Here is a 56,246-nt window from a genome sequence, read left to right as displayed (position 1 = left end):
GGCACCTTGAACGGGCGAAAACTCGACGATCTCATTCCTGATTACGTCAAATGCATGGACTGCTATCGGGAGCTGAAGCAGAGTTTCAGTGAAGGACGGCAGGCCAGTGGCATCTACCGGCTGTTGCACGGCACTGGCGGCGTGGCCTGGCTCTATGCGATCTGGACGCCGGTGCGTGACAGTCAGGGCCAGGTCAAACAGATCCGCTGCTATGCCTATGACCGTACCGAGCAGGTGGAAACCTCCACCGAGCACTCGGGCATCATCAATGCGCTGCTGCGTTCCACCGCGGTGATCGAATTCAACCTCTCCGGTGAGGTGCTGACCGCCAACGAGCGCTTCCTGCAGGGCATGGGCTATTCGCTGACGCAAATCGTTGGCAAGCATCACCGGATGTTCTGCAGCCGTGAAGAGGCTGAGTCGGCCGATTATCGCGCCTTCTGGGAACAGCTCAATCGCGGCGACTACGTGGCCAGCCGCTTCCAGCGCATCGACAGCCATGGCCGCACCGTCTGGCTGGAAGCCTCCTATAACCCGGTGCTCAATACCCGCGGAGAGCTGTACAAGGTCATCAAGTTCGCCACCGTCATCACCGAGCAGGTGGAACAGGAACTGGCGGTGGCCGAGGCCGCCCGGGTCGCCTTCGACATCTCCCAGACCACCGACGAAAGTGCCCGCCAGGGCGCGGCGGTGGTGCAGGACACGGTGGCGGTGATGACCCGCATCGCCGACGAGATCCAGGTCGCCGCCAACGGCATCGAAGACCTCGGCAAGCAATCGCTGGTGATCAGCGCCATCGTCAAGACCATCAGCGGCATCGCCGAGCAGACCAATCTGCTGGCGCTCAACGCCGCCATAGAAGCTGCCCGGGCCGGCGAGCAGGGGCGTGGCTTCGCGGTGGTGGCGGACGAGGTCCGACAACTGGCCGGGCGCACCAGCAAGGCCACCGAGGAGATCGTCGGCGTGGTGCAACAGAACCAGCAACTGGCGCAGACCGCGGTCAGCAACATGGCCGCCAGTCGCCAGCAGGCGGAGCAGGGGCTGCACCTGGCCAGCAACGCCGGGGTGCGCATCACCGAGATCCAGGAAGGCGCCCGGCAGGTGGTGGGCGCGGTCAGCCAGTTCGCTCGCCGGCTGAGTTAAGGCTGCGCGTCCCAGCCAGGGGCGCTGTAGCACGCATAACCGGTCGCATCGAGTTCCAGCCAGCGGCCCTGGTGGATGATCATCCGGGTCGCCACTTCCGGACTGGCCAGGCCGATGGCCACCAGCAGGCTGCGGATCAGGGCGCCGTGGGCCACCAGCAGGGTGGGACCCTGGAGCTCCTCCAGCAGCGGGCGCACCCGTTCGGCGGCATCGGCATAGCTTTCGCCACCGGGTACCCGAAAGGTGTAGGGCTCGGCGACGCGCCGGGCGTGCTGCTCCGGATAGCGCTGGGCGATGGTCGGCATGTCCAGGCCTTCCCAGTCGCCAAAGGCCTTTTCCGCCAGACGCGCATCGCGGCCCAGGCTGAGCGGCGCACCCGGCAGTTGCGCCAGGATCAGATCGAGGGTTTCGCTGGCGCGTTGCAGCGGACTGCTCAGACAGGTGAAGCGAGAGATGTCGAGGCGTTCGCGCAGCGCCAGGCCCACGGCCTGGGCCTGGGCCCGGCCGCGGGCGTTGAGCGGTATGTCCTGGCGACCCTGCAGGCGACCGCTGGCGTTCCAGTCGGTTTCGCCGTGACGGATCACCAGCAAGGGGGAAGGGAAGGGCAAGGGCATCAATCCAGGGCAGTGGGTAGGGTGAGGATGAAGCGCAGACGGCCGTTTTCCTGGCGCGCGATCAGGCTGCCGCCATGGCCGCGAGCGATCTCATGGGCGAGGTAGAGGCTCAGCTCCAGGCGGGCGGGCTGTTCAGGATCGGCCTGGGTCAGCGCCGGCTGGAACATCTGGCTCAGGGTGCCAGGATCCATCACGGCGGTGCTGCTTTCCACAACCAGGCTGTAGCAGCGTTCCTCGACCATGGTGCGCAGCAGCAGAGTGCCACTGGGCGGATTGCGGGAAGCGACCTGCTCCAGCACGGCGTCCAGTGCCTGCAGCACGCGCGGCAGATCCAGGCGCAAGGCGGCAGGCAAAGCCTGCAGCTCGCTGCTCAACGCCTGGCCGGGAAAGCGAGTCTGCAGCGCGGCGAACAGGCCCAGCAGCCGTTCATTGACGTTCTCTTCCAGCGTCGGTTTCAGGGGTAGGCCATGACCCAGACGCGCGCGCACGAAGTCGGCAGCCGCAGCGCTGCGTTCGGCCAGGCGGCGGGCCTCGGCTTGCCAGAGCTCCGCCTCTGCGGCACTCGTGGGCAGGTCCTGCGTGGCCAGCGCCTGCAGCGGACGCTGCAGGTCCTCTTCCAGCAGCACCAGCAGTTGCTCACGCAGCGGCGTGAGATCGCGATCACCACGCGCGCCGGGGCTTTCCTCGCGACGCTGCTCTTCCCGGGCGAGCAATTCACCCAGCAGGCGGGCGAAGCCGTCCAGGGTGTCGATCACCGGGCGCTGCTCCAGGCGCGGCGCGGGCTGCGGATCGAAGGCGCACAGCGTGCCGAAGAAGGTGCCATTCGGCCTGAACACCGGGACCGACAGATAGCTCTTCCAGCCATAGAGGCCCGGCGCCGGATGGTCGCAGTAGGTGGGATTCTGGGTCACGTCGCTGATGATCACGGCGTCGTGGGAGGAGCGCACGTGGTTACACAGGGTGGATTCGAGATCCAGTTCGGCGCCGGGTTGCAGGCCGTAGGTGATGCGATCCTCTACAGCGCAGGCGATCCAGCGCTGCTCGGTGACCTCGGCCACGGTGGCGACCCCGAGGCCGCTGATGTCGCAGACGACGCGCAGGAGCGCCGCCACGGAATCCAGAGACGTCAGCAGCTCGATGCTTTCGACGGTGCTGGAGGGTTGGCTGGGCATGGCACGGTAGTTCTCTGACGGACAGGTCCTGAACGCTAGGCGAAGAGACGGCGGAGAGCAACCGTCAGAACGCTGGGCCAGCCGGCGGCCGGCCCCGGCTAGCCGATCAGATCGGTGGCGTAGGCCAGCACCGTGAGGCAGAGGAGCAGCAACAGCAGATTGGCCGGGGTAATGCGTTTCATCGGGGAGATCCTCTCACGCAAGGGCGGTTCCTTGTCCAGGTACGCCTGGGACTGCCATGCCGGTGCTGGGGATCTCGGAGGGTGGAGCGGGTAGGTTCATCTCTGCGTCTCGATACTGCTGGCAAAGGACAGGAGTCGGAACGCCACTGTCGCCGTTCGTTCAGCCGCTGCCAGAGGAGGTGCGACATCTGGTCGAAGCGGCAGCGTGAGCGGTTCGCAGTTGCCAAGCGGGAGGCGAGTCGGTAGCGTGGCGCCCCATGCGAACCTTCCTCTGCCCTATCAGCGCCTATTACTACTACCTGACCAATATCGGGTGGTAGGTACTGCGCTGCATGACCGAACCGCCTAGGGCGGCTCGGTCAAGGCAACTTCTCCCGGTCTCCCAGGCACCGTCCAGCCACAGGAGACCCCATGGACAGCACCACGCAAGACCTGCTCGCCACCCTCGAAGCCCGCGGCTTCGTCCACCAGACCACCGACCGTGACGGCCTCGCCCGCGCCTTTGCCCGCGGCCCGGTGACCGGCTATCTCGGCTTCGACGCCACCGCCGACAGTCTCCACGTCGGCCATTTGCAGGGCCTGATGCTGATGCGCTGGCTGCAGCGCGCTGGCCATCCCATCCTGCTGCTGATCGGCGGCGCCACCACGCGCATCGGCGATCCCAGCTTTCGCGACAGCAGCCGCCCGGTGCTCACCGACGGCCAGATCGCCCTGAACATGGTGGGCATTGCCAAGGCCTTCCACCGCTACCTGGAGGTCGGCGATGGCCATGGTCGCGCCCAGGTGGTGGACAACGCCGAATGGCTCGACGGCCTGGGCTACCTGAATTTCCTCGGCGCCGTGGGTCGGCACTTTTCCATCAATCGGCTGCTGACCTTCGATGCCATCAGGAATCGCCTCGATCGCGAGCACTCGCTGTCCTTCGAGGAATTCGGCTACACCCTGCTGCAGGCCTACGACTTCGTCGAGTTGTCGCGGCGCTATGGCTGCACCCTGCAGCTGGGCGGCGCGGACCAGTGGGCCAACATCATCAATGGCGTGGAGCTGTCGCGCCGGCAGGGTGGCCCTCAGCTCCATGGCCTGACCATGCCGCTGCTGACCACCCGTGACGGCCGCAAGATGGGCAAGTCCGCCCAGGGCGCGGTCTGGCTCAACGAGGAACGGCTGTCGGCCTTCGACTTCTGGCAATTCTGGCGCAACTGCGACGATGCCGACGTCGAGCGCTTCCTGGCGCTGTTCACCGAGCTGCCGCTGGACGAGGTACGGCGGCTGGCGGCCCTGGGCGGCGCGGAGATCAATCTGGCCAAGACCGTGCTGGCCAACGAGGCGACCCGCCTGGCCCACGGCGAGCAGGCCCAGCGCGCGGCCGAGGCGGCGGCCGCCGATGTCTTCGCCGACCGGGACGGCGGTGGTCAATTGCCGACGCTCGCCCTGAGTCGCCGGCAGCTCGCTGCGGGTGTCAGCCTGGTCGAGTTGCTGGTGCAGACCGGTGTGCAGCCCTCGCGCAGCGCGGTTCGCCGATTGGCGGAAGGCGGGGGGTTGCGCCTGGACGAACAGCCGGTACCCGATCCCGATCTGCGGCTCACGGCGGGCGACGTCGGTCGACGGGTAAGTCTGGGCAAGAAGCGGCATCTGCGCATCACAGCGGTGGACTGAGGAGAAGGCGATGAAGGTCTGGGTGATAGGCGCCTCGCGGGGCATAGGGCTGGGGCTGGTCGAGCGCTACCTGGAGCGCGGCGACGAGGTGTTGGCGCTGGTACGAACGCCGAGCACGGCGCTGGAGGCCCTGGCGGCAACCGCCCCGGGGCGGCTGCGGGTGGTGACCGGCGATCTCTGCGATCCCGAGCTGGGCGCACGGCTGCTGAGCGAAAGCCGCGATGAGCCGCTGGATCGGCTGATCGTCAATGCCGGCATCATGGGGCCGCACGAGGCATATGGGCAGCGGGCGACTGCCGCGGAGCTGGGCGAGTTGTTTCTGACCAACGCCGTGGCGCCGCTGCGGCTGCTGGAGGCCCTGGCACCGCGGATGGCTGCGGCGGGAGTGGCGGCCTGCCTGAGTTCGCAGATGGGCAGCGTCAGCCTGGCACGGGCCGCCGACATGCCGCTCTATGGCGCCAGCAAGGCGGCGCTCAACAGCCTGTTGCAGAGCTGGGTCGCCGGGCAGCAACCGGCCTTCGCCGTGCTGGCGCTGCACCCGGGCTGGGTACGCACCGCGCTGGGTGGGTCCAGCGCGCCGGTCGCGGTGGCCGATAGCGTCGCCGGGCTGGTAGCGACGATCGAGGCGCGGTCCAGCCAGCGCGGCTGTGCCTTTCTCGACTACCAGGGCCAGGCCCTGCCCTGGTGAGCAGGGGGCCGGATCGCTCAGTGCGGCTGAGCGATCCGGCCCTTGTCCGACCTCTGTCGAGGATCGAAGATGAGGCCATCATCCTGGAGAGCCTGCCCATGCGCATCGACGAGCACACCTTTCTGGTAACCGGCGCCGGTTCCGGCCTCGGCGCCGCCACCGCCACGGCGCTGATCGCGGCAGGCGCCCGGGTGGCGCTGCTGGATCTGCAGGCCGACGCCGTGCAGGCCCAGGCCGAACGCCTCGGCGACCGGGCCCTGGCGCTCGCCGTGGACGTAACCGATGCCGAGGCCCTGAGCGCTGCCCTGGATACCCTGCTGGCGCGCTGGGGCGGTCTGCAGGGGGCGATCAACTGCGCCGGCATCGTCGGCGGCGCTCGCATCCTCGGGCGCAACGGCCCCCACGATCTCGCCGCCTTCGCGCGCATCATCAACGTCAACCTGGTGGGCAGCTTCAATGTCCTGCGCCTGGCCGCCGCGGCCATGGCCCAGGGTGAGGCCGATGCCGGCGGCGAACGCGGCGTGATCATCAACACCGCTTCCATCGCCGCCTTCGACGGCCAGATCGGCCAGGCCGCCTATGCCGCCTCCAAGGGGGGCGTCGCCGCGCTCACCCTGCCGGCGGCGCGCGAACTGGCCGGGCAGGGCATCCGGGTCATGACCATAGCGCCGGGCGTCTTCGAGACGCCCATGATGGCTGGCATGACCCCCGAGGTGCGCGACGCTCTGGCCGCCAACGTGCCCTTTCCCCCACGCCTCGGTCGCGGCGAGGAATTCGCCGCCCTGGTCCGCCACATCATCGAGAATTCCATGCTCAACGGCGAGGTGATCCGCCTCGACGGTGCGCTGCGCATGGCCCCGCGCTAGGAGACCTGTCATGAACGATCCCATTGTCATCGTCGCCGCCGCTCGCACCCCCATGGGCGCCCTGGGCGGCGAACTGGCGGCGCTGTCGGCGCCGCAACTGGGCAGCGCCGTGCTCCGCGCCGTGCTGGAGCGGGGCGGCTGGTCGCCGGAACGGGTCGACGAGGTGCTCATGGGCTGCGTGCTGCCCGCCGGTCTCGGCCAGGCTCCGGCACGCCAGGCGGCCCTTAGCGCCGGGCTGGCCCAGAGCACGCGCTGCACCACCCTGAACAAGATGTGCGGTTCGGGCATGCAGGCGGCCATCCTCGGCCATGACCTGCTGCGCGCCGGCAGTGCCGAGGTGGTGGTGGCGGGCGGCATGGAAAGCATGAGTCGCGCGCCCTATCTGCTGGAAAAGGCCCGCAGCGGCTACCGCCTCGGCCATGGCGCCCTGATCGACAGCATGTTTCTCGACGGCCTGGAGGACGCCTATGAGCCCGGGCGCCTGATGGGCACCTTCGCCGAGGATTGCGCGGCGCGCCTGGGTATCGGCCGCGAACGCCAGGATACCTATGCCCAGCAGTCCCTCGCCCGGGCGCGCCAGGCCCAGGCGAGCGGCGCCTTCGCCACCGAGATCGTCACGGTAGAGGTGGCGGGGCGCAAGGAGACCCTGAGCATCGACACCGATGAACAACCGCGCCGCGCCGATCCGACACGCATTCCCACCCTCAAGCCGGCCTTTCGCGAAGGCGGTACCGTCACCGCGGCCAACGCCAGCTCCATCTCGGATGGCGCCGCGGCGCTGCTGCTGATGCGCGCCAGCACGGCGGCGCGCCAAGGCCTGCGGCCGCTGGCGACGATCCGTGGCCATGCCGCCCATGCCGGCGCCCCGGGCGACTTTCCCACCGCGCCCATCGGTGCCATCCGCACCTTGCTCGAGCGTGTCGACTGGCAACTGAGCGAGGTCGACCTGTTCGAGATCAACGAAGCCTTCGCCGTGGTGGCCCTGGCCGCCCAGGATGCCCTGGGGCTGGACCCGGAGCGGCTGAACGTGCACGGTGGCGCCTGTGCCCTGGGCCATCCCATCGGCGCGTCCGGCGCGCGGATCCTCGTGACTCTGATCCAGGCGCTACGCCAGCGCGGTCTGCGCCGGGGCGTGGCCGCCATCTGCATCGGCGGTGGCGAGGCCGCGGCCATGGCGCTGGAACTCAACGACTAGACAAGGACAAGACCATGAGCGAACCCTCTGCCGAATCGACCCTGCTGCTGGAGATCGAAGCGCGCGTCGCCCTCATCACCCTCAACCGCCCCAAGGCGCTCAACGCCCTCAATGCCCAGCTGCTCCATGAGCTGGATGCCATGCTGGCGCGCCTGGACGCCGATCCCGAGGTCGGTTGCGTGGTGCTCACCGGCTCGGCCAAGGCCTTCGCCGCCGGCGCCGACATCAAGGAAATGGCCGGGCAGGGCTATCCGCAGATCTACCTGGACGACTATTTCCGCGTCGCCGATCGCATCGCCGAGCGGCGCAAGCCGCTGATCGCCGCCGTCGCCGGCTACGCCCTGGGCGGTGGCTGCGAACTGGCGCTGTTGTGCGACTTCATCTATGCCGCCGATACCGCGCGCTTCGGCCTGCCGGAGATCACCCTGGGCGTCATTCCCGGCATCGGCGGCACCCAGCGCCTGACCCGCGCCCTGGGCAAGGCCAAGGCCATGGAGCTGTGCCTGACTGGACGACAGCTGCCCGCCGCCGAAGCCGAGCGCGCCGGCCTGGTCGCCCAGGTGTTTCCCGCCGACGAGCTGCTGGAGCGCACCCTGGAGGCCGCCCGTGGCATCGCCAGTCGCTCCCTGCCGGCGACCCTGCTGCTCAAGGAGAGCGTCAATCGCGCCTTCGAGACCAGCCTGGCCGAGGGCATCCGCTTCGAGCGCCGGGTCTTCCATTCGCTGTTCGCCAGCGCCGACCAGAAGGAAGGCATGGCGGCCTTCGTCGAGAAGCGGCCGGCGAAGTTCGAGCATCGCTAGTCCGCGGCTCCGTGCGATCAGCGTCCAACCCCTGGGGCATCCGACGTTGTCAGTCGAAGAACTACGCAAGCACTACCAGGCCTACCTCGACTGCCTCAACCGCCAGGCCTGGGCGGAGCTGGGCCGTTATGTCGACGACGCCGTCGAGCACAACGGCCGGCCCCTGGGGTTGGCGGGCTACCAGGCCATGCTCGAAGGCGATCATGCCGCCATTCCCTATGTGCACTTTGCCGCGCGGCTGCTGGTGGTGGAGGCGCCCTGGCTGGCCGCGCAATTGAACTTCGACTGCACGCCACGCGGCGAGCTGTTCGGGCTGGCGGTGAACGGACGGCGGGTGCGCTTCAGCGAGCACGTCTTCTATCGCTTCGAGAACGGGCGAATCCGTGAGGTGCGCTCGGTGATCGACACCGCCGCCATCGCCGCCCAGCTGGCCGAGGGCTAACCCGCGCGACTCTGGCGCTGGCGATAGCCCAGGGGGCTCAAGCCTGTCCACTTGCGAAAGGCGCGCTGGAAGGAGCGGGGATCCGCGAAACCCAGACGCAGGGCCAGCTCCTCCAGGGGCAGGGCGCCCTGATCCAGCTGGCGGCAGGCCAGGCGGCAGCGACGTTCGTCCTTGAGGCGCTGGTAGGTCTGGCCGCTCGCCGCCAACTGGCGTCTCAGGGTCGCAGCCGAAAGACCCAGGGTCGCGGCCAGGCTGACGGCGTCCGGCCAGTCTTCCGGGGCGCGACTGCGCAGCAGGGCGCGGATGCGGGCGATCAGACTGGCGTCGTCGCGATAGTGCACCAGCAGATTGCCCGGTGCGGCGGCGATGAAGCGACGCGCATCCGCGGCACTGCGGCGGATCGGCAGGCCCAATACGGCGGCGTCCAGCAGCAGGCAGTCTTCGCCGTGGGCGAAGCTGAGGTGGGTGCCGAAGCGCTGGCGATAGTCGGCCAGCAGTTCCGCCGGCGGCTCCTGGGCGGTCAGGCGAATCTCCGCCAGTGGCAAGCGGCGGCCTACCAGCCAGCAGGCCAGGCCATGCAGGATCAGCCAGAGGGTAAAGACGGCAAAGCTACCCGGCAGGCTGCCGGGGGCCAGCCGCAGGGTCGCCTGCCCGCCATTGCGCTGCAGGCGCAGATCGACGCCCAGGGTCAGGCGCAGGAAGTCGGCGCTCTGCCGCAGGGCGTCACCGAGGGTCGGTTGCAGGCGGGTGCTCTGGCAGAGAAAGGCAAAGCTGCCGGCCGGGAGCGGGCGTGGGCCAAGGGCGAAGAACTCGTCATCGAAACGCCACGCCAGGAGATACCACAGCTGGCCGAACAGCGGCGCCGAGAGGCGCTCGCGGTCAAGCAGCAGCTCGGCTGGCTGGACGCCTTCGGCAGCGAGCAGGGCCTCCGGCGCCTGACCACTGCGTCGGCACAGCCCGGCCAGGGCTTCGTCGAGGATGCCCAGCGCCAGGCTGTCGCGCGGCAGGCCGGTCACAGATGTAGGGCCCGGCCCAGGGCGCGCAGCGCCGCTTCCTGCACCGCTTCGCCCAGGGTGGGGTGGGGGTGCAGGGTGGCGGCGACGTCTTCCAGTTGCATGCCCATTTCCAGGCTGTGGGAAAAGGCCGTGGCCAGTTCCGCCACCTGCTGCCCGGTGGCCTGCCAGCCGAGGATGCGATGGTCGTCCGCACGAGCCACCACCCGCACGAAGCCTTCCGGCGCCTCCAAGGTGAGGGCACGGCCATTGGCGGCGAAGGGGAAGCTGGCGACCTTGGTCTCCAGCCCCTGGGCCTTGGCCTGCTCCGGGGTCAGGCCGACCACCACGATTTCCGGATCGGTGTAGCAGACCGCCGGGATGGCGACCGGCGCGAAGCGCCGCCGCTTGCCGGCGATCAGCTCGGCGACCACCTCGCCCTGGGCCATGGCGCGATGGGCCAGCAGGGGTTCGCCGGTGAGATCACCGATGGCCCAGACGTCGGTCATGCTGGTACGGCAGCCGTCGTCGACGCGGATATAGCGGCCGTCGTAGTCCAGCGGCAGGCGCTCCAGGCCTTCGGTGCGGGGCCGGCGACCGGCCGCCACCAGGATGCGCTGGGCCGGCAGGATCTGCTCCTCGCCGTCACCGCGGGTCATTCGCAGGCCAGCGCCCCCCGCGGCCAGCCCGGCGACGGTGCAGCCCAGGTGCAGCTCGATGCCCAGGCGTTCCAGCCGCTGGCGCAGCGGCGCTGTGAGCTCGGCATCGTAGCCGGGCAGCAGCCGCGATTGAGCCTCCACCACCGCGACCCGGGCGCCCAGCTTGCGATAGGCGATGCCCAGCTCCAGGCCGATATAGCCGGCGCCCACCACCACCAGATCCTCGGGAATTTCTGTAGGCGACAAGGCCTCGGTGGCCGAGATCACCGGGCCACCGAAGGGCAGGCTGGGCAATTCCACCGAGGTGGAGCCCATGGCCAGCACCAGGTGTTCGGTACGGATGCGCAGCCGTTCGCCACCGGCGCGCTGCACCTCCACGGTCTTGCCGTCGAGGATCTCGGCCCAGCCCTCGATCACCGTCACCCCCTGCTTCCTGAGCAGGGCGGCGACGCCGGTGGTGAGGCGATCGACGATGCCGTTCTTCCAGGCCACGGCCTGGTCGAGGTCCAGTTCCGGGCGGCCATGGCGGATACCGAGGGCGCCCTGGTCGGCGCGACCGCAGGCGCGATGGAATTCCTCGGCGACATGGATCATCGCCTTGGAGGGGATGCAGCCAACGTTGAGGCAGGTACCGCCAAGGGCGGCGCCCTCCACCAGGGTGGTGGCGATGCCCAGCTGAGCGGCGCGCAGGGCGGCGACATAACCGCCGGGGCCGCCGCCGATGATGAGGAGTCGGGTGTCCATGGCTACTCCAGGAAGAGGGTGGCGGGTTGTTCGAGCAGCTGGCGCACGGCCTGGATGAAGCTGGCGGCGTCCTGGCCATCGATCAGCCGGTGGTCGAAGGAAGCGGAGAGATTCATCAGCTTGCGCGGTACCACCAGCCCATGGCGGAAGGCCGGGCGCTCGACGATGCGATTGACGCCGATGATGGCCACCTCGGGATGGTTGATGATGGGCGTGGAGGCGATGCCCCCCAGCGGACCCAGGCTGCTGATGGTCAGGGTCGAGCCGGAGAGTTCGTCGCGACCGGCCTTGCCGCCGCGCACCGCGGTGGCCAGCCGCGCCACCTCCTGGGCGCAGCCCCAGAGATCCAGCGCCTCGGCGTGGCGGACCACCGGCACCGCGAGCCCCTGTTCGCCCTGGGTGGCGATGCCCAGGTGCACCGCGCCATAGCGCGTCACGGTGCTGCTCTCTTCGTCGAAGCGCGCATTCATCTGCGGAAAGTCCCGTACCGCCACCACCAGGGCTCGCGCCAGAAAGGGCAGCAGGGTGAGGTGGGCACGACGACCCTGCCAGCGCTGATTGAGGGTGGCGCGCAGGGCTTCCAGCTCGGTGACATCCACCTCTTCCACATAGGTGAAGTGGGGGATATGCCGTTTGGCGGCCTGCATCTTCTCGGCGATCTTGCGTCTCAGGCCGATCAGCGGGATGCGCTCCTCGCCACTGCGTTTCGCCAGGCCACCGCCGCCAGTGGCGGGCGGCAAGCCGGCGTCGCGTTGCTGCACATAGGCCTCCAGATCGCCATGCAGGATGCGCCCGCCGTGACCGCTGCCGGTGACGAAGCGGAGTTCGATGCCCAGGTCCCAGGCGTGCTGGCGCACCGCGGGAGACGCCAGCGGCGGACTGCCGGGGGCCGGGCGGGAAGCTGGTCGGTCGTCGTCGCGCGGGACCTCCGCTTCCGCGCGACGCGGGGCTGGAGCCGCCTCGGGCTTGGGCGCTTCCGCCTTGGGGGCTGGCGCCGCAGTGGCTGCCACCGGCGCGGGGCGGCTGGCCTCGCGCAGATTGCCGTCGCCGGCCACCTCCAGGCGGATCAGCTCGGCGCCTACGGCCATTACCTGGCCAGGTTCGCCGCCCAGGGCGACCACCCGGCCCACCACCGGCGAAGGAATTTCCACCATGGCCTTGTCGGTCATGACGTCGGCCAGGGTCTGGTCTTCGCTGACCTCGTCGCCCACCGCCACGTACCACTTGACCAGTTCCACCTCGGCGATGCCTTCGCCGATGTCGGGCATCTTGATGACATGGGTACCCATCTCAGACCTCCATCACGCGCTTGAGCGCGGCGCCGACCCGGGACGGACCCGGGAAGTAGTCCCATTCCTGGGCGTGGGGATAGGGGGTATCCCAGCCGGTCACCCGCTCGATGGGCGCCTCCAGGCGATGGAAGCAGTGCTCCTGCATGAGGGACACCAGCTCGGCGCCATAGCCGCAGGTGCGGGTGGCTTCGTGGACCACCACGCAACGGCCGGTCTTGTTCACCGAATCGGTGAGGGTCTGCAGGTCCAGCGGCCAAAGGCTGCGAATGTCGATCACCTCGGCGTCGATGCCGGTCTCGGCGGCCGCCGCCAGGGCGACCCAGACGGTGGTGCCATAGGTCAGCACCGTGACCTGCTTGCCGGGACGGACCACCGCGGCGCGTTCCAGCTCGACCCGGTAGTAGCCGTCCGGCACGGCGCTGGCCGGATGGCCGGACCAGGGCGTCACCGGGCGGTCGTGATGGCCGTCGAAGGGGCCGTTGTAGAGGCGCTTGGGTTCGAGAAAGATCACCGGATCGTCGCTCTCGATGGAAGCGATCAGCAGGCCCTTGGCGTCATAGGGATTGGAGGGCATCACGGTGCGCAGCCCGCAGACCTGGGTGAACATGGCCTCGGGACTCTGGCTGTGAGTCTGGCCGCCATAGATGCCGCCACCGCAGGGCATGCGGAACACCAGCGGCGAGGTGAACTGCCCCACCGAGCGAAAGCGCAGCCGCGCCGCCTCGGAGACGATCTGGTCGATGGCCGGGTACACGTAGTCGGCGAACTGGATCTCCGCCACCGGCCGCAGGCCGTAGGCGCCCATGCCCACCGCGGCGCCGGCGATACCGTTCTCCGAGATGGGCGCGTCGAATACCCGCGAGGCGCCATACTTGGCCTGCAGGCCCTCGGTGCAGCGAAAGACGCCGCCGAAATAGCCGACGTCCTCGCCGAACACCACCACATTGCTGTCGCGTTCGAGCATCACGTCCATGGCCGAGCGGATGGCCTGGATCATGGTCAGGGTGCTGCGGCTGCCGGCCTGGGTCGGCAGGTCGGTTTCCTGTTGTACGGTCATGGCGTCACTTCCCGAGCTGTTGGCGTTGGCGGCGCAGGTGCGGCGGCAGGTCCTGGTAGACCTCCTCGAACATGTCGGCGGCGCTGGGGGCGAGATCGCTGGCAAAGGTGCCGTGGGCTTCGGCGGCCTTCTGGGCAGCGGCCACCTCGGCTTCCAGCTCGGCGCTCAGCGCCTGGTGCTGTTCGTCCGACCAGAGGCCACGACCGATCAGGTGTGCTTTAAGCCGGTCGATGGGATCGCCCAGGGGGAAGTGCGTCCAGTCGTCGGCGGGACGGTACTTGGATGGGTCGTCCGAGGTGGAGTGGGGGCCGGCGCGATAGGTCACCCACTCGATCAGGGTCGGCCCCAGGTTGCGCCGGGCGCGTTCGGCGGCCCAGCGCGAGGCGGCCAGCACGGCGAGAAAGTCATTGCCATCCACCCGCAGGGCGGCGATGCCGTAGCCGAGGCCACGGGTAGCCAGGGTGATGCCTTCACCGCCGGCGATGGCCTGGAAGGTGGAGATGGCCCACTGGTTATTGACGATGTTGAGGATCACCGGCGCCCGGTAGACGTGGGCGAAGGTGAGGGCGGCGTGGAAATCGCCTTCGGCGGTGGCGCCGTCGCCGATCCAGCCGGCGGCGATGCGGGTGTCACCCTTGATCGCCGAGGCCATGGCCCAGCCCACCGCCTGGATGTACTGGGTGCCCAGGTTGCCGGAGATGGAAAAGAAGCCGAGGTCGCGGTAGGAGTACATCACCGGCAGCTGGCGACCCTTGAGCGGATCCCGGGCGTTGGACAGCAGCTGGCAGATCATCTCGTCCAGCGGCGCCTCGCGGGCGATGAGGATGCCCTGTTGACGATAGGTGGGGAAATGCATGTCGTCCGGGCGCAAGGCCAGGGTCTGGCCGACGGCGATGGCTTCCTCGCCCAGGCACTGCATATAGAAGGACAGCTTCTTCTGCCGCTGGGCCTTGAGCATCCGCGCATCGAACAGCCGGGTCTTGAGCATGGCCCTGAGGCCCTGCAGCAGCAATTCGGGCGCTTCTTCGGTGGCCCAGGGGCCGACGGCGCGACCCTCTTCGTCGAGGATGCGGATCAGTTGGGTCGCCAGCTCGCGGGTATCCACCGGTGCCACGTCGATGGGCGGCTTTTCCGCACGGCCGGCGGGGCAGAGTTGCAGGTAGCTGAAGTCGGTGGGCCGTCCCGGTCGGCCGCTGGGTTCGGGAACGTGCAAGCGCAGGGGTGGGTAGTCGCTCATGGCCGCCCCTCCTGGTGGAAGAGGGTGCGGGTGGGTCGCAGGACGGGTTGGCCGTCCGGATGCGATGCAGGGTGCCACATGGTGGAGGCCTCGGCATTCTTGTTATTGGTCGCCTGAGTATAGGCCGGCATGGCTAGCCGTTTTGCCGCAATTTCGGGGTGGGCAGTCCGGCCTTTTGGTGCTATTGAACTTCGTACAAGAACAACAGTAGAGGTTTTGCACCATGGCTGGTCTGGACCGTATCGACCTGCGCATCCTCAACGCCCTGTCCGCCAATGGCCGCCTGAGCTGGCGCGATCTGGCGCAGAAGATCGGGCTGTCGCTGACCCCGACGCTACGGCGGGTCAAGCGGCTGGAGGAGGAGCGTTACATCCAGGGCTATCATGCCCAGCTCGATGAAACCCGGCTGGCGGGCAGTGTCAGCGTCTTCGTGTCGGTGCGCCTGGAAAAGCAGTCCACGGACTACCTGCGCGCCTTCGAGCGGGAGATCGTCAAGGCGCCCCAGGTGATGAGCTGTTTCCAGATGACCGGGGATGCGGACTATGTATTGCGGGTGGTGGTGCAGGATCTCGCAGCCTACCAGCACTTTCTCGCCGAGACCCTGACCTGCATTCCCGGGGTGGCCAGCGTGACCTCGGCCTTTTCGCTCAAGGCCGTGCTGTTGCGACCGGCGCCGCCGCTATGAGGCGCGTGCAACGACTAGCGGATACCGAGGGAAGTGCGGACCTGCTGCGCCTGGGTTGCGCAATAGGCGCGGTCGCGCAGGCGGGCGGTATCCAGCATCAGGGTCAGGCGACGTTCGCTGGCGGGACGACAGACTTGCACCGGCAGACCGCCATCCGGGGTCAGGGGGCCGAACAGGCAGTCGATGTTGGGCAGCTGGGCGACGAACTGGTGGGTGAGGGCAAGCATTGTTGTTGTCCGAAGTACCGAGGTGGCGATGTGACACCATTCACATCGCCAGGGTTCCTCAATCTTCAGGCGCTGGGCGTAACAGAATAGGCGACGCCATTCACGGCATCGATCAATTGACCGATGGACCAGGGCTTGGGCAGGAAGCGCACCTTGCACTTGATGCTGGCGGTAGACGGCGTTTCGTAGCCGGACATGACAATAATGGGCATATCTGCCCAGCGTTGGCACACCAGATTGGCCAGTTGAGCGCCATCCATGGAGCCGGGCATGCGGATGTCCGTCAACAGGATGTCGATATTGGCGTCCTCTTTCTCCAACAGTGACAAGGCAGCATCGGCGGAGTCAGCGGCGATGATATTGAAGCCTTCGGGTTCGAGGATCTCGGTAACGAAATCCGCGACCAGTGGCTCGTCGTCCACCACCAGGATGGTGGGTCGGAAGACAGGGGTTCCCGGCTGTTCTGCGCGCATGACTGGACCTTATATACAAGACGTTGCTGAGCCTTGGATAGCGGCGACCCGGGAAAATTCCCCAGGCCATGTGCCACTAAATCTGGCGTCAGATTTCTGTCTTCGTGCCGTGATTATTTTGTCGCGCGCAGCTTTCGCACGCTGCGACGCCATGCCACGCATATTTGGTTACGTTTCCTGCAAAGGCTCTAGAGCGGTGTTTTGCGACACCCTGCGGCCCTGCAGGACCACCGCCGCGGTGAAAGGTTTCAGCGACCTGGCATATGACTTGTATTCGGTAAGGCAACTGCAGGACGCAGAGTGCTTTTCTTGTCACGTCCCAGTGGCCTTACCTAAACCCAGGCTTTGCTCGTACACAAAGGACATCGACGCCACGCCTCCCAAAGCAGTATCTGTCCATGACGCCTATCCGCTCCCTCGCTACCGCCCTTCGTCGTCCGCTCGCCGCGGCCGCCACCGTTCTCGCGCTGTCCGCTGGCGTTGCCCAGGCCGAGCCTGTCAGCCTGGTCGGTCTGAATCTGTCGGGTGCGGGCTTCGCGCCCCAGGTGCTGCCCGGCATCAATGGCACCAACTACATCTTCCCGGTGGAGGCCTACTTCCAGCAGTGGAGCGCGCGGGGCGTCAAACTGATCCGTTTCCCCATCATCTGGGAGCGCCTGCAACCCAAGCTGGGTGGCCCGCTGGACAGTGCCTACGTCGCCCTGGTGAACCAGACCTTCGGCTATGCGCAAAAGCACGGCATCAAGATCATCCTCGACCTGCACAACTATGCCCGCTATCGCGGTCAGGTTATCGGCACCAGTGGCGTCCCCTATGCCCGCTATCAGGAGATCATGACCCACATTGCGCGGCAGTGGAGCGGCCAGTCCTCGCTGTACGCCTACGACATCATGAACGAGCCCCACGATGCCATGGCCTACTGGCCGACCGCGGCCCAGTACGGCATCAATGGCGTGCGCGCGGTGGACAGCACTCGTCCGGTCATCGTCGAAGGCAACGGCTGGTCGAGCGCCACCCGCTGGGCCGAGTTCAACGATGCCCTGCTGGGGCTGAAGGATCCGGCCAACAACATCATCTTCTCGGCGCATTCCTACTTCGACGAGAACGCTGGCGGCAGCTACGACAAGACCGACGTCAACAAGCTCGACGCCAACTATGGCGTGACCCGGGTGAAGCCCTTCGTCGACTGGCTGAAGAAGAATGGCAAGCGCGGCTATATCGGTGAATTCGGCGTACCGGACAACAATCCGCGCTGGAACCTGCTGATGGACAACATGCTGGCCTACCTCAAGCAGAACTGCATCCCGGCCTCCTACTGGGCCGCGGGTCCGGGCTGGGGCAGCTACTTCATGTCGGTGGAGCCGATCAATGGCCAGGAGCGGCCGCAGTGGCCGACCTTGCGCAAGTACCTGGACGACAGCAGCTGCACCGCCATCGGCCCGGTCGCCAGCGGCAGCACCACCCCGGCCAACGGTGGTGGCACGGCCGGCAACAGCGGTTCGGCTGGCGGTAGCGCCGGCGCCGTGGGCAATGCCGGCAGCGGCAGCAGCGCCGGCAACACCGGAAACGCAGGCAGCAATGCAGGCGTTCAGGTGCCGCCGAGCAATGGCGCGACCGCAGGCACGGTTACCTCGGTGATCAACGACTTCACCAACTCGGACTGGCACAAGGGGGTGTTCCTCAAGAAGGCCGCTGTCTCGGTACCCGGTACCGCGGTGAATCGCGCCGCCTTCAAGGCCGGTGCCTACCTGACCACCGCGGATGGCCAGGTGCGGCGGATCTCCTCGGTGCAGGCCGGCAACAGCCTGGGGGTCTTCACCGAAGGCACGCCCTTCAACGGCAACGCCGTGGGCTATCCCAAGACCGTGACCGTGTCGCCCACCGGGGTGACCAGCGCCGCCAGCGTCAGCAGCGCCATCAACGACTTCACCAATGCCGACTGGAACCGCGGGGTCTACCGTCGCGCCGCGGCCATCTCCATCCCGGCCACCGCGGCCAATCGCTCGGCCTTCAAGCTGGGTGGCTCGGTACGCCTGGTCAATGGCCAGATCCTCAAGATCAGCTATGTGCAGGATGGTGCCAACAACTTGGGGGTGTTCTTCGACGCCAGCCGCCTGGATGCCAGCGTCGGCTACCCCAACACCCTGGTGTCCTTCAGCCGCTGATCCCCGGGATCGGGCAATAAAAAACCCGGTGGCCAAAGGTCACCGGGTTTTTTATTGCCTGCTCAAAGATGGATGAAGGTGGTGACCTCACCCGGCTGCACGCGGCATTCGTCGACGGCATGGATCACCCCGGTGGTCAGGGCCGCTTCCGGGCTCAGCAGCCGGGCGTTGGCCTTGAGGCAGCTGTGGATGTCCAGGGCCTCGGCGGCACCGGCGGTGCGCTCGGCGACGATGCGGGCATAGAGATCCAGGTCGTAGTCCAGGCACATGGCGTATTCGGCCATGCGCGCATGGTCCACCGAGTTGTTCAGATTCCAGTAGAAGGAGTGGTAGAGGAATTTGCTGTGACGACTGGCGGTGCGGTGTTCGCCGGCCAGGAAGAGGATGTTGCCCATGGACTCGACGGTGCCCAGGTTGTGGGTATGCACCGGCAGCGGCAGGGACAGCAGGAAGTTGTACATCGTGAAGCCGTAGCTGCAATCGCCGCCCATGGTGGCGATCTTGAGCAGGATGCGCGAGGCGTCCTGCTGCACGGCCTGGGAGCACTGGGCGATCAGCTGGCCGCAGCTGGTGGAATTGATGGGACCGGTGAAATGGATGACATGGGTGCTCATGGGGCCTACCGACGCGCCGGGGAGCCCGACAGAGGGCAGGGCTCTATGTCTTCTGCTTCGGCGATTTTCGGGTGGGCTTGAGCGCTGGCGTCGGCTGGCCGACGAAACGCGTCCCGAGCGGATGGGCTGTGCCCGGGTAGAGGCGCGGTCTCAGCGCAGCAGCAGCATCGGTACTTCGGTCTTGTGCAGCAGCTGGGTGGTGCGACTGCCGCGCAGGAAGCGCCAGACCGAGGAGTGACTGTAGGCGCCCATGATCAGCAGGTCGGCCCGGCGTTCGTCGAGGTGGCGGGGGACGATGCGCTCCACGTCGCCATGGGCGACGGTGGTGTCGACCCGGCAACCGGCGCTGCGCAGCAGCAGGGCCAGGTCATCCAGGCGCTTGCGCAGGATCGGATCGTCTTCGCCGACGCGCAGCAGGGTGCCGCTCATGCCGGCCAGCAGCGGACTGCGCGCCAGCGCCAGGATGCCCTGGTGGGTGGCTTCCCGGCCGTCATAGGCGATGGTGAATTGCCGCGGCGGCTTGAACGGCCCCGAACAGATCAGGATCGGCCGGTGCACGGCGCGGACCACGGCCTCCAGCTGGCTGCCGATGCCGCTGTCCCCGGAGCGCTCGCCGCGCTTGCCGATCACCAGCAGGCGGGTGTCGGCTTCCAGGGTCTTGAGGGTATCCACCAGCCCCTCGGGGCGGCGCAGGATCTGCGGCGCCGAGGTCAGGCCCTGCTGCAGCAGGCGTTGGCGGGCATTGAGCAGCAGCGCCTTGGCCATGCCGGCGCCGACGTCATCGTCCAGATAGACCGGGGCGCCGTTGGCGACCTTCTTGCCGCTGCTGGCCGACTCCTGCACGTGCAGCAGGGCGACGGGCGCGTCCAGTCGTCGCGACAACCAGGCGGTGTGGTCGCAGACGCTTTCGGCGTGGGGAGATCCATCGATGCAGGCGAGCAGGGAGGCCATAACGGTATTCCTTGGCAAGACCGGGACCAGACACGATCCCTGTCAGGAGCGTAGCACCCGCCCAGTGCTGTCCAGATGACGCCTGGGTGTCATCTTCGGCTTTTGCTGGGCAGGTCACGGCCGTCATCCCGGACGCCCTCACATTTCGTAGCGATCGAGTTCCCGGGTGATCAGCAGGCGCTGGATTTCACTGGAGCCTTCGTAGATCTGGGTGATGCGGATGTCGCGGTAGTACTGCTCCACCGGGTAGTCCTCCAGGTAGCCGTAGCCGCCATGAATCTGGATGGCCTTGGAGCACACCCATTCGCCCGTCTCGGTGGCGAACAGCTTGGCCTGGGAGGCTTCGCTCAGACAGGGCTGGCCCGCCGTGCGCAGTCGCGCCGCATGCAGGATCAGCAGCCGCGCGGCATTGAGGCGCGTATGCATGTCCGCCAGCATGTTGGCGATGCTCTGGTGCTGGATGATCGCCTTGTCGAACTGGATGCGCTCGCGGGCATAGCCGAGCGCCGCTTCGAAGGCCGCGCGGGCGATCCCCAGCGCCTGGGCGGCGATGCCGATGCGGCCGCCTTCCAGGTTGGACAGGGCGATGGCCAGCCCCTTGCCGCGCTCGCCCAGCAGGTTGGCCGCCGGGATGCGGCAGTTGTCCAGGGTGACCGCGCAGGTGTCGGAGGCGCGCAGGCCCATCTTGTGCTCGGTGCGCTCGACGCGAAAGCCGGGGGTGTCGGTAGGCACCAGAAAGGCCGACAGGCCCTTCTTGCCCAGCTCCGGATCGGTCACCGCGAAGACGATGGCCAGGCCCGCGCGGCGACCGTTGCTGACGAATTGCTTGCTGCCATTGAGCACCCAGCTGTCACCGTCGAGTACCGCCCGGGTGCGCAGGTTGTGCGCCTCGGAGCCGGCCTGGGGTTCGGTCAGGCAGAAGCAACCGATGACCTTGCCGGCGGCCAGGTCAGGCAGCCAGCGGTCCTGCTGTGCGGCACTGCCGTAGCGTAGCAGCGGGCCGCAACCCACCGAGCTGTGGATGCTCATCAGGGCGCCGAGGCTGCCGTCGCCGGCGGAGATCTCTTCCACCGCCAGGGCATAGGCGACGTAATCCAGGTAGGTGCCGCCCCATTGCTCGGGCACCACCATGCCCAGCAGGCCTAGTTCACCCAGCTGGGCGACCACGGCGTCGTCGATCCACTCGGCCTTTTCCCAGGCGCGGGCGTGGGGCGCGACCTCGCGGCGGGCGAAGTCACGCGCCAGGTCGCGGATCATGCGTTGTTCTTCGGTGAGTTCGATGTCGTGCATGGGGGCCTCCCTCAGGAATGGCGAAAATCGGCGAAAAAGGCGGCGACGCGGCGGGGATCCAGGTCCTGCCAGCGGGCCGGATTCCAGTGCGGCGTGCGGTCCTTGTCCACCAGCATGGCGCGCACCCCCTCGACGATCTCGCCCTTTTCGAACCAGCGGCGATCCAGGTGCAGCTCCAGGGCGAAGCACTGTTCCAGCGACAGCCCGCCGCCCTGGCGCAGCAACTCCAGGGCAGTGGCGACCGCCAGCGGCGAACGGGCGTCCAGGGTGGCGAGGGTCTCCTGCGCCCAGTCGCGATAGGCGGGGCGCTGCTCCGCCTCCAGGCTGGCGCGCAGCTCCTCGACGGTGGCCGCCGCAAAGTGCTCGGCGATGGCCGGGCGCAGATCGGTCAGGCGCGCGGCTTCGGCCGGCGCCGCGGCGAATTCCTGCAGCAGGGCGGCCAGGTCGGTGGGGCCCTGGGCAGTGGCTGCCTCCAGGCGCTGCAGCAGGTCGGCGTTAGCCGCTTCGGGAATGAAGACATCGGCCAGGCCGGCGGCCAGGGCATCGGCCGGACCGATCTGAACGCCGGTCAGGCCCAGATAGAGACCCAGGTGGTCGGGCAGGCGCGGCAGGAAATGGCTGGCGCCGACATCGGGGAAATAGCCAATGGCGGTTTCCGGCATGGCCATGCGGGTGCGCTCGCTGACGATCCGCAGCCGCGCCGCCTGCACCAGGCCCATGCCGCCGCCCAGCACCAGCCCCTGGGCCAGGGCCAGCACCGGCTTGGGATAGCGGTGCAGCGCCAGGTCGAGGGCGTATTCCTCGGTGAAGAAGGTCAGGTGCAGGTCATCGCCGCGCTGGTAGCTGTCGTACAGCGCCCGCACATCGCCGCCGGCGCAGAAGGCCTTGGGCCCGTTGCCGCGGAGCACGATCACCCGCACGCCCGGGTCCTGCTCCCACTCGCGCAGCGCCCCATGCAGGGCGCGCACCATGTCCAGATCCAGGGCATTGAGCCCGGCCGGGCGATCAAGGGTCAGGTAGCCGACCCCGCCGCGTCTTTCCAACAGCACCTTGGCGTCGCTCATGCACCGTCCTCGTCCAGGTAGTCCTGGATGATGGCCGAGAAATCCAGCCCGCCGCCACCCGCGCGGCTGAATCTCTGGTAGAGCTGTTGCGCCACTGCGCCGAGGATCACCGGCTGCTGCACGGCGCGCGCTGCCTCGGTGGCGAGGCCCAGGTCCTTGAGCATGAGGTCGGCGGCGAAGCCGCCCTGGTAGCCGCGCGAGGCCGGCGCCTGGGGCAGTACGTCCGGATAGGGGTTGTTGACCTCCGAACTCCAGCAGCGCCCGCTGCTGGTATTGATCACTCCGGCCAGGGTCTTGGCGTCCATGCCCAGGCGGGTGCCCAGGGCCATGGCCTCGGCCACCCCAATCATGGAGATGCCCAGCAGCAGGTTGTTGGCCACCTTGGCCACCTGGCCGTTGCCGCTGGCGCCGCAGTGCACCAGGTTGCGGCCCATGGCGGCCAATAGTGGCTGGGCGCGCTGGAAGCCGGCTTCGCTGCCGCCGACCATGAAGGTGAGGGTGCCCGCCGCGGCGCCGCCGGTGCCGCCGGAGACCGGTGCGTCCAGCAATTCCAGACCGCGCTCGGCGGCGGCGCTGGCCACCGCCCGGGCGCTGAGCGGATCGATGGTGGAGGAATCGATCAGCAGGGTGCCCGGCCGGGCCCGAGCGATCAGCCCGTCGTCGCCCAGATAAACCGTCTTCACATGGGCAGCCGCGGGCAGCATGGTGATGATCACTTCCGCGCCGCTCTCGGCGACGGCGGTGGGCGAGGCGGCGACCTCGGCGCCTTCGGCGCGCAGCGCTTCGAGGGCGGCGGTGGAAAGGTCATAGACGGTCAGCTGATGGCCGGCCTTGAGCAGGTTGCGGGCCATGGGCGCGCCCATGTTGCCCAGTCCCAGAAATCCCAGATGCATGCTGGCGTCTCCCTTACTTGAGGGTGATGGTGGTGTTGACGACCCCGGCGCTGCCGACGTCCTGCTCGTCGGGCCAGCGCGTGGTGATGGTCTTGGTCTGGGTATAGAAGAGCACCGCCTGCTTGCCATAGGGCCCCAGGTCGCCCAGCTTGGAGGCGCGCGAACCGCTGAAGGAGAACAGCGGCACCGGCACCGGGATGGGCACGTTGATGCCGACCTGGCCGACGTCGATGTCTTCCTGGAAGCGCCGCGCCGCGGCGCCGGAGCGCGTGAAGAGGGCGACGCCGTTGCCATTGGGGTTGGCGTTGATCAGGGCGATGGCCTCGTCGAGGGTGGCCGCGTGCATCACGCAGAGCACCGGTCCGAACAGCTCTTCGCGATACAGGGTCATGTCGGTGGTCACCCCGGAGAACAGCGTCGGGCCGACGAAGTTGCCCTTCTCGTAGCGCTCGACCTGGATGTTGCGACCGTCCAGCTCCAGGGTCGCGCCTTCGCTCACCCCGCGCTCGATCAGGCCGCTGACCCGGTCCAGCGCTTGGCAGGAGATCAGCGGGCCGACGTCGGTGCCGTGCTCGTGACCCGCACCCACCCTGAGGCTGCGCGCCTTGGCCACCAGATCCGGCACCCAGCTGTTGGCTTCGCCCACCAGTACCACCACCGAAACCGCCATGCAGCGCTGACCGGCCGCGCCGAAGGCGGCGCCCACCAGGTTGGCCAGGGTCTGCTCGCGGGGCGCGTCGGGCATCACCACCGCGTGATTCTTGGCGCCCATCATGCACTGGACGCGCTTGCCGGCTTCGCTGGCGCGGCGATAGACGTGGGTGCCCACGCGGGTGGAGCCGACAAAGGACAGCGCCTTGATGTCCGGATGATCGCAGAGGGCGTCCACCACCGCCGGTCCGCCATGGACCACGTTGAGCACCCCGGGCGGCACCCCGGCTTCCAGCGCCAGCTCGGCCAGGCGCATGGTCACCAGCGGATCCTGCTCCGACGGCTTGAGGACAAAGGTGTTGCCGCAGGCGATGGCCATGGGAAACATCCACAGCGGAATCATCGCCGGGAAGTTGAAGGGGGTGATGCCGGCGCACACGCCCAGGGGTTGCAGCAGGGTATAGGTGTCCACCCCGCTGGCGACATTGTTGGCCAGTTCGCCCAGCTGCAGGTTGCCGATGGCCGCGGCGTGCTCCACCACCTCCAGGCCGCGGAAGACATCGCCCTCGGCGTCGGCCAGAGTCTTGCCCTGTTCGGCGGTGAGCAGCGCGGCCAGTTCGCTCATGTGCTCGCGGATCAGCTGCTGATAGCGCAGGAAGATGCGCGCCCGGGCACCGATGGGCGTCTTGCGCCAGGTGGCGAAGGCCGCCTTGGCACTGGCGACGGCGCGCTGTACCTCCTCGGCGGTGGCGAAGGGCACCCGCGCCAGCACCTCCTGGGTCGCCGGATTGATCACCTCGCGGCTTTCGCGGCTGGTGGAGGTGACGAACTGGCCGTCGATCAGCAGCGGCACGTCTTTGATGGCGGTCTGGGTCATGACAGGGATTCCTGAGCGGTGGCCGGGGTGGCCGGGGCAGGGTGGGCGGCGAAGTCTTCTTCGGCGTAGTCGTGGAGGTCGGCGGTGCCGCCGGCGCGGCGCTGGGCCTCGCCGAGGCGCAATTCGATGCGGCGGATCTTGCCGGACAGGGTCTTGGGCAATTCGCTGACGAATTGCAGGCGGCGCACCCGCTTGTAGGGCGACAGGCAGCCGCGGGCGAAGCCGAGCAGCTCCTGCGCGAGTTCAGGCGAAGGCGAATGGCCGGCGGCCAGGATGACGAAGGCCTTGGGCACATTGAGGCGCAGGGGGTCGGGGCTGGGCACCACCGCCACCTCCATCACCGCCGGGTGCTCGATCAAGGCGCTCTCCAGTTCGAAGGGGCTGATGCGGTAGTCCGCCGACTTGAAGACGTCATCGGCGCGGCCGACGAAGGTGATGTAGCCCTCGGCGTCGCGCACCGCGGTATCGCCGGTGCGGTAATGGCCGTCGCGCATCACCTCGGCGGTCTTTTCCGGGCTGTCTTCGTAGCCCAGCATCAGCCCGGCCGGCCGTGGTTGCAGGGACAGGGCCACCTCGCCGTCGTCGCCCGGCCGGCCATCGGCATCCAGCAGCGCGATGTGACACCCGGGCAGCGGGCGCCCCATGGAGCCCGGCTTGAGCGGCTGTCCGGGGGTGTTGCCCACCAGGGCGGTGGTTTCCGACTGGCCGAAGCCGTCTCTCAGGATCAGCCCCCAGGCCGCCTGCAGGCTGTCGATGATCTCGGGATTGAGCGGTTCGCCCGCGCCGACCAGCTCGCGCAGCTGCAGGCGCTCGCGATAGGCGGCGAGATCCTCCTGGATCAGCATCCGCCACACCGTGGGCGGCGCGCAGAGGCTGGTGACCGGATAGCGCGCCAGCACCTCCAGCAGCGCCTGGGGCTTGAAGCGCGGCACGTCATGGATGAACACGCAGGCGCCGGCGTTCCAGGGCGCGAAGACGCAACTCCAGGCATGCTTGGCCCAGCCGGGGGACGAGATGTTGAGGTGCACATCGCCCGGTTGCAGACCGATCCAATACAGGGTGGACAGGTGCCCGACCGGATAGCTGCTGTGACTGTGCAGCACCAGCTTGGGCCGCGAGGTGGTCCCCGAGGTGAAGTAGAGCAGCAGCGGATCCGTGGCGAGGGTCGGGCCATCCGGCAGGAAGTCGCTGGCACAGGCGGCCGGCGCATAGGGTTGCCAGCCGGCCACCGGCGCCCCAACGCAGATGCGGGTGAGGCCGGCATCCAGACTGGCGCAACGCTCCGTGTGGGCGCTGCCCACCACCAGGTGGGCGATCCGCCCGCGCTGCACCCGATCCTGCAGATCGGCATCGCTGAGCAGAGTGGTGGCGGGCACCACCACGGCGCCCAGCTTGAAGGCGCCAAGCAGCGTCTCCCACAGCGCCACTTCGTTGCCCAGCATCACCAGGATGCGTTCGCCGCGGCGCACACCCTGGGCGCGCAGGAAATTGGCGGTGCGATTCGACGCCTGGCGCAACTCGGCGAAGCTGTAGCGCTCTTCCCGGCCCTCGGCGTCGAGGCGCCACAGCGCCGGACCGGCATGCTCCTCGGCCAGGCGATCGAAATGGTCCAGCGCCCAGTTGAACTGTTCCAGTTGCGGCCAGCGGAAATCGCGGACGGCGGTGGCGTAGTCGGTGCGATGGCGCAGCAGGAAGTCCCGCGCTTCGCGAAAGGCGTCGCCGGCCGTCATGAGCGATACCCCGCGGCCTGCAGGGGCGGGAGGGAAGGGCAGCGTCCGGCCTGGCGCCGGGATGGGGCGTGAGGGTGGGTCATGGTGGCCTGCTCGTTATTGTTGTTGGCTAGCAGAGGTTCGCGCCATCACCGCTCGTGACGCGACCTGGTAAGCAGTATAGTTCCGGCAAAAGTCTCCTGGCTTCCGACAAAAACGCCCGACCGATATGCAAAAATCCAATAACCCGGCTGCGCGTCTCGACTGGGACGACCTCAGATTCTTTCTCGAAGTGGCGCGCACCCAGAAGGGCAGTGCGGCCGCCCGGCGGCTGGGGGTCGACTACACCACCGTGTCGCGGCGGATCGCCGCCCTGGAAAAGGCGCTGGGCGCGCTGCTGTTCGAGAAGTCGCGCAGCACCGGCTTCAGCCTCACCATGGAAGGGCAGCGTCTGCTGGTGCACGCGGAAACCCTGGAGAGCACCCTGCAGACCGCCTGCGAGCAGATCTCCGATACCCGGCTGGCGCCTTCCGGCCAGGTGCGCATCGGCGCCACCGAAGGCTTCGGCAGCTACTTCGTCGCGCCCCAGCTGAGTTTCTTCCAGGATCGCTATCCGGGCATCACCCTGGAGGTGCTGCCGGTGCCGCACTTCGTCAATCTGTCACGCCGCGAAGCCGATATCGCCATCACCCTGGAGCGGCCCGAGCGCGGGCCCTATGTCTGCCGCAAGCTCTGCGACTACCGCCTGCGGCTCTATGCCACCGCCGACTACCTGGCCAGCCATCCGCCCATCGCGCAACTGGCCGATCTGCAGCACCACCGATTCATCACCTACGTCGACGATCTCGCCTTCAGCCCCGAGCTGCTCTATCTGGAGCGGATCCTGCCCGAGGCTAGCAGCGGCCTGCGCAGCACCAGCGTGATCGCCCAGTACCAGGCGGCCCTGTGCGGGCACGCCCTGGCGATCCTGCCGTGCTTTGTCGCCGAGCCCGATCCGCGGCTGGTGGCGCTGCTGCCGGAGCAGATCCAGATCACCCGGCAATTCTGGCTCTATTACCGCGAAGACCTGCGCCGCCTGCGGCGCATCACCCTGGTGACCGACTACCTGCGCGCCTGCACCGACGCCAATCGCGACTTCCTGCTGGGTGAAACCCGCACGCCAGTGCTGGGCTGGCCGACGCCCTGAAGCCCGTTGCCGATCGGTGCGGCACCCCGGGACCCGGCTGGGGTCTCAGAGCTGTCGGTCGTCCGTCGACGGCCTCCAGTGAACAGATGGGAACGGCAATGGAACGATATCAGGCATTGAGTCAGGCGCTGAGCAAGGCGGCCGAGCGGGAAGAAGCCTATTGGCAGGGACTGGAGCGCCGCCTGCATGAATTGCCGGATTGCTTCACCCGCTACCTGGGCCTCACCCCGGCCGATCAGGTGGATGCCGGGCTGGGCCTGGAAAAGCGCGTGGATGGCAATATCGTGCGCGAACTGGAGGTCTATGCCCGCTATGACCTCACGGTGATCGTCGATGACCTCGCTGGCACGCCCCAGACCTTCGCCATCGGCCTGTCCTTCTTCTATACCAACGACCACTTCGTGCTCAAGGAGCGCGAGGGCGAATTCTCCGTCGCCCTCGAACCCCAGGACGATCCCGACCGCTTCTGGGCCGAAGGCTGCCGCGAGATCTACGACTCCTTGGCGCGCCGCATCCGCGGCAAGACCCTGCCGGCCATCGAGTAACCCGTAGGCGCCTGCCGTTAGACCGGCGTGACCAGGCGTCCCTCGGCGAAATAGCGCTCCACGTTGGCCAGCACCAGGTCGGCCATGGCCTGGCGGGTCTCGTGGGTGCCGCTGCCGAGGTGTGGGGTGAGCACCACGTTGTCCAGCGCCAGCAGTGCCGCGGGCACCTCGGGCTCCTCGGCAAAGACATCCAGGCCGGCGCCACCCAGGCTGCCGGCCTGCAAGGCGGCCACCAGGGCGAGCTCGTCGACCACGCTGCCGCGGGCGATATTGATGAGATAGCCGTGCGGTCCCAGGGCGGCAAGGATCCGGGCGTCGACCAGCTTGTCGGTGGCCGGTCCGCCGGGCAGCGACAGGACGAGGAAATCCGCCGCCTCCGCCAAGTCTTCCAGCTCGGCGTGATAACGATAGGGGACGTCCGGCTGCGGTTGGCGTCCGTGATAGGCCACCTCCATGCCGAAAGCTTCTGCCCGCCGGGCGATGCTCTTGCCGATGTTGCCCAGGCCGACGATGCCGCAGGTCTTGCCGGCCAGGCGCGAGGTCAACGGAAACTTGCCCTGCCGCCAATCGCCGCGGCGCACGAAACGATCCGCGGCGCTGATGCCCCGTGCCACGTCGATCAGCAGGGCGAAGGCGGTATCGGCGACGCAGTCGTCCAGCACGCCAGGCGTGTTGCTCACCACCACGCCTAGATCCCGTGCCGCGGCGATGTCGATGCTGTCGTAGCCCACCCCGAAGCTGAACACCGCCTGCAGGCCGGGCAGGGCGCTCATCAACTCGCGTGTCGCACCGTGCACGCCGGAGGTGACCAGGGCCACCACGTCCCGCCCACGCGCGGCGAGCAGGGCGGCCTGATCGGGTGCTTCCCAGAGCCGCAGCACCTCATGGCGTGAATTCAGGGCGTCCTGCAGGGCAGGCAACAGCGGACCTACCTGCAGCAGCAGCGGACGTTCGTTCTGTTCAGGCATATCTAGACTCCTTGAAGAGGCAGGGGCGGCGAATCCGCCCCTGAAGGGGGAGGGCCTAGCCCAGCAGCTGCAGGCCGAGCTGGATCGCGACCCAGATCGCCAGCAGGGTGGCAAAGCCCAGCGCCAGGTTTTCGAACCAGTTGTTGCGGTACTTGTCGCCCAGCAGCGACTTCTGGTTGGACATGATCAGCAGACCCAGGGAGATCACCGGCAGGCCGACGATGTTGAGGGCATTCACGCCGATGGTCAGGGTCACGAAGTCGGGCATGCCCGGCAGCGACCACACCAGCGGCGTCACCAGGATGAAGAGCAGGAACCACTTGTGCGCCGGGTCCTTGTGAAAGGTCTTGCCATAGCGTTCGCGGCGCTCCGGACGGATGTGTTGCAGGGCGTCGGTGATCAGCATGGGAAAGGCGGTGGTCTTGCCCACCACGCTGGCGAACAGGGTGGCGAAGACCCCGGTGAAGAAGATCAGCCAGCCGCCGGCGCCAAAGAACAGCTCCAGGGCCGCGCCCAGGTCACTCAGGGTGTTCACCTGCAACCCATTGGGTCTGAGGATCTCCACCCCGACCACCCAGATCGCCAGGTTGATGACGATGCCGACCACCACCGCGAAGAGCAGGTCGTTGCGCTGGATGCGCTTGTGTTCCGGGCCGGTCCAGCCCTTTTCCTTCATCACATAGGGATGCACGAAGTTGGCGATGGAGCCGGCCACGGCGCCGATCACCGATACGGCGACCAGCAGGGCGCCGTGCACGCCTTCGTCCGGCGGAATGCTGAAGCCAATGGTGCCGCGCAGGATGCCGCCCAGGTCCGGACCCGACATCACCGCCAGGGTGATGAACGCCAGCGTCATGACCGCCAGCAGCAGTTTCATCACGCCCTCGATCAGCGCATAGAAATTGCGGCCCACCAGCAGCCAGACCGCGATCACCACCGCCGCCGAGCAGAGCAGCGGCTGGTCGAGGTGGAGCAGGGTGGCCAGGGCTTCGCCCGCGCCCTTGAGCATATAGGCATTGGTCAGGTGCCCCATGATCAGCGCATAGCCGAGCATGAACCAGGCGAACGCCGGGTGCAGCTGGGCATAGCCTTCCAGGATCGACATGCCGCGGTTATTGCACAGCTGGAAGCGGGCAATGATGTTGACGATGAGAAAGCGCAGCAGCAGGGACACCGCCAGCACCCACATCATGGCGTAGCCGTAGTTGGCGCCCGCCACCGAGGAGGTGATGAGGTCCCCGGCGCCCAGCCAGGACAGCACCGCGATGATGCCGGGGCCCAGCAGCTTCGCCAGGCGGCGCAGGCCGGAGCCTTGCGCCTTGTTCAGGGTTACGGATTTTTCGACGGAACCGGATCGCTCCATGGGGGCGGCTCTCCTAACGATTGTTGTTGTTGTGAATGGGCCGCAGGCGGCCTTTTCGTTAGCTTGCCCTCTGGGTTTAGCACTACATACGACGTCGTACAACTTTAAGCGGACGACAAAATGTTGCCTTCCTCGGGCTCGGCCGGGCTCGCTTCGGTGGCACCCGTACGCACCGCTGGATCAAGCCAGGTGACTTCGCCTGAGACTGTCTCTAGAATGGTCGCCCTTGATTCTGGGGGGTCGGAGTGCCGGCCTGTTCTTGTGCCACGAGGAATATCCATGCAAGTTTCCGTTGAAAACACCTCTGCTCTCGAGCGTCGCATGACCATTGGCGTGCCGGCCGAGCGTATTGAAACCGAAGTGAACAAGCGTCTGCAGCAGACTGCACGGCGTGCCAAGGTTCCCGGTTTCCGCCCGGGCAAGGTACCCATGAGCGTCATCCGCCAGCGCTACGAAGCCTCGGCTCGTCAGGAAGCCTTGGGTGATCTCATTCAGGAAACCTTCTACGAAGCCGTTGTCGAGCAGAAGCTCAACCCGGCCGGCGCACCCGCCGTCGAACCCAAGGTGTTCGAAAAGGGCAAGGACCTGGAATACGTCGCCACCTTCGAAGTCTTCCCCGAGTTCGAAGTGAAGGGCCTGGACGGCATCGAGATCGAGCGTCAGGACGCAAGCGTCGAAGACGCCGACATCGACAAGATGCTCGACGTGCTGCGCAAGCAGGGCACCCGCTACGAAGCCGTTGACCGCGCTGCCGCCAACGACGACCAGGTCACCATCGACTTCGTCGGCACCCAGGACGGCGAAGCCTTCGCTGGCGGTTCCGCCGAAGGCACCAAGCTGGTGCTGGGTTCGGGCCGCATGATCCCCGGTTTCGAAGACGGTCTGGTCGGCGCCAAGGCCGGTGACGAGCGCGTGCTCGACTTGACCTTCCCCGAGGACTACCAGAACCTGGATCTGGCCGGCAAGGCCGCCCAGTTCAAGGTCACCGTCAAGGAAGTGGCCGCGCCCGAGCTGCCCGAGCTGAACGAAGCCTTCTTCAAGCAGTTCGGTGTGGAAGAGACCACCGTCGAAGGTTTCCGCGCCGAAGTGCGCAAGAACATGGAGCGCGAGCTGCGCCAGGCCCTCAAGACCAAGGTCAAGAACCAGGTCATGGACGGTCTGCTGGCTGCCAACCAGATCGATGTCCCGGCTGCCCTGATCAGCAACGAAGTGGATCGTCTGCGCGTGCAGGCCGTCCAGCAGTTCGGCGGCAACATCCAGCCCGAGCAGCTGCCGGCCGAGCTGTTCAGCGAGCAGGCCAAGCGCCGCGTGCTGCTGGGTCTGATCATCGCCGAGATGGTCAAGCAGTTCGAGCTCAAGCCCGATGACGCCCGCGTTCGCGAGCTGATCGAAGAGATGGCGGCGGCCTACCAGGAGCCCGAGCAGGTAGTGAAGTGGTACTACCAGAACGAGCAGCAGCTGAACGAAGTGCGTTCGGTTGTACTGGAAGAACAAGTCGTGGATACTGTCCTCAAGCAGGCAAAAGTCACCGACAAGCAGGTCTCCTACGAGGACGCGGTCAAACCGGCCGAGGCTCCGCAAGCAGCCTGATCTGCCTCCAGTTGCTAGTTCACATAAGCCAGCCTCGTGCTGGCTTATGTGTTTTTGACAGGTCATCCAGATAGGGAGCTAGTGCAGGACATGTCCCGCAATTCATACATGCAATCCATGCCCGATATTCAAGCCGCTGGCGGTCTGGTACCCATGGTGGTGGAGCAATCCGCCCGGGGCGAGCGCGCTTACGACATCTACTCCCGGCTGCTCAAGGAGCGGGTCATCTTCCTGGTCGGCCAGGTCGAGGACTACATGGCCAACCTGGTCGTCGCCCAGCTGCTGTTCCTGGAAGCGGAGAATCCTGACAAGGACATCCACCTCTATATCAACAGCCCGGGTGGTTCGGTGACCGCCGGCATGTCGATCTACGACACCATGCAGTTCATCAAGCCCGACGTTTCCACCATCTGCATCGGCCAGGCCTGCAGCATGGGCGCCCTGCTGCTGGCAGGTGGCGCCGCCGAGAAGCGTTTCTGCCTGCCGCACTCGCGGATGATGATTCATCAGCCCCTGGGCGGTTTCCAGGGTCAGGCCTCGGACATCGAAATTCACGCCCGTGAAATTCTGACCATCCGCGAGCGTCTGAATAAGGTGCTGGCGCATCACACCGGTCAGCCGATGGACGTGATCGCCCGCGATACCGACCGTGACAACTTCATGAGTGGCCCCGAAGCCGTCGCCTACGGCCTGATCGACAAGGTCCTCGAGAAGCGCAACATCCCCGCCTGACCCCGCCTCGACCACCTGCCCAGGCGCCGGTCGTTTGGGCAGGTAGGCTTGAAAAACCGTGCAATAGGCTCCATCTTGTTGATGTAAGCACATTCCATTGGATCGATCGAATGACAGATACGCGCAATAGCGACGATAACGGCAAGCTGCTTTACTGCTCCTTCTGCGGCAAGAGTCAGCACGAAGTACGTAAATTGATCGCTGGACCCTCCGTCTTCATCTGCGACGAATGCGTCGACCTGTGCAATGACATCATCCGCGAGGAAGTCCAGGAAGCTCAGGCCGAAAGCAATGCGCACAAGCTGCCAGCGCCGAAGGAAATCAGCGCCATCCTCGACCAGTATGTCATTGGTCAGCAGCGTGCCAAGCGGGTCCTCGCCGTTGCCGTCTACAACCATTACAAGCGTCTGAATCAGCGCGAGAAGAAAGACGACGTCGAACTGGGCAAGAGCAACATCCTGCTCATCGGTCCGACCGGTTCGGGCAAGACCCTGCTGGCGGAAACGCTGGCGCGCCTGCTTAACGTACCTTTCACCATCGCCGATGCCACCACTCTGACCGAAGCCGGTTACGTGGGTGAAGACGTAGAGAACATCATTCAGAAGCTCCTGCAGAAGTGCGACTACGATGTGGAAAAGGCCCAGATGGGCATTGTCTACATCGACGAGATCGACAAGATCTCGCGCAAGTCCGACAACCCCTCCATCACCCGTGACGTCTCGGGCGAGGGCGTGCAGCAGGCGCTGCTGAAGTTGATCGAAGGTACCGTGGCGTCGGTTCCGCCCCAGGGTGGCCGCAAGCATCCCCAGCAGGAATTCCTGCAGGTGGATACCCGCAACATCCTGTTCATCTGCGGCGGCGCCTTCGCTGGCCTGGAAAAGGTCATCCAGAACCGTTCCACCAAGGGTGGCGGCATCGGCTTCAATGCCGAGGTGCGCAGCCAGGAACTGGGCAAGAAGATCGGCGAATCCCTGCGTGACGCCGAGCCCGAGGATCTGGTCAAGTTCGGTCTGATCCCCGAGTTCGTCGGTCGTCTGCCGGTCATTGCGACCCTGGACGAGCTGGACGAGCCGGCACTCATGCAAATCCTGACCGAGCCGAAGAACGCCCTGACCAAGCAGTACGCCAAGTTGTTCGAGATGGAAGACGTGGATCTGGAATTCCGTCCCGACGCGCTCAAGGCGGTTGCCCGCAAGGCGCTGGAGCGCAAGACCGGTGCCCGGGGTCTGAGATCCATCCTCGAAGGCATCCTGCTCGAGACCATGTACGAGATTCCTTCGCAGAAGGAAGTCAGCAAGGTGGTCATCGACGAGAGCGTCATCGACGGGAGTTCCCAGCCGCTGCTCATCTACGAGAACAGCGAGCCCGCCAAGGCGGCGCCAGACGCGTGACAAAAGGGGCTTCGGCCCCTTTTTCATTTCAGCGACGGTTGTATTTTGCGGCGCCCAACCTCATGTTAGAGAAAACCGAGGCCTTAACCGCATCTGCGGCCGATTATTTGCCGAGACCCGTATCCCATGACTACGACGATAGAACTTCCCCTGCTGCCCCTACGTGACGTAGTGGTCTATCCCCACATGGTCATCCCATTGTTCGTCGGAAGGGAAAAGTCCGTCGAGGCCCTCGAGGCCGCCATGGCTGGCGACAAGCAGATCCTGCTGGTCGCGCAGAAGAATCCCGGCGATGACGATCCCGCCGCGGATGACATGTTTCACATGGGTACGGTCGCCACCGTTCTCCAGCTGCTCAAGTTGCCCGACGGCACCGTCAAGGTCCTGGTCGAGGGCGAGCAGCGTGGCCGTATCGAGTCCTTCGTCGAGAACCAGGCCTATGCCCGTGCCCTGGTCACCCTGATCGAGGACAGCGAAGCCCCGGATCGTGAATCCGAGGTGTTCTCGCGCAGCCTGATGAGCCAGTTCGAGCAATACGTGCAACTCGGCAAGAAGGTCCCCGCCGAGGTGCTGTCTTCGCTCAACAGCATCGAAGACCCCAGCCGCCTGGTCGATACCATGGCCGCGCACATGGCGCTGAAGATCGAGCAGAAGCAGGAGATCCTCGAGATCACTGAGCTGGGCGCCCGTGTCGAGCACGTGCTGGCCCTGCTGGATGCGGAAATCGACCTGCTGCAGGTGGAAAAGCGCATCCGTGGTCGCGTCAAGAAGCAGATGGAGCGCAGCCAGCGCGAGTACTACCTCAACGAACAGATGAAGGCCATCCAGAAGGAACTGGGCGACATCGATGAAGGGCACAACGAGGTCGATGACCTCAAGCGTCGCATCGAGGCCGCCGGTCTGCCCAAGGATGCCCTCGCCAAGGCCAACGCCGAGCTGAACAAGCTCAAGCAGATGTCGCCCATGTCGGCCGAAGCCACCGTGGTGCGCTCCTACATCGACTGGCTGGTTAACGTGCCGTGGCAGGCCGAGAGCAAGGTCCGTCTGGACCTGGGCCGCGCTGAGGAAGTCCTCGACAAGGACCACTACGGTCTCGAGGAAGTGAAAGAGCGCATCCTCGAATACCTCGCCGTGCAGAAGCGCGTGAAGAAGGTGCGGGGCCCGGTGCTGTGCCTGGTCGGTCCGCCCGGCGTGGGCAAGACCTCGCTGGCCGAGTCCATCGCCCGTTCCACCGGTCGCAAGTTCGTGCGTATGGCCCTGGGTGGCGTACGTGACGAAGCCGAGATCCGTGGTCACCGCCGCACCTACATCGGCTCCATGCCGGGTCGTCTGATCCAGAAGATGACCAAGGTCGGGGTGCGCAATCCGCTGTTCCTGCTCGATGAAATCGACAAGATGGGCAACGACATGCGTGGCGATCCCGCCTCCGCACTGCTCGAGGTTCTGGATCCGGAACAGAACCACACCTTCAACGACCATTACCTCGAGGTGGACTACGACCTCTCCGACGTGATGTTCGTCTGCACCGCCAACTCCATGAACATTCCGGCGCCGCTGTTGGACCGCATGGAAGTCATTCGGCTGCCCGGCTATACCGAGGACGAGAAGGTCAACATCGCTACCCGCTACCTGATTCCCAAGCAGGTCAAGGCCAACGGCCTGAAGAAGGGCGAGGTGGAATTCGATGAAGCGGCCCTGCGCGACATCATCCGCTACTACACCCGTGAGGCGGGCGTGCGGAGTCTGGAGCGTCAGGTGGCCAAGGTCTGCCGCAAGGTGGTCAAGCAGCACGCCCTGAGCAAGGAGCGTACCGCCAGCGTCACCGTGGACACCCTGGAGCACTGGCTGGGCGTCCGCAAGTTCCGCTACGGTCTGGCCGAGCAGCAGGATCAGATCGGTCAGGTCACCGGCCTGGCCTGGACCCAGGTGGGTGGCGAATTGCTGACCATCGAGTCCGCCGTGGTCCCCGGCAAGGGTCAGATGATCAAGACCGGTTCGCTGGGCGACGTGATGGCCGAGTCCATCACCGCGGCCCTGACCGTGGTCCGCAGCCGTGGTCGCAGTCTGGGTATCCCCAGGGACTTCCACGAGAAGCACGACATCCATATCCACGTTCCCGAAGGCGCCACGCCCAAGGACGGTCCGAGTGCCGGTATCGGCATGTGCACGGCGCTGGTGTCGGCGGCCACTCGCATTCCGGTACGCGCCGACGTGGCCATGACCGGCGAGATCACCCTGCGTGGTCAGGTGCTGGCCATCGGCGGCCTCAAGGAAAAGCTGCTCGCAGCCCACCGCGGCGGCATCCGTACCGTGATCATTCCGGAAGAAAACGTCCGGGATCTGCGGGACATTCCGGACAACATCAAGGCCGACTTGCAGATCAAGCCGGTCAAATGGATTGACGAGGTCTTGGAGGTTGCGCTGCAATACACGCCGGAGCCGCTTCCGGACGATGGTCCGGAGCTCGTCAGCAAGGACGAGAAGCGGGATCAGGAAGGCAAGGAGCGCGTCAGTACCCACTGACGGCGCCCCTGGGCTTGATGGGCGGGCCGCCAGCTGAAGCTGCTGGTGTTCCGCCGTCCTGCTGGATGCAAGGTCCTTGATCGACGAAAAGGCGCATCTCGAGATGCGCCTTTTCGCTATTTGCTATTCGACGATTTCGCCATGGCCGGTCCGGCCACAGCTCGTGGGGGGAACATGCTACAAAACATCAGGGACCGTTCGCAGGGATGGATTGCCAAAGTCATCATCGGATTCATCATCCTGCTGATGGCACTGACCGGCTTCGAAGCGATCATCCGCGCCACGGGTCACCAGGGCGCCGTCGCGCTGGTCAACGGCGACGAGATCAAGCAGACGGAGCTGGCCCAGGCCGTGGAAATGCAGCGTCGCCAGCTGCAGCAGCAACTGGGGCAGGGGTTCGATCCGTCCACCTTGGATGACCGTCTGCTGCGCGAATCCGCGCTCAAGGCACTGATCGACAAGCAACTGCTGCTGCAGAGCGCCAAGGCCGATCGCTTCGCCTTCTCCGAGCAGGCACTGGATCAGCTGATCCTCAATACCCCCGAATTCCAGACCGAAGGGCGTTTCGATCCGCAGCGCTTCGATCAGGCCGTTCGCCAGATGAACTACAACCGCCTGCAATTCCGCGATCTCCTGCGCGACGAGATGCTGATCGGTCAGCTGCGCGCCGGCATCGTCGGCAGCAACTTCGTCACCGATGCCGATATCGAGGCCTTTGCGGCCCTCGAACGGCAGACCCGTGACTTCGCCCTGCGTACCGTCAAGGCCTCGCCGGCCGGCATCACGCCGACCCAGGACGAGATCCAGGCCTACTACGACAGCCACAAGAACGCCTTCATGACCCCCGAGCAGGTGGTCATCGAGTACGTCGAGCTGAAGAAGGATGCCTTCCTGGCCAAGGCCAAGGTCGACGAAAGCCGCCTGCAGGCCGCCTACAAATCCGAGATCGCCAATCTGTCGGAGCAGCGTGACGCCGCCCATATCCTCATCGAGGTCAATGACAAGCAGAACGACGAGCAGGCCAAGGCCAAGATCCAGCAGATCCAGGAACGCCTGAAGAAGGGCGAGGACTTCGCCAAGCTGGCCAAGGAGTTCTCCCAGGACCCGGGCTCGGCGGCCAATGGCGGTGACCTCGGCTTCGCCGGTCGCGGCGTCTATGATCCGGCCTTCGAAGAGGCGCTCTATGCGCTGGCACCGCAGCAGGTGTCGGCTCCGGTGCGCACCAGCTTTGGCTGGCACCTGATCAAGCTGCAGGGCGTACAGGCACCGGAAGTGCCCACCCTGGCCAGCGTCCGGCCGCGTCTGGAACAGCAGCTCAAGGCGGAAGATGCCGATCGCCTGTTCGTGGAAGCGGGCCGCAAGCTGGAAAGCTCCGCCTATGAGTCCTCCGACCTGGGCCAGCCGGCCCAGGAGCTGGGCCTGCAGGTCAAGACCAGCGCGCCCTTCGGTCGTGAAGGCGGCGAGGGGTTGACCGCCAACCGCCAGGTGATCGAGGCGGCCTTCAGCGAAGACGTCCTGCGCAACGGGGCCAACAGCACCGCGCTGCAACTGGATCCGGAGACCCTGGTGGTGATCCGTGACAAGGAGCACCGCACGCCGCAGCTGCAACCTCTGGATGCGGTCAGGAAGGAGATCGTTACCCGCCTGACCCAGGAGAAGGCCGCAGCCGTGGCCAAGCAGGCGGGTGAGCAGCAGCTCAAGACCCTGCGCGACGGTGGCAAGGCCGTGGCGGGCGACTGGCGTACCGTCGAAGCCGCCACCCGCAACCAGGAGGGTGTCGATCCCCAGGTGTTGCAGGCGGCCTTCCGCATGGCCAAGCCGGAAGGCGACAAGCCGTCCTATGCCGGTATCAGTCTGCAGAACGGTGACTTCGTCCTGATCCGGCTGCAGGGTGTCGGGGTGCCCAAGGAGGCTCTGAGTGCCGAGGACAAGGCGTTGTATCGTCGCTACCTCGCCTCGCGCGCCGGCCAGGTCGATTTCGCCGCCTACCGTCGGGCCCTGGATGCCAAGGCCGAGATCAAGCATCTCTGATACGAAAAAAAGCCCGGGAAACCGGGCTTTTTCTTGGGAGGCCGTAACGCGGTCAGGTCTCGCGGGGGACGTCCTCAGGAGGAGGGCGGAGCCGCGGGCGTTACTGAACCAGTTCCTGCTCGTCGAACAGGCCGTCGAAGAGCATCGTCGACAGATAGCGCTCACCGGAATCCGGCAGGATGACCACGATGGTCTTGCCCTGCATCTCCGGCGTCTCGGCCAGCCGGACCGCGGCCGCCATGGCGGCGCCGCAGGAGATGCCACAGAGAATGCCTTCCTCGCGCATCAGGCGCTGGGCCATCAACTTGGCCTGCTCATCGCTCACCTGCTCGACGCGATCGACCATGGCGAGGTCCAGGTTGCCGGGTACGAAGCCGGCGCCGATGCCCTGGATCTTGTGCGGGTTGGGCTTCACCTCGGCACCGGCCAGGGTCTGGCTGATGACCGGCGAGGTTTCCGGCTCCACGGCGACCGAGAGGATCGGCTTGCCCTTGGTGTTCTTGATGAAGCGGGAGATGCCGGTCAGGGTACCGCCGGTACCGACGCCGGCCACCAGCACGTCGATGGCGCCATCGGTGTCGTTCCAGATCTCGGGGCCGGTGGTTTTTTCATGGATGGCCGGGTTGGCCGGGTTGTCGAATTGCTGCGGCATGAAATAGCGATCGGGCTCGCTCTCGGCGATCTCCCGCGCCTTCTCGATGGCGCCCTTCATGCCCTTGGCCGGCTCGGTCAGCACCAGCTCCGCGCCCAGCGCCTTGAGCACCTTGCGCCGCTCCAGGCTCATGGAGGCCGGCATGGTCAGCACCAGGCGATAGCCACGGGCGGCGGCGACATAGGCCAGGCCGATGCCGGTATTGCCCGAGGTGGGCTCTACCAGACTCATGCCGGGCTTGAGCAGCCCCTTGGCTTCGGCGTCCCAGATCAGGTTGGCACCGATACGGCATTTGACCGAATAGCCCGGATTGCGTCCCTCGATCTTGGCGAGCAGGGTGACGCCCTTGGGACCGAGGCGATTGATGTAGACCAGCGGCGTGTTGCCGATGGACTGGGCGTTGTCAGCGAAGATGCGGCTCATGGCGGATCCTGTACGGCGCGGAAAACTCGCAGCCTAGGCCTTGCGTCCGATGGCGTCCAGCCCAGGCGCGGCGTGCTATCGTCAGGCGAAACAGCTGCCGAGGATCAGTGATGGCCTTTCAGGGTACCGAGCGTTATGTAGCCACGGCCGAACTCAGTCTGGCGGTCAATGCCGCCATCCAGCTGGGGCGTCCGCTGCTGGTGAAGGGCGAGCCGGGCACCGGCAAGACGCTGCTGGCCGAGCAGGTGGCCGAGAGCCAGGGGGCGCGGCTGATCACCTGGCACGTCAAGTCCACCACCAAGGCGCAGCAAGGCCTCTATGAGTACGACGCGGTGAGTCGCCTGCGCGATTCCCAGCTGGGGGATCCCCGGGTGCAGGAAGTGGCGAACTACATCAAGCCGGGCAAGCTGTGGGATGCCTTCACCGCCGAGGATCCGGTGGTGCTGCTGATCGACGAGATCGACAAGGCCGACATCGAGTTTCCCAACGACCTGCTGCTGGAACTCGATCGCATGGAATTCCACGTCTACGAGACCGGCGAGACCATTCGTGCCCAGCGGCGACCCGTCATCATCATCACCTCCAACAACGAAAAGGAACTGCCGGACGCCTTTCTGCGCCGCTGCTTCTTTCACTTCATCCGCTTTCCCGAGCGCGACACCCTCGAGCGTATCGTCCAGGTGCACTTTCCCGATCTCCAGGGGCGTCTGGTCAAGGAGGCGCTGGATCTCTTCCTCGACCTGCGCAGCGTGCCGGGGCTGAAGAAGAAGCCCTCCACCTCGGAGCTGGTGGACTGGCTGGCGCTGTTGCTGGGCGATGAGGCGGCGCAGCGGGCGCTGCACGGCGAGGGCGGTCTGCCGCCCCTGGCAGGTGCCCTGGTGAAGAACGAACAGGATCTGCAGTTGCTCGAACGCCAGGCCTTCATGCGCCGGCGGCGGAGCTGAGCGCGGCATGTTCCTCGATTTCTTCACCCGACTCAGGGCCGCGGGCATCCCGGTGTCCCTGGGCGAACTGCTGGATCTGCACGCGGCCCTGGATGCCGGCCTGGCGGTGGCCGATCCCGAGGCCTTCTATCTGCTGGCGCGCGCCCTGCTGGTCAAGGACGAGCGCTTCTTCGACCGTTTCGACCAGGTCTATGCAGGCGAGCTGGCCAGGTCGGAGCGTGCGCCGGATGCGCAGGCGATTCCCGCGGACTGGCTGCGGCTGGAGCTGCAGCGGCGGCTGTCTGAGGAGGATCGTCAGCGGCTGCAGGCCCTGGGTGGCCTCGATGAACTGCTCGATACCCTGCGGCAGCGTCTCGCCGAACAGCGCGAGCGGCACGCCGGCGGCAACAAATGGATCGGCACGGGCGGTACCAGTCCCTTCGGCAGCGGTGGCTACAATCCCTTCGGTGTGCGCGTGGGCGAGGCCGGTACTCGCCAGGGGCGGGCGGCCAAGGTCTGGGAGCAACGCGACTACCGCAATCTGGATGACCGCGCGCCCCTGGACCGCCGCAACCTGCAACTGGCCCTGCGCCGGCTCAGGCGCTTCGCTCGCCAGGGCGCGGCGGCGGAATTCGACCTGGAGGGGACCGTCGCGGCCACGGCGCGCGAGGGCGGGCTGCTGGACGTGCGCTATCGCCCGGAGCGCCACAACGCGACCAAGGTGCTCCTGCTGCTCGATGTCGGCGGCTCCATGGACCTGCATGTACAGCTGTGCAGCGAGCTGTTCAGCGCCTGTCGCCTGGAGTTCCGCCACCTGGAGTACTACTACTTCCACAACTGCGTCTACGAACGCGTCTGGCGGGACAATGCCCGGCGCCACGAAGAGGGGCTGGCGACCCGCGAGCTCCTGCGCCGCTATGGCGCGGACTACCGCCTGGTGATCGTCGGCGATGCCAGCATGGGGCCCTATGAGCTCACCCACCCGGGGGGTAGCGTCGAACACTGGAACGAAGAGCCCGGCGCACTCTGGATCCAGCGGCTGTGCCAGCACTTTCCGCGGGCTGCCTGGCTCAATCCCTATCCACGCGATGGCTGGGATTTCAGCACCTCCATCGGCCTGTTGCGCGAGCTGATGGGGCAGCGCATGTTCCCCCTGACCGGCGAAGGCCTGGGCGAAGCCATCCGCAGCTTGACCCGCCCATGAAAAAACCCGGCCTTGGCCGGGTTTTTTCATCGCTCGAACTCAGCGCTGGCCGTAGCGGCGCAGGGCTTCGATGCGGTCTTCCAGCGGCGGGTGGCTCATCAGCAGACCGGCCAGGCCGTTCTTCAGCGAGCCGTTGATGCCGAAGGCGTTCAGGGTGTCGGGCATCTGCACCGGGATACCCTGTTCGGCACGCAGGCGCTGCAGGGCGCCGATCATGGCATTGGGGCCGGCCAGACGCGCACCGGCTTCGTCGGCGCGGAATTCGCGTTTGCGCGAGAACCACATGACGATGATGCTGGCCAGGATACCCAGGACCAGTTCGGCGACGATGGTGGTCACGAAGTAGGCGATACCATGGCCTTCCTCGTTCTTGAAGATGGCCTTGTCGACGAAGTTGCCGAAGATCCGCGCGAAGAACATCACGAAGGTGTTCACCACGCCCTGGATCAGTGCCAGGGTCACCATGTCGCCGTTGGCAACGTGGCCGATCTCGTGGGCCAGCACCGCACGCACCTCTTCGGGCGAGAAACGCTCGAGCAGGCCCTGGCTGACCGCGACGAGGGCGTCGTTGCGGTTCCAGCCTGTGGCGAAGGCGTTGGCCTCGTAGGCCGGGAAGATGCCGACCTCGGGGGTCTTGATGCCGGCTTCGCGGGCCAGCTCTTCGACGGTCTGCAGCAGCCACTGCTCATGGCGGGTACGCGGCTGGCTGATGACCTCGGTACGGGTGCTCATCTTCGCCATCCACTTGGAGATGAACAGCGAGACCAGCGATCCGGCGAAACCGAACACGGCACAGAACACCAGCAGACTGCCATAGTTCTGACCGGTGTAGCGATCCACGCCAAGCACCTTCAAGGTGATGCTGGCAACGATCAGCACCGCCAGGTTGGTAGCCAGAAACAACAGAATGCGCATCATGGTGGGGTACAGCTCCTTACAGGTTTATCTGCCGGCTATATAAGGTTCCGTCCCGGTCCGTTCAATGTTTCCACTATTGCAAACTGTGTCGTCTGCCGGCCGATTGGGCTGGCGGCGGCCAGCGTGCGAGTGCCAGCGCCGGTTGACGCCGCCGGGGGCGCCAACCGGTGAAAGACCCGGAAATGCTTTGCCGCTACTGGGCGTAGCCGCCGAGGAAGTTGCCGATGCGGCCGATCGCCTGCTCAAGGTCATCGACGCGGGGCAGGGTGACGACACGGAAGTGGTCGGGCCAGGGCCAGTTGAAGGCGGTGCCCTGGACCACCAGCAGCTTTTCCGACAGCAGCAGGTCGAGGACGAATTTCTCGTCGTTGTGGATGGGGCAGACCTTGGGATCGATCCGCGGGAAGGCATAGAGCGCGCCCATCGGCTTCACGCAGCTGACCCCGGGGATGTCGTTGAGCAACTCCCAGGTGCGATTGCGCTGTTCCAGCAGGCGCCCGGGCGGCAGGACCAGGTCGTTGATGCTCTGGTAGCCGCCCAGCGCGGTCTGGATCGCGTGCTGCGCCGGCACGTTGGCGCACAGGCGCATGTTGGCGAGGATGTCGAGGCCTTCGATATAGCTGTGGGCGCGGTGCTTGGGCCCCGAGACGATCAGCCAGCCCGACCGGAAGCCGGCGACGCGATAGGACTTGGACAGGCCGTTGAAGGTCAGGCACAGCACGTCCGGCGCCAGGGAGGCGGTGGAGATGTGCTGGGCCTCGTCGTAGAGGATCTTGTCGTAGATCTCGTCGGAGAACAGCACCAGGTTGTGCCGCCGCGCCAGCTCGACGATGCCTTCCAGTACTTCCTTGGAGTAGACCGCACCGGTGGGGTTGTTCGGATTGATCAGCACCAGCGCCTTGGTGTTGCTGGTGATCTTGGCTTCCATGTCGGCCAGATCGGGGAACCAGCCGGCCTGTTCGTCGCACAGGTAGTGCACCGGCTTGCCGCCGGCCAGGCTGACCGCGGCGGTCCACAGCGGATAGTCCGGCGCCGGGATCAGCACCTCGTCGTTGTTGTTGAGCAGCGCCTGCATGGCCATGACGATCAGCTCGGAGACGCCATTGCCCAGGTAGATGTCTTCGATGCCGACACCCTCGATGCGCTTCTGCTGGCAATACTGCATCACCGCCTTGCGCGCGCTGAACAGGCCCTTGGAGTCGCTGTAGCCCTGGGCGGTCGGCAGATTGCGGATGACGTCCTGCAGGATCTCCTCGGGCGCCTCGAAGCCGAAGGGCGCCGGATTGCCGATGTTGAGCTTCAGGATGCGGTGGCCTTCTTCTTCGAGGCGCTTGGCATGCTTGAGGACCGGGCCGCGGATGTCGTAGCAGACATTGGCGAGCTTGTTCGACTTGGAGACCTGCATGGGGAAATGAATCCTGGAAAAGGGCGAGAAAGACTCGGCGGGGACGGACGCCGACCGGCGCTTGGCAGCATCCAGGGGCGGATGCCAGACTGAGCGGGAATCATACGGCCGCATCGCCTGTTACAAAAGATGCGCCGGCATCCAGAGAGGTCATCATGGAAAAAGTACAGCGTAGCCCGGAAGACTGGCGTGAGCGCCTGACCGACGATCAGTTTCGCGTCTGTCGCCTGGCCGCCACCGAAAGACCCTATACCGGTGCCTACTGCAACACCAAGACGCCCGGCGTCTATCACTGCGCCTGCTGCGAGCTGGCGCTGTTCGACTCCAGCACCAAGTTCGATTCCGGCTGCGGCTGGCCCAGCTATTACGCACCCATCGATGGCGAGGCAGTGCGGGAAAAGGAAGACTTCAGCCACGGCATGCACCGCGTCGAGGTGCTCTGCGCCCGCTGCGACGCCCATCTGGGCCACGTCTTCCCCGACGGTCCGCCGCCGACCGGCCTGCGCTACTGCATCAACTCGGTGGCGCTGCAGCTGCAACCCAGGGCCTCCGCGTGATCAGGGACCTCCTCAGCCTGCCGTTCGAGACCGCCGATGGCCAGCGGGCCTGCCTGGCCGACTGGCCGGCGCGGGCCTATCTGGTGGTCAACACCGCCAGCCGTTGCGGCTTCACCCGCCAGTACGACGGCCTCGAGGCGCTGCAGCAGCGCTATCTGGCCGAAGGATTGCGGGTGATCGTCTTTCCCTGCAATCAGTTCGGCGGCCAGGAGCCGGGCAGCAATGCCGAGATCCAGACCTTCTGCCTGACCCGCTTCAACGTCAGCTTTCCGGTGATGGCCAAGCTCGACGTCAATGGTGACGGTGCCCATCCGCTGTTCGTCGCGCTGAAAAAGGCAGCGCCAGGGCTGTTGGGTGGCGCGATCCGCTGGAACTTCACCAAGTTTCTCATCACGCCGGCGCAGGGGCGTGTGCAGCGCTTCGCGCCCATCACCCGTCCGTCTCAGCTGGAAAAGCATGTCCGCCAGGCGCTGGCCTCCTAGGGGGCCTCCAGCCGGGCTTTGTCTGGATGGTAAAAGTCATACGATAATGCCCGGCCTGAAGGGCGGCTGACCCGCTTTCTCTTTTCGTCGTCAAGGATCATCCCCGTGAATGCCTCCCTAGAAGACTTTCTGCTCCACGCCCGGCAGGTGCTGGAGCGCCTGGAACCCCTGTTGCCCCATCGTCGCGAACCGCTGGACTGGCAGCACTGCTATGCGGCGCGCTGGCGTCGGGAAGGCCATGGCGGCTATCTGCAGCCGCTCGAGGTCAATCTGGAACTGCGCCTGGCCGATCTGCTGGGTATCGATCGCCAGCGCGATCAACTCGCCCGCAACACCCGCCAGTTCGTGGCCGGACTGCCGGCCAACCACACGCTGCTCTGGGGCGCGCGGGGCACTGGCAAGTCATCGCTGATCCGGGCGCTGCTGGCGGAATATGCCGGCGAGGGTCTGCGGCTGATCGAAATCGAACGCGACGATCTGGCCGATCTGCCGCGCGCCGTTGAGCAACTCGCCGGTCAACCGCAGCGCTTCGTGGTGTTCTGCGATGACCTCTCCTTCGATTCCGGCAGCGACGACTACCGGGTGCTCAAGAGCGTGCTGGACGGTTCCCTGGAGCAGGCGCCGGACAACGTGGTGCTCTATGCCACCTCCAACCGCCGCCACCTGGTGGCCGAGCGGCAGAGCGACAATGCCAACTGGGAGCACGTCGACGGCGAACTACACCCCAGCGAAGCGGCCGAAGACAAGATCGCCCTGTCGGATCGTTTCGGCCTCTGGCTGTCCTTCTATCCCTTTACCCAGGATCACTACCTGGCCGTGGTGCGGCACTGGTGCGCTGCCCTGGCCGGCAAGTCCGGACTGCAGCTGGAGTGGTCGGAAGAAGCGGATCGCGAGGCCATCCGCTGGGCGTCCGGTCGCGGCAACCGCAACGGCCGCTGCGCCTATCAATTCGCCCGGCAGTGGGTCGGGCTCAAACTCTTGGAGAAAGCATGACCGTAGAACTGACGGGCGTAGGGGCCGGACTCGAGGGCTATGCCATGCTGGCCGCCCAGGTCGAAGCCCTGCTGGCCGGCGAGCGCAATCTGGTGGCCAATGCCGCCCAGCTGTCGGCCTTCATCTATCAGGAAGTACCGGACCTGAACTGGGCCGGTTTCTATTTCGTCGAGGGTGACGACCAGCTGCTGCTCGGCCCCTTCCAGGGCAAGGTGGCCTGCATGCGCATTCCCTTCAGCAAGGGCGTGTGCGGCGCGGCGGCCCGCGAGCGGCGTACCCAGCGCGTCGAGGACGTCCATGCCTTTCCCGGGCATATCGCCTGTGACGCCGCGTCGCGCAGCGAACTGGTGGTGCCGCTGGTCCAGGGCGGTCGCCTGATCGGCGTGCTGGATCTGGACAGTCCGCATCCGGCGCGCTTCAGCGCCGCGGATCAGGCCGGTATCGAAGCCCTGGTAGAGGCCTTTCTGGCCGCGACCGATTGCTGATCGACGGGCAGGGCAGGGAAGCCCTCACTCGTAGTCGTTCTTCTTGCGCCAGCTGTCGTCCTTGAGCGTCTCCACGCTGTCCGACAGCTCGTTGGCGCTGCTGCTGGCCTGCTCGGCCAGTTCGCTCTGCTGGCGTTTCACCTGGGCGATCTGCTCTTCCAGATGGGCCAGCAACCCGGTATAGCGCTCGGGTTGCTGCTGCTTGCGAATCTGCATGATCGCCCGCTCGTAGGACTGACGCGCCTGGATGTAGTGCTCGCTCTTGATCTGCTGTTCGGCCTGGTAGCGGAAGAACTCCACATAGGTCGCCGTGAGCAGATAGCGCATCTCGCCGACCCAGCGCTGCGCTTCCTGGCCGTCGAGAATGCCGATCTGGTTGGCATGGGCGACGAGTGCATGGAGCATCTCCATGTAGCCGCGGACTTCCTTGACCCGCGCCTCGGTATGCACCGGCCGGGCCGCGTTGGCGACTTCGATGTCATCGCCCTTGGCCAGGGCTTCTTCCAGTTCGGTCTTGCGCGCGGTGAGACTGGCGGAAGGGGCCTGCAGGGCGGCGAGGCGGGCGATCAGCCCCAGTTCGATGCGATGGAACAGCTGCTTCAGCGCCGGGGTCATCAGCTGCCCGGGCAGGCTGCCGCCCAGTTGGGCACAGCGCTTGATGCGGTCGGTGAGGTCGGCGACCAGGCGCTGTTTTTCCAGGCGTCCCGCTTCGAGCTTCTGGTTGACGAAGGCGATCATGATCAACAGGAGGATGCCAAGCCCCACTACCGCTGCAATCATCGTTGAGGACATGACCTTCTCCATGGTGCTTGCCCGCCGTTTGTCGTACGAGCGAAGTCGTTGATTTGAAAAGTATTTAATCAGCTATTGACGCCCAGGGTAAGGCTCCCTAGAATGCGCGCACTCCCAACGGCGGCAAGCGTCAGCCGAGTGGTAGGCCGGAGTCCTCAGGGATTCTACCTGGTCCCCTTCGTCTAGTGGCCTAGGACACCGCCCTTTCACGGCGGTAACAGGGGTTCGAGTCCCCTAGGGGACGCCAAAAATTGCGGGAATAGCTCAGTTGGTAGAGCACGACCTTGCCAAGGTCGGGGTCGCGAGTTCGAGTCTCGTTTCCCGCTCCACATACAGTCCGGTTGCCTCAGGGCAGGCGGATGCAAGGTGAAAGGCCTTGCGGAAAGAGGTTTCGTCCCCTTCGTCTAGTGGCCTAGGACACCGCCCTTTCACGGCGGTAACAGGGGTTCGAGTCCCCTAGGGGACGCCACATTGCGGGAATAGCTCAGTTGGTAGAGCACGACCTTGCCAAGGTCGGGGTCGCGAGTTCGAGTCTCGTTTCCCGCTCCAAATAAACAAAGACACCGCCTCCGGGCGGTGTTTTTGTGTGCGCGTCATTCATGCCCGCCGGACGCCCGGCACCTGGCCGGGCGCGAGCCCGTCACTGGGGCGTGTAGATCTGGTCGAAGACCCCGCCATCGGCGAAGTGGGTCTTCTGGATGCCGCTCCAGGGGCCGAATTCCTTCTGCGCATCGATCAATTCCAGCTTGGGAAAGCGATCGGCGTACTGCGCCAGGATCTGGGCGTTGCGCGGGCGCAGGAAGTTGTCCGCGGCGATCTTCTGGCCCTGGTCGGACCAGAGATACTTGAGGTATTCCTCGGCCTCGGCGCGGGTGCCCTTCTTGTCGACGACGCTGTCGACCACGCTCACCGGCGGCTCGGCCTGCACCGAGATGCTCGGATAGACCACCTCGAAGCCGCCGCGACCGAATTCCCGGGCGATCATCTCGGCTTCGTTCTCGAAGGTCACCAGGACATCGCCCTGCTGGTTCTTCATGAAGGTGGTGGTGGCGGCGCGACCGCCGGTGTCCAGGATGGGCACGTGCTTGAACAGGTCGGCGACGAAGGTGCGGGCCTTCTGCTCGTCCCCGCCCGGTTGGCGCAGCGCATAGGTCCAGGCGGAGAGGTAGGTGTAGCGACCGTTCCCGGAGGTCTTGGGGTTGGGCACGATCACCTGGACGCCGTCCTTGAGCAGATCGGACCAGTCCTGGATGCCCTTGGGGTTGCCCTGGCGGACGATGAGCACCGTGGCCGAGGTGAAGGGCGCGCTGCGATCGGGCAGGCGGGTTTCCCAGTCCTTGGGCACCAGGCCGCGATCGGCCAGGGCCTGGATGTCGGTAGCCTGGTTCATGGTGATGACGTCGGCCTGCAGGCCGTCGATGACCGCACGCGCCTGCTTGCTGGAGCCGCCATGGGACATCTGGATCACTGGGGTGTCGCCGTGCTCGGCTTTCCAGTGCGCCTGGAAGGCCGGGTTGTAGTCCTTGTAGAAGTCGCGCATGACGTCATAGGACACGTTGAGCAGCGGCGGCGCGGCCAGGACCTGGGCGCTGGCTGCCAGGGCGGCGGCGAGCAGGGGTAAGCGAAGGATTTTCATGGGGGCATCCTGCGAGTGGGGGTGCAGGACTATAGCCTGTCGGCCCGGTGGCGTGCAGAACGCCTGGAAATAAGCTCATGCGCGGCAACGGCAGGCCGGCCGCCAATGGTAGACTTTCGCCCTTTCGCCTGCGGTTGGGCACGGCGCGGTGAACAAGGGCTCCTGATATGCGGTTGAGGTCGATCAAGCTGGCGGGATTCAAATCCTTCGTCGATCCGACGACGGTGAATTTCCCGAGCAACATGGCAGCGGTGGTCGGCCCCAACGGTTGCGGCAAGTCGAACATCATCGACGCCGTGCGCTGGGTGATGGGCGAGAGCTCGGCCAAGAATCTGCGCGGCGAGTCGATGACCGACGTCATCTTCAACGGCTCCAACAGCCGCAAGCCGGTGTCCCAGGCCTCCATCGAACTGATCTTCGACAACTCCGACCACACCCTGGTGGGCGAATACGCCAGCTATGCGGAAATCTCCATCCGCCGGCGGGTGACCCGCGAAGGCCAGAACACCTATTTCCTCAACGGCACCAAGTGCCGCCGGCGCGACATCACCGACATCTTCCTCGGCACCGGCCTGGGGCCGCGCAGCTATTCGATCATCGAGCAGGGAATGATCTCCAAGCTGATCGAGGCGCGCCCGGAGGACCTGCGGCACTACATCGAGGAAGCCGCCGGCATCTCCAAGTACAAGGAGCGGCGGCGCGAGACCGAAAATCGCATTCGCCGCACCCAAGAGAATCTCGCCCGCCTGACCGACCTGCGCGAAGAGCTGGAGCGCCAGCTGGAACGGCTGCACCGCCAGGCGCAATCGGCCGAACGCTTCCAGGCGTTGAAGCAGGAGGAGCGGCAGCTCAAGGCGCAATTGCAGGCGGTGCGCTGGCGCGAGCTGGATGGCCGTGTCGAGCAGCGCGAAAAGGTGATCCGCGACCAGGAAACCGCTCTCGAAGCTCTGACCGCCGAGCAGCGCCAGGCGGACGCCGGCATCGAGCGGCTGCGCGACGGTCATCATGAGCTGAGCGAAGCCTTCAACCTGGTGCAGGGGCGCTTCTACTCCATGGGAGGTGACATCGCCCGCCTGGAGCAGACCATCCAGCATGGTCAGCAGCGTCAGCGCCAGTTGCAGGACGATCTGCGCGAAGCCGAACAGGCCCGCAGCGAAGCCGAGTCCCACCTGGAGCACGACCGGGTGCTGCTCGCCACCTTCGAAGAAGAGCTGGCGATGCTCGAACCGGAAGAAGAGGCGGCCCGGGAGCTGGGCGAGGAGGGCGGCGCCGCGCTGGAAGAGGCGGAGCTGGCGCTGGCGGACTGGCAGCAACGCTGGGAAGCGCTCAGCGCCGCGAGCGTCGAGCCGCAACGGGAGGCCGATGTGCAGCAGGCGCGCATTCGCTCCCTGGAGCAGAGCCTGGAGCGCGGCATGGAGCGGCAGCGCCGGCTGCGCGACGAGCGCACCCTGCTGGGCGAGGACGGTCCCTCCGAGCGGCTGGTCATGCTGGAAGAGCAGATCGCCGAAGACGAACTGCTGCTGGAAGGCCTGGCCGAGCAGGAATTGCAGGTCGCCGAGGGCTTGCAGCGACTGCGGGAAGAATTGCTGGGACTGGCCAATGAGCAGAGTCAGCGTCAGGGCGAATTGCAGCGGCTGGAGGGCCGTATCGCCTCGCTGGAGGCCTTGCAGCAGGCGGCGCTGGCCCCCGATACCGGCGCGGCTCAGTGGCTCGAAGCCGAGGGGCTCGCCGCGGCGCCGCAGCTGGCGGACGAGGTCCAGGTCACTCCCGGCTGGGAGCTGGCGGTGGAAACCGTCCTCGGCAGCGACCTGCAGGCGGTCTGCCTGGATGATCTGGAGGCCCTGCGTCTCGACAGCTTCGCCAGTGGCGCCCTGAATCTGGCACTGCCCGGCGCGGTGCCGGTCGCCGCGGGCAGCCTGCTCGAGCAGGTGCAGGCCCCGCGCGACCTGTCACCCTGGCTGGGTCAGGTGCTGATCGCCCACAGCTACGACGAGGCCCTGGCGCGCCGGGCGGCCCTCGCACCGGGCCAGAGTCTCATCACCCCGGAAGGCTACTGGCTCTCCCGGCACTTCTTGCGCGTGCGCCGCGCCCAGGCGGCCGAGGGCAGTGTGCTGGCGCGTGGGCGTGAACTGGAGGAATTGCAGGCACGCCGCCTGGAACTCGGCGAGGCGCTCGCCATGCAGCAAGAGCGACTGGAGGACCGTCGCGCTGCCCAGCAGCGGTTGGAAAGCGAACGCGAAGAGGCGCGGCGGCGCCAGCAGCAGGAGCAGCTGCGCCTGGCCGAATCCCGCGCCCAGCTGTCCGCGCAGCAGGCGCGGGCCGAGCAGTTGAGCATTCGTCGCCGGCAGCTGGAGGCGGAGCTCAGGGATGTCGAGCAACAGGTGGCGCGTGAGCAGGAAGAGTTGGGCGAATGCCGGTTGCGGCTGCAGGACGCTCTCGATGCCATGGCGGTGGATACCGAGCAGCGCGCGCAGCTGCAGGAGCAGCGCGACCGGCATCGCCAGGCGGTGGATTCGGCGCGGCAGCGTCAGCGCCAGGCCCAGGAACAACTCCATCAGCTGACGGTGCGGCTGACCACCCTGAGAGCCCAGCGCCAGTCGACCCTCCAGGCCTTGGAACGACTGGAATTGCAGACCGCGCGCCTCGGCGAGCGCTGCGAGCAGCTCTCGCTCAATCTGGAAGAGGGCGGCGAGCCCCTCGACGAGGTGCGGCTGCGTCTGGAGGAGTTGCTGGAGCGGCGCCTGCAGGTGGACGAGGAGATGCGCACGGCGCGCCTGGCCCTGGAAGACGCCGATCGGGAATTGCGCGATTTTGAGCGGCGGCGTCTGCAGGCGGAGCAGCAGGGGACCCTGCTGCGCGGTCAGTTGGAGCAGCATCGCCTGGAATGGCAGGGGCTGGCGACGCGGCGCAGCGGCTTCGCCGAGCAGCTGGCGGCCGATGGCTACGACCTGCCGACGGTGATCGCGACCCTACCCGCCGAGGCCAGCGAGGCCGCCTGGGAAGAGCAGCTGGAAGCGGTCGCAGCGCGGATCGCGCGACTCGGGCCGATCAACCTGGCGGCCATCGACGAATATCAGCAGCAGGCCGAGCGCAAGACCTATCTGGATGCCCAGAATGCCGATCTGGTGGAGGCGCTGGAGACGCTGGAAAGCGTCATCCGCAAGATCGATCGGGAAACCCGCAATCGCTTCAAGGACACCTTCGACCAGATCAATCACGGCCTGCAGGCGCTGTTCCCAAAAGTTTTCGGTGGCGGCAGCGCCTACCTGGAACTTACTGGGGAAGATTTACTCGATACCGGGGTTGCGATCATGGCGCGCCCGCCGGGCAAGAAGAACAGCACCATCCATTTGCTGTCGGGTGGCGAAAAGGCCCTGACGGCACTGGCGCTGGTATTTGCCATCTTCCAGTTGAATCCAGCGCCGTTCTGCATGCTCGATGAAGTGGATGCTCCTCTCGATGACGCCAACGTCGGCCGTTATGCCCGCCTGGTCAAGAGCATGTCGGAGAAGGTGCAATTCATTTACATCACGCACAACAAGATCGCCATGGAGATGGCCGATCAGTTGCTGGGTGTGACCATGCACGAACCGGGCTGTTCGCGACTGGTGGCGGTGGATGTGGAAGAGGCGGTGGCCATGGTCGATGCCTAGTACCCCACAGCCTCGTGGCTTGGCGGTGTAAAGTTGGCAGCAGTCGTGCTAGCTTATGGCCGCGCTAGCGGTAAGTGGAAAAAGCTAAGAAGAACACTGACTTGGCGTAGGTTTCGGAGGTTTTGGAAAGACCTCGCAAGCGTCGACTTTCCAAAGTTTCCCGACGGCTGTCGGTCCATTATTTTCACAGGGGTATGTCTTTTTCATGGATATGGGTCTGCGCGAGTGGCTGATCATCATCGGCGTCATCGTCATCGCCGGTATTCTGTTCGATGGTTGGCGTCGCATGAGCGGCAAGGGCAAGCTCAAGTTCAAGCTTGACCAGTCGCTGAGCAATCATCCGGATCACGAGGACGAGGATCCGGAAATCGTCGGTCCGACGCGGGTGGTAGAGCCCAAGGAGCCGTCGCTGGACGATCCGGGCGAGCCGACACCGCCACGCTCCACCCAGCGCAAGCGTCGCGAAGAACGGCGTGAAGAACCCAGTGCCGACAGCTTCGATCTGTCTGCGGGTGATGAAGGTCTGGCGGGCCTGGCGGTCGATTCCGACGAGGTGGCAACTCGGGGTCGCGACAAGCCGCGCAAGGAAAAGCCGCTGAGCAGCAAGGCGCCCGAGCGCGAGCCGGTCAGCGAGCCCGTCGGCAGCGGCAGCAGTCAGGCCGCCATGGCGCCGGTGGACGAGGTGCTGGTGATCAATGTCATCTCCCGCGACGAGAAGGGCTTCTCTGGTCCGGCACTGCTGCAGAACATCCTCGAAAGCGGGCTGCGATTCGGCGACATGGACATCTTCCATCGCCACGAGAGTATGTCGGGCAATGGCGAGGTGCTGTTCTCCATGGCCAACGCCGTGCGTCCGGGCACCTTCGACCTGGATGCCATCGACGACTTCCACACCCCGGCGGTGAGCTTCTTCCTGGGTCTGCCCGGTCCGCGTCATCCCAAGCAGGCCTTCGACCTGATGGTCGCCGCTGCGCGCAAGCTGTCCTCGGAGCTCAATGGCGAGCTGAAGGACGAGCAGCGCAGCGTGATGACCGCCCAGACCATCGAACACTACCGCCAGCGCATCGTCGACTTCGAACGCAAGAGCCTGATGCTCAAGCGTTGATCGCGCCGGAGCGAACCAAGAGCAGCCTCGGCTGCTCTTTTTGTTTGTAAGTTTTGTCGCGGCGCCGCTGGTGCCGTCAGGGCCACCCCCTGGGGTGGCGACAATGAGAGACCGCCATGACCGACGCCCAAGATGCTGTCACCCGCATCGCCGCCCTGCGCAGCGAGATCGACGCCCACAACTACCGCTACTATGTGCTGGACGAGCCGAGCGTGCCCGATGCCGAGTACGACCGGCTGTTCGGCGAACTCAAGACGCTGGAGGCCGAGCATCCCGAGCTGGTGACGCCCGACTCGCCCACCCAGAGGGTCAGCGGCTCGGCCCTGGCCGCCTTTGGCACCATCCGCCACGAGGTGCCCATGCTCAGCCTGGGCAATGCCTTCGCCGACGAGAATCTGCAGGACTTCGACCGCAGCGTCGGCAAGCGCCTGCGCGAGGAGTTCGGCGAGACCGACTTCGCCGGGCCGGATTCCGGTGTCGAGTACACCTGCGAGCCCAAGCTCGATGGCCTGGCGGTCAGCCTGCTGTACGAGGCAGGGGTGCTGACCCGCGGCGCCACCCGCGGCGACGGCACCACCGGGGAGGACATCACCGCCAATGTGCGCACCATCCGCAACATCCCGCTGCGCCTGCAGGGCGAGGGCTGGCCGACGGTGCTGGAGGTGCGCGGCGAAGTGTTCATGTCCCGCGCCGGCTTCGAGGCGCTCAATGCCCGGGCCATGGAGAGCGGCGGCAAGACCTTCGCCAATCCGCGCAACGCCGCAGCTGGCAGCCTGCGTCAGCTGGATTCGCGGATCACCGCCCAGCGGCCGCTGGAGTTCTGCTGCTACGGTTTCGGGCGAGTCGAGGGCGGGACACTGCCGGAGACCCAGTACGACATCCTGCAGCGGCTGCGTGACTGGGGCATTCCCATCAGTCGCGAGTTGCGCAAGGTACAGGGCGCGGAAGGCTGCCGCGCCTACTACCAGGACATCGGCCAGCGCCGCGATACCCTGACCTACGAAATCGACGGCGTGGTCTACAAGGTCAACCGCCTGGACTGGCAGGGCGAGCTGGGTTTCCGCGCCCGCGAGCCGCGCTGGGCCCTGGCGCACAAGTTTCCGGCGCGCGAAGAGCTGACCGAATTGCTCAACGTCGAATTCCAGGTGGGGCGCACCGGTGCCATCACCCCGGTAGCCCGCCTCAAGCCGGTACAGGTGGCCGGCGTCACCGTGACCAATGCCACCCTGCACAACATGGACGAGATCGCCCGGCTGGGCGTGATGATCGGCGACAGCGTCATCGTGCGTCGCGCCGGGGACGTCATTCCGCAGATCATGCAGGTGGTGCCGGAACGGCGGCCGGCGAATGCGCGCCCGGTGGAGATCCCCACCCACTGTCCGGTGTGCGGGTCGGCGGTGGAGCGTACCCAGCTGATCAAGCGCGGCAAGGGCAAGGAGTCGGTGAGCGAGGGCGCGGTCTATCGCTGCGTCGGCCGGCTGGCCTGCCAGGCGCAACTCAAGCAGGCAATCATCCATTTCGCCTCGCGGCGGGCGATGGACATCGACGGCCTGGGCGATCGTATCGTCGAGCAACTGGTGGATCGCGCGCTGGTGAAATCGCCGGCGGATCTCTACACCCTGACCTACGAGCAGGTGGTCGAACTGGAAGGCTTCGCCGAGGTGTCCAGTCGCAACCTGCTGGCCGCCATCGAGGCCAGCCGCCGGCCAGCGCTGGCGCGCTTCATCTTCGCCCTGGGCATCCCCGAGGTGGGGGAGGAGACCGCCAAGCGCCTGGCACGCGCCCTGGGCAGTCTGCAGCGCATCCGCGAGGCCCTGCCGGAGGTGCTGGTCTATCTGCCGGACATCGGGCCCGAGGTGGCCTTCGAGATTCACAACTTCTTCCAGTCCGCGCACAACCGCGACGTGCTGGAGGCGCTGCTGGCCAACGGCATCGAGCTGGCCGACGAGGAGGAGGTGCATGCCGAATTTTCCGGCTACGCGGCCTTTGCCGATTTCCTCGACCAGTTGCACATTCCCTACCTGGGCAAGACCGGCGCCAAGACCCTGGCCGCGGCCTTTCCCAGCCTGGCGGCCCTGATCGAAGGCTCGCAGGACTGGCTGACCTTCAAGACCCTGTCCGGCCTCAACGAGAGAGCCAAGCAGGGGCTGCGCGAGTACTTCGCCGAGGCGGACCACGTCGCTCAGGCGCTGGCCATCGAGGCGCAGCTCAAGGCCTTCGGCATGCATTGGGAAAGTACCCGGCAGGCGGTGCAGGGTTTGCCGTTCGCCGGCCAGACCTGGGTGCTTACCGGAACCCTGGAGGCCATGAGTCGCGACGAGGCCAAGGAGCGCCTGGAAGCCCTGGGCGCC

General features: G+C 66.2%; 48 protein-coding genes, 4 tRNA genes and 1 pseudogene (2 of these 53 running past the window's edge). 30 read left to right on the top strand and 23 right to left on the bottom strand.

All coding sequences use genetic code 11. The features are described 5' to 3' along the window. Both EC839_RS25010 and EC839_RS25005 read left to right on the top strand, forming a co-directional pair. Window positions 1–600 (top strand): annotated as a pseudogene (locus EC839_RS25010) (PAS domain-containing protein); its annotated part reaches 171 nt to the left of the window's first position; the annotation flags it as partial. After that, on the top strand, window positions 601–1,143 hold the full coding sequence (locus tag EC839_RS25005) for a methyl-accepting chemotaxis protein (RefSeq protein WP_371099719.1): 543 nt from the start codon (window positions 601–603) through the stop codon (window positions 1,141–1,143). Here the strand turns inward: EC839_RS25005 and EC839_RS15170 are convergent. Both EC839_RS15170 and EC839_RS15165 read right to left on the bottom strand, forming a co-directional pair. Then, the gene (locus EC839_RS15170; protein ID WP_177416741.1) at window positions 1,140–1,751 is read right to left on the bottom strand and encodes a histidine phosphatase family protein; all 612 of its coding nucleotides are present in this window, start codon (window positions 1,749–1,751) and stop codon (window positions 1,140–1,142) included. The two genes, EC839_RS25005 and EC839_RS15170, sit on opposite strands and share 4 nt — an antisense overlap. 5 nt (window positions 1,752–1,756) lie before the next feature. Next, window positions 1,757–2,929: a GAF domain-containing protein gene (locus tag EC839_RS15165; protein ID WP_007162194.1), complete on the bottom strand. Its 1,173-nt coding sequence runs from the start codon at window positions 2,927–2,929 to the stop codon at window positions 1,757–1,759. A 593-nt stretch (window positions 2,930–3,522) separates the two neighbouring features. Between EC839_RS15165 and tyrS the strand changes: the two genes are divergently transcribed. From tyrS to EC839_RS15135, 6 genes are all read left to right on the top strand, one after another. Further along, window positions 3,523–4,767, top strand: coding sequence for a tyrosine--tRNA ligase (tyrS, locus tag EC839_RS15160; protein ID WP_007162195.1), 1,245 nt, complete (start codon window positions 3,523–3,525; stop codon window positions 4,765–4,767). Between the two features lie 10 nt (window positions 4,768–4,777). Next, the gene (locus EC839_RS15155) at window positions 4,778–5,455 is read left to right on the top strand and encodes an SDR family NAD(P)-dependent oxidoreductase (RefSeq protein WP_007162196.1); all 678 of its coding nucleotides are present in this window, start codon (window positions 4,778–4,780) and stop codon (window positions 5,453–5,455) included. A gap of 98 nt (window positions 5,456–5,553) precedes the next feature. Continuing rightward, entirely contained in the window at window positions 5,554–6,321 is a 768-nt protein-coding gene (locus EC839_RS15150) for an SDR family NAD(P)-dependent oxidoreductase (protein ID WP_007162197.1), read from the top strand. A gap of 10 nt (window positions 6,322–6,331) precedes the next feature. Continuing rightward, window positions 6,332–7,516, top strand: a complete 1,185-nt coding sequence (locus EC839_RS15145; protein WP_007162198.1) for an acetyl-CoA C-acyltransferase — start codon at window positions 6,332–6,334, stop codon at window positions 7,514–7,516. A gap of 14 nt (window positions 7,517–7,530) precedes the next feature. Further along, on the top strand, window positions 7,531–8,316 hold the full coding sequence (locus EC839_RS15140; protein WP_007162199.1) for an enoyl-CoA hydratase: 786 nt from the start codon (window positions 7,531–7,533) through the stop codon (window positions 8,314–8,316). 46 nt (window positions 8,317–8,362) lie between these two features. Then, window positions 8,363–8,758: an ester cyclase gene (locus tag EC839_RS15135; protein ID WP_007162200.1), complete on the top strand. Its 396-nt coding sequence runs from the start codon at window positions 8,363–8,365 to the stop codon at window positions 8,756–8,758. Here EC839_RS15135 and EC839_RS15130 read toward each other — a convergent pair. Genes EC839_RS15130 through EC839_RS15110 form a run of 5 tightly spaced genes read right to left on the bottom strand, consistent with a single transcriptional unit; the run spans window position 8,755 to window position 14,739 of the window. Further along, a complete protein-coding gene (locus EC839_RS15130; protein WP_132832733.1) occupies window positions 8,755–9,774 on the bottom strand; it encodes an AraC family transcriptional regulator in 1,020 nt (339 codons plus the stop codon). The two genes, EC839_RS15135 and EC839_RS15130, sit on opposite strands and share 4 nt — an antisense overlap. After that, window positions 9,771–11,153, bottom strand: a complete 1,383-nt coding sequence (lpdA, locus tag EC839_RS15125) for a dihydrolipoyl dehydrogenase (RefSeq protein WP_007162202.1) — start codon at window positions 11,151–11,153, stop codon at window positions 9,771–9,773. Before lpdA ends, EC839_RS15130 begins: the two co-directional genes overlap by 4 nt. A 2-nt stretch (window positions 11,154–11,155) precedes the next feature. Further along, the gene (locus EC839_RS15120; RefSeq protein WP_007162203.1) at window positions 11,156–12,442 is read right to left on the bottom strand and encodes a dihydrolipoamide acetyltransferase family protein; all 1,287 of its coding nucleotides are present in this window, start codon (window positions 12,440–12,442) and stop codon (window positions 11,156–11,158) included. A gap of 1 nt (window position 12,443) precedes the next feature. Continuing rightward, window positions 12,444–13,502: an alpha-ketoacid dehydrogenase subunit beta gene (locus tag EC839_RS15115; protein WP_132832732.1), complete on the bottom strand. Its 1,059-nt coding sequence runs from the start codon at window positions 13,500–13,502 to the stop codon at window positions 12,444–12,446. Between the two features lie 4 nt (window positions 13,503–13,506). Further along, complete coding sequence (locus EC839_RS15110) at window positions 13,507–14,739, bottom strand: thiamine pyrophosphate-dependent enzyme (RefSeq protein WP_007162205.1); 1,233 nt, start codon at window positions 14,737–14,739, stop codon at window positions 13,507–13,509. Between the two features lie 223 nt (window positions 14,740–14,962). Here EC839_RS15110 and EC839_RS15105 point away from each other — a divergent pair, with 223 nt between their 5' ends. Beyond that, the gene (locus tag EC839_RS15105; protein WP_007162206.1) at window positions 14,963–15,424 is read left to right on the top strand and encodes an Lrp/AsnC family transcriptional regulator; all 462 of its coding nucleotides are present in this window, start codon (window positions 14,963–14,965) and stop codon (window positions 15,422–15,424) included. A gap of 14 nt (window positions 15,425–15,438) precedes the next feature. On the opposite strand, the gene EC839_RS15100 is transcribed toward EC839_RS15105, so the two are convergent. Together EC839_RS15100 and EC839_RS15095 are read right to left on the bottom strand one after the other, a co-directional pair. Further along, window positions 15,439–15,651, bottom strand: coding sequence for a hypothetical protein (locus tag EC839_RS15100; protein WP_007162207.1), 213 nt, complete (start codon window positions 15,649–15,651; stop codon window positions 15,439–15,441). A 65-nt stretch (window positions 15,652–15,716) separates the two neighbouring features. After that, a complete protein-coding gene (locus EC839_RS15095; protein ID WP_007162208.1) occupies window positions 15,717–16,124 on the bottom strand; it encodes a response regulator in 408 nt (135 codons plus the stop codon). 398 nt (window positions 16,125–16,522) lie between these two features. On the opposite strand from EC839_RS15095, the gene EC839_RS15090 reads away from it, so the two are divergent. Further along, window positions 16,523–18,289, top strand: coding sequence for a glycoside hydrolase family 5 protein (locus EC839_RS15090; protein WP_007162209.1), 1,767 nt, complete (start codon window positions 16,523–16,525; stop codon window positions 18,287–18,289). A gap of 62 nt (window positions 18,290–18,351) precedes the next feature. Here the strand turns inward: EC839_RS15090 and EC839_RS15085 are convergent, their stop codons facing one another. The 7 genes from EC839_RS15085 to EC839_RS15055 form a co-directional block, all read right to left on the bottom strand. Beyond that, entirely contained in the window at window positions 18,352–18,903 is a 552-nt protein-coding gene (locus EC839_RS15085; protein WP_007162210.1) for an ATP-dependent Clp protease proteolytic subunit, read from the bottom strand. Window positions 18,904–19,053: 150 nt separating this feature from the next. Beyond that, window positions 19,054–19,854, bottom strand: coding sequence for a universal stress protein (locus tag EC839_RS15080; RefSeq protein WP_132832731.1), 801 nt, complete (start codon window positions 19,852–19,854; stop codon window positions 19,054–19,056). Window positions 19,855–19,992: 138 nt separating this feature from the next. Next, on the bottom strand, window positions 19,993–21,144 hold the full coding sequence (locus EC839_RS15075; protein ID WP_007162212.1) for an acyl-CoA dehydrogenase family protein: 1,152 nt from the start codon (window positions 21,142–21,144) through the stop codon (window positions 19,993–19,995). An 11-nt stretch (window positions 21,145–21,155) separates the two neighbouring features. Next, window positions 21,156–22,208, bottom strand: a complete 1,053-nt coding sequence (locus tag EC839_RS15070) for an enoyl-CoA hydratase/isomerase family protein (RefSeq protein ID WP_007162213.1) — start codon at window positions 22,206–22,208, stop codon at window positions 21,156–21,158. Beyond that, the gene (gene mmsB, locus EC839_RS15065; RefSeq protein ID WP_007162214.1) at window positions 22,205–23,101 is read right to left on the bottom strand and encodes a 3-hydroxyisobutyrate dehydrogenase; all 897 of its coding nucleotides are present in this window, start codon (window positions 23,099–23,101) and stop codon (window positions 22,205–22,207) included. The genes EC839_RS15070 and mmsB overlap by 4 nt, the downstream gene beginning before the upstream one ends. A 13-nt stretch (window positions 23,102–23,114) precedes the next feature. Next, window positions 23,115–24,629, bottom strand: coding sequence for a CoA-acylating methylmalonate-semialdehyde dehydrogenase (locus EC839_RS15060; RefSeq protein WP_007162215.1), 1,515 nt, complete (start codon window positions 24,627–24,629; stop codon window positions 23,115–23,117). Then, window positions 24,626–26,359, bottom strand: coding sequence for an AMP-binding protein (locus EC839_RS15055; RefSeq protein WP_007162216.1), 1,734 nt, complete (start codon window positions 26,357–26,359; stop codon window positions 24,626–24,628). The genes EC839_RS15060 and EC839_RS15055 overlap by 4 nt, the downstream gene beginning before the upstream one ends. Window positions 26,360–26,567: 208 nt before the next feature. On the opposite strand from EC839_RS15055, the gene EC839_RS15050 reads away from it, so the two are divergent. Next, a complete protein-coding gene (locus EC839_RS15050; RefSeq protein ID WP_007162217.1) occupies window positions 26,568–27,524 on the top strand; it encodes a LysR family transcriptional regulator in 957 nt (318 codons plus the stop codon). 98 nt (window positions 27,525–27,622) lie between these two features. After that, window positions 27,623–28,069 (top strand): hypothetical protein, encoded by a 447-nt coding sequence (locus EC839_RS15045; RefSeq protein ID WP_169742432.1) that lies wholly within the window; start codon window positions 27,623–27,625, stop codon window positions 28,067–28,069. Window positions 28,070–28,086: 17 nt separating this feature from the next. Here EC839_RS15045 and EC839_RS15040 read toward each other — a convergent pair whose 3' ends face one another. Further along, window positions 28,087–29,037, bottom strand: a complete 951-nt coding sequence (locus EC839_RS15040) for a 2-hydroxyacid dehydrogenase (protein ID WP_007162219.1) — start codon at window positions 29,035–29,037, stop codon at window positions 28,087–28,089. Between the two features lie 55 nt (window positions 29,038–29,092). Continuing rightward, entirely contained in the window at window positions 29,093–30,400 is a 1,308-nt protein-coding gene (locus EC839_RS15035; RefSeq protein WP_007162220.1) for an Nramp family divalent metal transporter, read from the bottom strand. A gap of 279 nt (window positions 30,401–30,679) precedes the next feature. On the opposite strand from EC839_RS15035, the gene tig reads away from it, so the two are divergent. The 5 genes from tig (at window position 30,680) to EC839_RS15010 (ending at window position 38,667) form a co-directional block, all read left to right on the top strand. After that, a complete protein-coding gene (gene tig / locus EC839_RS15030; protein WP_007162221.1) occupies window positions 30,680–31,990 on the top strand; it encodes a trigger factor in 1,311 nt (436 codons plus the stop codon). A 90-nt stretch (window positions 31,991–32,080) separates the two neighbouring features. Beyond that, on the top strand, window positions 32,081–32,722 hold the full coding sequence (gene clpP, locus EC839_RS15025; RefSeq protein ID WP_007162222.1) for an ATP-dependent Clp endopeptidase proteolytic subunit ClpP: 642 nt from the start codon (window positions 32,081–32,083) through the stop codon (window positions 32,720–32,722). 110 nt (window positions 32,723–32,832) lie between these two features. Beyond that, window positions 32,833–34,113, top strand: coding sequence for an ATP-dependent Clp protease ATP-binding subunit ClpX (gene clpX / locus EC839_RS15020; RefSeq protein WP_007162223.1), 1,281 nt, complete (start codon window positions 32,833–32,835; stop codon window positions 34,111–34,113). A 126-nt stretch (window positions 34,114–34,239) separates the two neighbouring features. Next, window positions 34,240–36,636 (top strand): endopeptidase La, encoded by a 2,397-nt coding sequence (lon, locus tag EC839_RS15015; protein ID WP_007162224.1) that lies wholly within the window; start codon window positions 34,240–34,242, stop codon window positions 36,634–36,636. Between the two features lie 174 nt (window positions 36,637–36,810). Then, window positions 36,811–38,667, top strand: coding sequence for a SurA N-terminal domain-containing protein (locus EC839_RS15010; protein WP_007162225.1), 1,857 nt, complete (start codon window positions 36,811–36,813; stop codon window positions 38,665–38,667). A 100-nt stretch (window positions 38,668–38,767) separates the two neighbouring features. Here EC839_RS15010 and cysK read toward each other — a convergent pair whose 3' ends face one another. Continuing rightward, on the bottom strand, window positions 38,768–39,742 hold the full coding sequence (cysK, locus tag EC839_RS15005; RefSeq protein WP_007162226.1) for a cysteine synthase A: 975 nt from the start codon (window positions 39,740–39,742) through the stop codon (window positions 38,768–38,770). Window positions 39,743–39,852: 110 nt separating this feature from the next. On the opposite strand from cysK, the gene EC839_RS15000 reads away from it, so the two are divergent. Beyond that, window positions 39,853–40,686, top strand: coding sequence for a MoxR family ATPase (locus tag EC839_RS15000; protein WP_007162227.1), 834 nt, complete (start codon window positions 39,853–39,855; stop codon window positions 40,684–40,686). A 7-nt stretch (window positions 40,687–40,693) separates the two neighbouring features. Continuing rightward, window positions 40,694–41,869 (top strand): VWA domain-containing protein, encoded by a 1,176-nt coding sequence (locus EC839_RS14995; protein ID WP_007162228.1) that lies wholly within the window; start codon window positions 40,694–40,696, stop codon window positions 41,867–41,869. 39 nt (window positions 41,870–41,908) lie between these two features. Here EC839_RS14995 and htpX read toward each other — a convergent pair whose 3' ends face one another. Both htpX and EC839_RS14985 read right to left on the bottom strand, forming a co-directional pair. Next, window positions 41,909–42,787: a protease HtpX gene (gene htpX / locus EC839_RS14990; RefSeq protein WP_007162229.1), complete on the bottom strand. Its 879-nt coding sequence runs from the start codon at window positions 42,785–42,787 to the stop codon at window positions 41,909–41,911. A gap of 193 nt (window positions 42,788–42,980) precedes the next feature. Next, window positions 42,981–44,192: a pyridoxal phosphate-dependent aminotransferase gene (locus EC839_RS14985; protein ID WP_007162230.1), complete on the bottom strand. Its 1,212-nt coding sequence runs from the start codon at window positions 44,190–44,192 to the stop codon at window positions 42,981–42,983. A 155-nt stretch (window positions 44,193–44,347) separates the two neighbouring features. Between EC839_RS14985 and msrB the strand changes: the two genes are divergently transcribed. The 4 genes from msrB to EC839_RS14965 all read left to right on the top strand — a co-directional run bounded on the left by msrB (window position 44,348) and on the right by EC839_RS14965 (window position 46,709). After that, entirely contained in the window at window positions 44,348–44,749 is a 402-nt protein-coding gene (gene msrB / locus EC839_RS14980) for a peptide-methionine (R)-S-oxide reductase MsrB (protein ID WP_007162231.1), read from the top strand. After that, window positions 44,746–45,231 carry a glutathione peroxidase gene (locus EC839_RS14975; RefSeq protein WP_007162232.1) on the top strand — a complete coding sequence of 162 codons (486 nt, stop codon included), beginning with the start codon at window positions 44,746–44,748 and terminating at the stop codon, window positions 45,229–45,231. The genes msrB and EC839_RS14975 overlap by 4 nt, the downstream gene beginning before the upstream one ends. A 105-nt stretch (window positions 45,232–45,336) precedes the next feature. Next, window positions 45,337–46,224, top strand: coding sequence for an ATP-binding protein (locus tag EC839_RS14970; RefSeq protein ID WP_007162233.1), 888 nt, complete (start codon window positions 45,337–45,339; stop codon window positions 46,222–46,224). Further along, complete coding sequence (locus EC839_RS14965; protein WP_027601224.1) at window positions 46,221–46,709, top strand: GAF domain-containing protein; 489 nt, start codon at window positions 46,221–46,223, stop codon at window positions 46,707–46,709. The genes EC839_RS14970 and EC839_RS14965 overlap by 4 nt, the downstream gene beginning before the upstream one ends. A 24-nt stretch (window positions 46,710–46,733) precedes the next feature. On the opposite strand, the gene EC839_RS14960 is transcribed toward EC839_RS14965, so the two are convergent. Continuing rightward, the gene (locus EC839_RS14960; protein ID WP_256681072.1) at window positions 46,734–47,501 is read right to left on the bottom strand and encodes a hypothetical protein; all 768 of its coding nucleotides are present in this window, start codon (window positions 47,499–47,501) and stop codon (window positions 46,734–46,736) included. A 171-nt stretch (window positions 47,502–47,672) separates the two neighbouring features. On the opposite strand from EC839_RS14960, the gene EC839_RS14955 reads away from it, so the two are divergent. From EC839_RS14955 to EC839_RS14940, 4 genes are all read left to right on the top strand, one after another. Then, window positions 47,673–47,748: transfer RNA gene (locus tag EC839_RS14955), tRNA-Glu, on the top strand. Between the two features lie 6 nt (window positions 47,749–47,754). After that, window positions 47,755–47,830, top strand: a tRNA-Gly gene (locus tag EC839_RS14950). A gap of 64 nt (window positions 47,831–47,894) precedes the next feature. Then, a tRNA-Glu gene (locus EC839_RS14945) sits at window positions 47,895–47,970 on the top strand. A gap of 4 nt (window positions 47,971–47,974) precedes the next feature. After that, a tRNA-Gly gene (locus EC839_RS14940) sits at window positions 47,975–48,050 on the top strand. A 91-nt stretch (window positions 48,051–48,141) separates the two neighbouring features. On the opposite strand, the gene EC839_RS14935 is transcribed toward EC839_RS14940, so the two are convergent. After that, the gene (locus tag EC839_RS14935; protein ID WP_007162236.1) at window positions 48,142–49,137 is read right to left on the bottom strand and encodes a sulfate ABC transporter substrate-binding protein; all 996 of its coding nucleotides are present in this window, start codon (window positions 49,135–49,137) and stop codon (window positions 48,142–48,144) included. 167 nt (window positions 49,138–49,304) lie between these two features. Here EC839_RS14935 and smc point away from each other — a divergent pair, with 167 nt between their 5' ends. From smc to ligA, 3 genes are all read left to right on the top strand, one after another. Next, on the top strand, window positions 49,305–52,790 hold the full coding sequence (gene smc, locus EC839_RS14930; protein ID WP_007162237.1) for a chromosome segregation protein SMC: 3,486 nt from the start codon (window positions 49,305–49,307) through the stop codon (window positions 52,788–52,790). A 205-nt stretch (window positions 52,791–52,995) separates the two neighbouring features. Then, window positions 52,996–53,895, top strand: a complete 900-nt coding sequence (zipA, locus tag EC839_RS14925) for a cell division protein ZipA (protein WP_007162238.1) — start codon at window positions 52,996–52,998, stop codon at window positions 53,893–53,895. 116 nt (window positions 53,896–54,011) lie between these two features. Then, window positions 54,012–56,246, top strand: partial view of an NAD-dependent DNA ligase LigA gene (gene ligA, locus EC839_RS14920; RefSeq protein WP_132832730.1) — the 5' portion only. Its footprint extends 150 nt past the window's final position; 2,235 of the gene's 2,385 nt are visible here — the first part of the coding sequence; its start codon is at window positions 54,012–54,014; its stop codon lies beyond the right edge, outside the window.

The organism is Pseudomonas sp. JUb52 (assembly GCF_004341115.1).
Classification (GTDB): domain Bacteria; phylum Pseudomonadota; class Gammaproteobacteria; order Pseudomonadales; family Pseudomonadaceae; genus Chryseomonas; species Chryseomonas oryzihabitans.
Note: the sequence above shows the minus strand (reverse complement) of the source record. Positions and strands in the feature narration are given on the sequence as shown.

What these genes read in the sequence shown, in the direction of transcription:
- EC839_RS15165 (WP_007162194.1), bottom strand. Translation starts at nt 2,929, where the DNA reads ATGCCCAGCCAACCCTCCAGCACCGTCGAAAGCATCGAGCTGCTGACG.
- tyrS (WP_007162195.1), top strand. Translation starts at nt 3,523, where the DNA reads ATGGACAGCACCACGCAAGACCTGCTCGCCACCCTCGAAGCCCGCGGC.
- EC839_RS15155 (WP_007162196.1), top strand. Translation starts at nt 4,778, where the DNA reads ATGAAGGTCTGGGTGATAGGCGCCTCGCGGGGCATAGGGCTGGGGCTG.
- EC839_RS15150 (WP_007162197.1), top strand. Translation starts at nt 5,554, where the DNA reads ATGCGCATCGACGAGCACACCTTTCTGGTAACCGGCGCCGGTTCCGGC.
- EC839_RS15145 (WP_007162198.1), top strand. Translation starts at nt 6,332, where the DNA reads ATGAACGATCCCATTGTCATCGTCGCCGCCGCTCGCACCCCCATGGGC.
- EC839_RS15140 (WP_007162199.1), top strand. Translation starts at nt 7,531, where the DNA reads ATGAGCGAACCCTCTGCCGAATCGACCCTGCTGCTGGAGATCGAAGCG.
- lpdA (WP_007162202.1), bottom strand. Translation starts at nt 11,153, where the DNA reads ATGGACACCCGACTCCTCATCATCGGCGGCGGCCCCGGCGGTTATGTC.
- EC839_RS15120 (WP_007162203.1), bottom strand. Translation starts at nt 12,442, where the DNA reads ATGGGTACCCATGTCATCAAGATGCCCGACATCGGCGAAGGCATCGCC.
- EC839_RS15115 (WP_132832732.1), bottom strand. Translation starts at nt 13,502, where the DNA reads ATGACCGTACAACAGGAAACCGACCTGCCGACCCAGGCCGGCAGCCGC.
- EC839_RS15110 (WP_007162205.1), bottom strand. Translation starts at nt 14,739, where the DNA reads ATGAGCGACTACCCACCCCTGCGCTTGCACGTTCCCGAACCCAGCGGC.
- EC839_RS15105 (WP_007162206.1), top strand. Translation starts at nt 14,963, where the DNA reads ATGGCTGGTCTGGACCGTATCGACCTGCGCATCCTCAACGCCCTGTCC.
- EC839_RS15100 (WP_007162207.1), bottom strand. Translation starts at nt 15,651, where the DNA reads ATGCTTGCCCTCACCCACCAGTTCGTCGCCCAGCTGCCCAACATCGAC.
- EC839_RS15095 (WP_007162208.1), bottom strand. Translation starts at nt 16,124, where the DNA reads ATGCGCGCAGAACAGCCGGGAACCCCTGTCTTCCGACCCACCATCCTG.
- EC839_RS15090 (WP_007162209.1), top strand. Translation starts at nt 16,523, where the DNA reads ATGACGCCTATCCGCTCCCTCGCTACCGCCCTTCGTCGTCCGCTCGCC.
- EC839_RS15085 (WP_007162210.1), bottom strand. Translation starts at nt 18,903, where the DNA reads ATGAGCACCCATGTCATCCATTTCACCGGTCCCATCAATTCCACCAGC.
- EC839_RS15080 (WP_132832731.1), bottom strand. Translation starts at nt 19,854, where the DNA reads ATGGCCTCCCTGCTCGCCTGCATCGATGGATCTCCCCACGCCGAAAGC.
- EC839_RS15075 (WP_007162212.1), bottom strand. Translation starts at nt 21,144, where the DNA reads ATGCACGACATCGAACTCACCGAAGAACAACGCATGATCCGCGACCTG.
- EC839_RS15070 (WP_007162213.1), bottom strand. Translation starts at nt 22,208, where the DNA reads ATGAGCGACGCCAAGGTGCTGTTGGAAAGACGCGGCGGGGTCGGCTAC.
- mmsB (WP_007162214.1), bottom strand. Translation starts at nt 23,101, where the DNA reads ATGCATCTGGGATTTCTGGGACTGGGCAACATGGGCGCGCCCATGGCC.
- EC839_RS15060 (WP_007162215.1), bottom strand. Translation starts at nt 24,629, where the DNA reads ATGACCCAGACCGCCATCAAAGACGTGCCGCTGCTGATCGACGGCCAG.
- EC839_RS15055 (WP_007162216.1), bottom strand. Translation starts at nt 26,359, where the DNA reads ATGACGGCCGGCGACGCCTTTCGCGAAGCGCGGGACTTCCTGCTGCGC.
- EC839_RS15050 (WP_007162217.1), top strand. Translation starts at nt 26,568, where the DNA reads ATGCAAAAATCCAATAACCCGGCTGCGCGTCTCGACTGGGACGACCTC.
- EC839_RS15045 (WP_169742432.1), top strand. Translation starts at nt 27,623, where the DNA reads ATGGAACGATATCAGGCATTGAGTCAGGCGCTGAGCAAGGCGGCCGAG.
- EC839_RS15040 (WP_007162219.1), bottom strand. Translation starts at nt 29,037, where the DNA reads ATGCCTGAACAGAACGAACGTCCGCTGCTGCTGCAGGTAGGTCCGCTG.
- EC839_RS15035 (WP_007162220.1), bottom strand. Translation starts at nt 30,400, where the DNA reads ATGGAGCGATCCGGTTCCGTCGAAAAATCCGTAACCCTGAACAAGGCG.
- tig (WP_007162221.1), top strand. Translation starts at nt 30,680, where the DNA reads ATGCAAGTTTCCGTTGAAAACACCTCTGCTCTCGAGCGTCGCATGACC.
- clpP (WP_007162222.1), top strand. Translation starts at nt 32,081, where the DNA reads ATGTCCCGCAATTCATACATGCAATCCATGCCCGATATTCAAGCCGCT.
- clpX (WP_007162223.1), top strand. Translation starts at nt 32,833, where the DNA reads ATGACAGATACGCGCAATAGCGACGATAACGGCAAGCTGCTTTACTGC.
- lon (WP_007162224.1), top strand. Translation starts at nt 34,240, where the DNA reads ATGACTACGACGATAGAACTTCCCCTGCTGCCCCTACGTGACGTAGTG.
- EC839_RS15010 (WP_007162225.1), top strand. Translation starts at nt 36,811, where the DNA reads ATGCTACAAAACATCAGGGACCGTTCGCAGGGATGGATTGCCAAAGTC.
- cysK (WP_007162226.1), bottom strand. Translation starts at nt 39,742, where the DNA reads ATGAGCCGCATCTTCGCTGACAACGCCCAGTCCATCGGCAACACGCCG.
- EC839_RS15000 (WP_007162227.1), top strand. Translation starts at nt 39,853, where the DNA reads ATGGCCTTTCAGGGTACCGAGCGTTATGTAGCCACGGCCGAACTCAGT.
- EC839_RS14995 (WP_007162228.1), top strand. Translation starts at nt 40,694, where the DNA reads ATGTTCCTCGATTTCTTCACCCGACTCAGGGCCGCGGGCATCCCGGTG.
- htpX (WP_007162229.1), bottom strand. Translation starts at nt 42,787, where the DNA reads ATGATGCGCATTCTGTTGTTTCTGGCTACCAACCTGGCGGTGCTGATC.
- EC839_RS14985 (WP_007162230.1), bottom strand. Translation starts at nt 44,192, where the DNA reads ATGCAGGTCTCCAAGTCGAACAAGCTCGCCAATGTCTGCTACGACATC.
- msrB (WP_007162231.1), top strand. Translation starts at nt 44,348, where the DNA reads ATGGAAAAAGTACAGCGTAGCCCGGAAGACTGGCGTGAGCGCCTGACC.
- EC839_RS14965 (WP_027601224.1), top strand. Translation starts at nt 46,221, where the DNA reads ATGACCGTAGAACTGACGGGCGTAGGGGCCGGACTCGAGGGCTATGCC.
- EC839_RS14960 (WP_256681072.1), bottom strand. Translation starts at nt 47,501, where the DNA reads ATGTCCTCAACGATGATTGCAGCGGTAGTGGGGCTTGGCATCCTCCTG.
- EC839_RS14935 (WP_007162236.1), bottom strand. Translation starts at nt 49,137, where the DNA reads ATGAAAATCCTTCGCTTACCCCTGCTCGCCGCCGCCCTGGCAGCCAGC.
- smc (WP_007162237.1), top strand. Translation starts at nt 49,305, where the DNA reads ATGCGGTTGAGGTCGATCAAGCTGGCGGGATTCAAATCCTTCGTCGAT.
- zipA (WP_007162238.1), top strand. Translation starts at nt 52,996, where the DNA reads ATGGATATGGGTCTGCGCGAGTGGCTGATCATCATCGGCGTCATCGTC.